Source organism: Paradesertivirga mongoliensis, assembly GCF_024436395.1.
GTDB classification, from domain to species: domain Bacteria; phylum Bacteroidota; class Bacteroidia; order Sphingobacteriales; family Sphingobacteriaceae; genus Paradesertivirga; species Paradesertivirga mongoliensis.
The window spans coordinates 342242-399912 of record NZ_JAFMZO010000002.1 but is presented as its reverse complement, the minus strand read 5'-3'; the positions used below and the strand labels follow the sequence as shown (position 1 = coordinate 399912).

Genomic DNA, 57671 nt, shown 5'->3' with positions numbered 1-57671 from the left:
GTTTTATCCATGGCGAATTACAAGCTTCAAATTAACGGGCGCACTTACCAGGCAGATGTAGAACCAGATACACCGTTATTATGGGTGTTGCGAGATGATTTTGGATTAGTAGGCACCAAGTATGGCTGCGGAATTGGAGCATGCGGAGCCTGCACGGTTCATTTAAACGGACAGGCAATACGGTCTTGTACTCTTCCTGTTGCCGCTGTGGGAACACAAAAGGTGGTTACTATCGAGGGATTGTCTCAAAATGGAGATCATCCTGTGCAGAAAGCTTGGGACGAAGTTGACGTAGCGCAATGCGGATATTGCCAGGCCGGCCAGATTATGACAGCTGCGGCATTTCTAAAAAATACCCCAAAACCCACAGCAGACCAGATTGATAATGCTATGCACGCCAATATTTGCCGTTGCGGCGCTTATCACCGAATAAAAGAAGCAGTTAAGTTAGCCAGTACTAAAGCATAACCATGGCACAATCAACCAGCAGACGTGATTTTTTAAAAATGGCAGCAACCGCCGGAGGTGGATTGGTGCTTGGATTTAATTGGTTCAGCGCAAAAGCTGAGATGCCTTCAGTAGTTTCAAAAACTGTATTGGCCGCCGGAAAAGCAGAGTTTAATAGCTTTCTTACGATTTCCAGCGACAATATCATCACTATCTTCTCCCCAAATCCCGAATTAGGACAGAATATAAAAACGTCATTTCCGATGGTGGTGGCAGAAGAACTGGATGCAGACTGGAAAACGGTTAGTGTAGTTCAGGCTGCTCTGGATACTAAAAAATTTCAGCGTCAGGTTACGGGCGGAAGCGGTGCAGTGCCTCATTCCTGGATGATCTTGCGTAAAGCAGGCGCTACAGCTCGGGCGATGCTGGTCGAGGCAGCTTCAAAGCGATGGAATGTGCCTTTGAGCGAGTGCAGCGCAAGCGATGGTTTTGTAATTCATTCTACCTCCGGTAAAAAATTAAACTACGGTGAATTAGCAGAAGAGGCTTCAAAATTGGCCGTCCCATCCGACGTTAAACTTAAAGACAGGAAAGATTTTAAGTTGATCGGTAAAGCTCTGAGGAACGTTGAGAATAAAAATATAATTACCGGAAAACCTATGTTCGGTCTGGATTTTCATCGCGAAGGGATGCTTCTTGCAATGATTCAGCGCCCCGAAGGTTTTGGTATGAAAGTGAAGTCTGTAGATGCAGCGGCGGCTAAAGCCATGCCCGGTATTATCGATGTTGTAACCTTTAAAAATAAGGTGGCTGTGGTGGGTAAGTCTACCTGGCAAATAAACAAAGCCCGGAAAGCTCTAAAAATAGAATACGAAAAAGAAGGTAATATTGAAAGTTCTGCCGACCATGATAAGATCTTTGCTGAATTACTGAATAGCGACAAGGCACAGGTTCGAAGAATGGAGGGCGATGTGGAATCTGCTTTCAAGAACGCAGCAAAGGTTATAAAAAGTGAATATCAGTGTCCGTTTTTGCCACATAATCCAATGGAGCCGATGAACTTCTTTGCCCATGTTCGCGAGGATGGGGTAGAGCTTGCCGGGCCCACTCAAACACCCGATAGCGCCCGAAAGGGTGTTGCAAGGCTGCTGAATATTTCGGAGGACAAGGTTACCGTAGAGATTACCCGTCTGGGAGGTGGGTTCGGACGAAGGCTAATGACCGACTATGTGCTGGAAGCTGCAGAGCTTTCGAGTATTATTAAAGCTCCGGTTAAGGTGATCTGGACCCGGGAAGATGATATGGCCGGCGGATCGTACCGTCCTTCGGTTCGGTATCGCTTTGAAGCAGCCTTAGACGCTTCAGGCAATATGGTAGGATATAAACTGCGGGGCGCAGGCATCAACGCAGGCAATCCCACCCGCGAGAATAACTTCCCGTCGGGCGCGGTTGATCACCTTTTGATTGATTCTATTGAACATAAATCACCGATAACAACAGCGCCTTGGAGAGCTCCGATAACTAATTTTTTGGGATATGCCGAACAGGCTTTTCTGGATGAGGTTGCCGAGGCCGCTAAGAACGACCCCATCGAATTTAGATTGGGATTGCTGGAAAAGGCTAAAACATCTCCCGCCGGCGCTGTCCGTTACGATATTGACCGGATGATCGGCGTGATTAAACTGGCTGCAGAAAAATCCGGATGGGGAACCAAAAAAGATGTGTCGCAGGGATTTAGTGTTTATTTTTCACATGCTTCGTATGTGGCTCAGGTTGCGGATGTACTTGTGAAGGCCGGCAAGCCCGTTATTCAAAAAATTTATGCCGCAGTAGATTGTGGCGAAGTTATAAACCTTAGCGGAGCCCGCCAGCAGGTGATGGGGGGAATTGTGGATGGACTTGGTCATGCCATGTATGGCAACCTCACTTTCAAAAACGGTGTTCCAGATCAGAATAATTATAACAAATACCGCTTAATCCGGATGAAGGAGGTTCCCGAGGTGGATGTATTCTTTGTGAATAATGGTATTTCGCCAACCGGTCTTGGAGAGCCTGCACTCCCACCAACCGGGGGAGCTGTGGCTAATGCAATTTTTAAAGCAAGTGGCAAGCGTTTAAAGAATCAGCCTTTTATTTTAGAAGAACCTTATGCGAAGGCTAAGTCGGTTTAAGAATACTTATGGAGGTCGCTTCGGGTAGCGTCTTTTACTTTATGGTATTACAAGAGCTTTGGATATCGAAAATCTATGGTTCTGAGATGTTCCGATGCCAAACTTTTCGATAAGCAAACATTCTGCGTTTCAGTGGGTTTGTATATAGTTTTATCTATAAAAATCACCAAATGAAATTTATCACATCTCAAAATGCAGACGGAACACCGCTTAATCTATATTACGAAGATTGGGGTTCAGGAAACCCTGTAGTTTTTATTCACGGCTGGCCGTTAGATCATCAAATGTGGGAGCATCAAATGCGTGTGCTTCCGGAAATGGGTTTAAGATGTATTGCTTACGACCGCCGGGGATTTGGTAAATCTGATAAACCATGGAATGGTTATGATTACGACACCTTCGCCGACGATTTAAAAGCAGTTCTGGATCAGCTTGAACTTGAAAATGTAACTTTGGTTGGATTTTCGATGGGAGGTGGCGAAGTAGTAAGATATTTTAGCCGTCATGGCGGTGCGCGAGTGTCTAAAGTAATTCTCCTTGCATCGATAGTGCCCTATACCCTTAAAACAGAGGATAATCCGGATGGAGTCCCTTTAGAGGCCTTTCACGAAATGATTAGTAATATCCAGGAAGATCGTGCTTCTTTCTTGTCCGGATTTTCCAAGATGTTTTATGGGGTAAATCTGATAAGTCATCAGGTAAGTCAGGCGATGCTCGATTGGAATTTGATGCTTGCGATGCAGGCTTCGCCTAAAGCTACAATTGATTGCGTTCACGCTTTTGGTGAAACAGATTTCAGAACTGAAATGCACACTGTCAACGTTCCTACACTTATTATTCATGGCGACAGCGACAAAATTGTGCCTATCGAACCCACCGGCGAGCAGGCAGCACGCCTTATTTCGGGTGCAAAATATATTGTTTATGAAGATGCGCCGCACGGTTTGTTTCTAACTAACAGGGAAGAGCTCAATCAGGATTTGTTAGAATTTATATCCGAAAAAACGCCTTCTGCCGTTTTGTAGAAATTTATATTTCATTGTAATTTATAAGTTAATCTTCTATATTTGAAAGATATGAAGCAAAATCTATATATCATTTCTGTCGTTGCAGTCGCACTAAGTGCTGATTGACGGGGGTGTTATATAAAAACATAAATTAAAACCCGTCCAGATTTGGCCGGGTTTTTTTTGTTATTACAAAATGGATAAAAATCAATATATCAGTTTTTCTGCAGTCATTCTGGCAATTGTCGTGGTGGGGTTATCCTGGCGGGGAGATTGATATAGGAAATAATAGCCTTTAATTCATCAGCCTTCCGCCAAAAACGGGAGGCTTTTTTTGTACATAAATAAATCATATGAACCCCACAACACAACAAAATGCATTTGCAAGCCGGGTAGACCAGGTTCCCCAATCGTTTATCCGCGAGATTTTAAAAGTAGCGTCCGATCCGCGAATAACTTCTTTCGCCGGCGGATTGCCTAACCCCGCGTTATTTCCCGTAGCCGAACTTGCCGAATGTGCCGCCCATGTTTTCAATGAATATGGCCCCAAAGCACTTCAGTACGCAGAGTCGGAAGGGCTTTATTCCTTACGGCTAAGTATCGCAAACCGGTACAAACAACTGTACAACCTTGATATTTTGGCAGAGCAGGTTTTAATTACCAATGGGTCACAGCAAGCTCTCGACCTGATTTGCAAGTTATTTCTAAATCCGGGAGATAAAGTTCTGGTGGAGCGGCCGGCGTATCTTGGGGCTTTGCAGTGCTTTGCTATGTTTGAAGCAGAGTTGCGGGAAATAACTCTGGAAGAGGACGGCATTAATACGGACGAACTTGCCGGGGTTTTGAGAACAGACCACGTGAAGTTGCTTTATGGGGTTCCGAACTTTCAGAACCCTACCGGGATTAGCTATAGCGATCAGAAACGACAAAAAGTAGCTGAAATTCTGAAGGCTTATCAAACCGTATTTGTGGAAGATGATCCTTACGGCGAACTCTCATTTAACGAAGAAAAGCGAATGCCTGTTTATTCTTATTTGCCCGGGCAAACCATATTGCTCGGGTCTTTCTCTAAAATTATCGCTCCTGGTTTACGATTGGGATGGATGATCGCCAGTCCTGAAATTATTAAAAAAGCGACCATTTTAAAACAAGCATCAGATCTGCATTCGGGTAATCTCACGCAATTTATTCTCAACGAGTTTTTGAATCGGTACAACCTGGATACGCATATAAGCTGTATCAGGGCTACATATAAGCGTCAGCGAGATACTATGCTGGAATGTTTACATCATCATTTCCCATTCGCTGTGAGCTACACGCGGCCTCAGGGTGGAATGTTTTGCTGGCTCCGTTTACCTGAAGGCCTTTCTGCGAGAGTGTTTTTGGATTTGGCTCTTAAAGAACAAATCCTGTTTGTGCCGGGAGATGCATTTTACGCACACAATCCCGACAAGCAGACGTTGAGATTGAATTTTTCTAATGTTGAAGAGCCTAAGATGGTTATTGCCCTGGAAAAGTTAGGAAAGGTGATCGCTGCGCAGCATGTTGATTCTATAAACGTAACGACATAGGGAAGTCGCGGACTAAGCGAAAGATATCTTTTGTGAAAGTTATAAAGGGTGTCGAAAAAGTACGTTATTTCTACTTCGTCACAGTAAAGATAATCGTCTTCATCGACACCCCGATTAATCTAAGCTCCCAAAGGGAAATTAACCAGGTACCGCATTCCCTCCGGACTGATCACTTCGAGCCTGGCTACGCCGTTCCTTGATAAAGCAAGTGCAGCATCCAGTTCGGCAGCGTTGTTTACCGGTCGTCCGTTTACCTGGGTAATTATGGTATTTCTGGTTAAGCCATATCTTTCAAAGAAACTTCCCCGTTCTACTGCTGTAACCAGTAAGCCAGAGTTTAACCTGTAATACTGTTTTGCCCTTGCTGGCAAAGGACTAACGCTGACGCCCAATTTGCTTCGTAGCGCTGTTGTGCTGGTGCTTCTGGCAAGCCTTTCTGTTTCTTCCTCTCCTTTCAAAGTTGCGCTTGTGGTAGTAGTCCGGCCGTTTCTAAGGTAGGTGAGTTCAACCCTGTCGCCAGGCCGATGTCTCGCTATTCTTTCAGAAAACTCCGACGAGGAATTAACTCGTACACCGTCAATACTCTGGATAATGTCTCCGGCCCGTAAGCCCGCCGCTGCGGCTGCACCGCCGCTTTGTACATCCATAATATATACTCCCTGAACGGAGCCTGGATTTATACCTTGCTCGCGTAATCGCTCATCTTCGGTCGCGGGGGTAGGAAAGCTAACTCCCAAAAAGCCACGTCTTACCTCGCCGTAGCTCCGCAGGTCATTAATTACCTTTTTTGCCAGATTGATAGGAATAGCAAAACCATAGCCTGCATAACTTCCGGTTTGCGAAGCAATAGCAGCATTTATCCCTATTAACTGGCCATTGGTATTTACCAGCGCTCCTCCGCTGTTTCCGGGATTAATAGCGGCATCTGTCTGGATAAAAGATTCTATGGCAGTGCTTACACCCGGGGTAGCACCAGGATTTCCCTGACCCGGTTGGTCGAGGATCCCTATACTCCGGCCTTTTGCACTTATTATGCCTGCTGTAACAGTCGAATTAAGAGATAAGGGATACCCCACAGCAAGAACCCATTCACCCACCTGTACTTCATCAGAATTCCCCATGGCAACTACCGGTAAATTCGAACCCTCCACTTTTATAAGGGCCAGGTCGGTGCTGGGATCACGGCCAATCAGTTTGCCTGCAAAAGATCGCCTGTCGGGCAATACAACTTCTATTGCAGAAGCGTTTTCAACTACATGGTTATTTGTAACGATATATCCATCGGCGCTTACAAGTACCCCCGAACCCGACGCTCGTGCAGGTGTGCCTGAACCCGGGCCGCCAAAAAACTCTTCTATTGGATTACGCCTGCTTTGCGAGCCGGTATAGGTTGTCTTGATATGTACAACGGCTGGTGTTACTGCGGCTGCCGCCTGCGTGAATTCGGTTGCAGCCGGGGAGGGCGTTTCTGTATAGTTTGCGAAGTTGACTTTGTAATTGTTTTCCGGCAGAAGCTCGGGGCTTTCGCTTTCTCTGTTGTCAATATACCTGTATCCTCCGACGGCAGCTACGGCGGATATTAAACCTGTTGCAAGTATTAATCCTATGTTCTTCATAATCTTCTATTTAATCAGTGATAACGACTGATTGTCATAAAATGAGAATATTGAGAACTAGGTAAATGTTTGTGAAATTTGTAATTCGATCCACCCGTGCAGCCAATGCAGGACTGGGTGAAAACAAAAGATGCCCGGCGTTTCTGCCAGGCATCTTTCTAAATATTATTTTGCTTTAGAATGCTCCATTCATCTGGTAAGCTAAAGCTATTTTTGACCTGTCGTGTTTAATCGTTCTGTCAATACGAGTTAAGTAATCAGATGTTTCTGAATAAAACTTTTGTATATAGTTTCTGTACTCCTGGATGTTGTTTTTAGGCAATTTAGCGATTATATAGCTTTGAAATAATGCATAGTCAATCACCGAATCTTTCCAGTCTCTGTATTGTGCATGGCCTCTGTGTACTCCGATAGCTGAAGTAGGTCTCTTTCCAGCCACCTTCATTCCAAATAAGTTATGATTTTCTTTGAAGATGTCCGATGTAAAGTTTCCTGTTTCTAATCTAGCCTGCGCTAAAACTGTTTCAGGGTATTTGATTTTAAGTTCTTTCATAAAAGAAAGCATTGCCTCTTCAGAGAATTGTTGAGTAGTGGAATCGGTTTTTACATAATTTTCAGTTGCTGATACCGATGATACTGGTGAGACATAATTTCCAATGCCGTAGCTAATAGAAACAATCAAAGCGTAGTATAAAACTTTTCTCTTGCTTACTTTTTTTAGACCTTCAAATTTTTTCATAAGATGTTTTTTTAAATAGAACCTTTTGTTTTCACTCATCATATTGCGGCATACAATATGTGTTTGTTAGATTGTTTGAAACTTAAACGGGGCGTATTTTTATTTATTTTGCCTCAGACCTCTCAGAAATAAGAGGCGTTTTTGGGCTTTTTCGAGGTGTTCGACTACTTGTTATGCCTCTTTTTATGGGTTTAAAACCTTTAAGCCCAATTTTTGAGTATTCCGGGAATGTCTATTATAGTGGAATTTTGCGTGATTTATTGCATATTATTTAGTTCCAAAAAGACATAACTATTACAAATAGTCTGATTTTTAGTGCAGTAATCTCAAAAAAAATCTTGTTTTTCCATTTCAATTGTATTCTTATATTTGAGCTAAGCAGGCATTAATTACTACTTCTGACCTGCAACGATGAGTTATATTAGCCAACCTGCAAATATATATGGCAGATTTTAAGGAAGCCTATCGCATCACAATGCAGAACGAAGGCGGGTATGCAAACGACCCGCTAGACAGAGGCGGAGAAACCTGGCGGGGAATTACACGCACCTTCTGGCCACAATGGCGGGGTTGGGCTATAATAGATAAAATTAAGCTCGCAAGCCCCGACAATCTGAATCAAGCATTGGCAAACGATATTGAACTGAATGGCCAGATTCTGCAATTTTACAAAGGCAACTATTGGGATGTTATAAAGCTGGACTCAATCAACTCGCAGCAAGTTGCAAATCAACTGTTTGATATAGCAGTGAACATGGGCGTCGGACGCGCATCAAAATTTTTGCAGAGCGCCATTGTCCCTGCAGTTTTAGTAGATAGCATTATCGGCCCGGTAACGCTCGCAGGAGCTAACGCAATGGAGCCGAAGGTTTTGTATGATGCAATTAACGTCCTCCGCGCAGAAAAATATAACCAGATAATAGCCGCCAATCCCTCGCAGGCCCGATTTAGGAAAAGCTGGTTCAGCCGGATTAAGCCATTTGATTCTTCTTCCACTTAGCTTCTGTTACAGTTTCTGAAAATTTTGAGCTCAGGTAAACTCCCATTACAAATCTGTGTTATTCCATTTTTTACACACCAATGCACTACGATCCATACCGAACCAAACTATTTGAAATGCGGTTGTCTGACATTTACAATAAATACTCCTGGCTCAGCTATGAGTTTTCTTTAAAGGATTTTATTAGCATGTTTCCGGTAGTATACAAGAGGGGAGTGCCGGTTCCGCCAGATCGCCCTGCAGGGGGTGATCTGGACCGTGATGTGTTTTTGGAGGTTCTGGTCGCTTTCAGGCAATCATTTCGCTAGCTTAAGTCCAGATTTATAGAACTATTCTTAGAATAAGCTGTTATTAATATAGTCAGCTGTTTAAATTATATAGAATGGCTTTTAATCAGATATCATCATTCATCCACTTAACACAAATATTATGAAAAACTACAAAGAGCTATTAAGCGATGCGGAATCTCTATTTAAAGATGTAACCCGCACAAATTCAAGAAGTAATAATAATGACGAAACTGCGAAGTTAATTGCAGTGGCCGCTATAGGATTGGCAGTAGGAGGGATCCTGGGAATTCTTTTCGCTCCATCTGCTGGTTCAGAAACTCGCAGTACCATTGCAGATTCGGTTAACGGCTTTAGCGGCACTGTTCGTGATAAAGCGAGACAAGGAATTGATAAACTGGCAGATTTAAAGAATCAGGCCGTTGATAATGTAAAAACGAGAGTGAACGGCTCTACAGAAACTGAGCCCGCAGTTTAAACTGCAAAGAAAAAAACGGGAGTTCCATTGGTGCTCCCGTTTTTTTATGTCTCAATTATTTAGCAGGGATAAAACTTTCCCTCTAAAGGCGACTATTGCCCCTTCCGACAGTTTATGGTCGATTTTTTGGATGTCACTATCTAATATTTCTACCGTGCTTTTTGCCAGGACATTCAATTTTAGAGACTGGATAGTGTTGTCTGAAGCAATTCTCAAGCTTCCGTCTCCTTTTTCATCTCCCACTCTTATATTCAAATATTGCATCTCGTTTTTATCAAGGTGCATCTGTACATGACTCGCTATATTAAGCTGAATGGAGTCTTGAGCAAAGCCCGATATCTGGTTATAGACACCCATATTTTTTATTGTAGTGGACTTTCTACCGTCTTTCTCCGAGATAACAGAAACTGTACTTGTATTTATTCGATTAATTCTTGGACTGATAATAACGACTTCAATTCCCGGTTGTCTGATAGCTTTTCCATCCCTTTTTTATTTAGACTTACGCTAACGGTATTGCCGTCTTGATTTACCTTTATATAGTCTTTGTCCCATTTCCTAACCCATACAGCTTCTTTTTCCCCATATTCAACGTTTACCCGAATACAGTTAGCTGCAAGGAAATCCAAGTTTTCAAACTTGCTTATTTTAACCTGGTGATATTCGTTAAAACGATTGTCCTTATAATATTCGATCCCACGTTTTTTAATCGTTAAGTATTCGGCTTTCAGTTCGAAATTGTACGCAACCAAACAAATGATCGCAACCGCTATTGCGGATAATAAGAGTATATTACTGGTTTTCATTTTATGATAAGATTAGTAGTTTTCTGATTTAAAGTCCTGATATCGCTTCCCTATCTCCTCCAGACTGATATTCAAGATGTAAATGTTTCTGAAGAATTCCGGAAGTTCCTGTTTTAAAAAGCGTTCTTTCCGATAATTCTCAATGTTTTCCATCGAATTATTAGTAGCGAAGAAGCCGATACCACGTTTGTTTGCTATTACATTCCGCTGCTGCAAAAATTCGTAGGCCCTTACTACTGTGTTTGGGTTTACCTGTAACTCCACGGCAAGCTCTCTAACAGAAGGTACCTTTTCTCCAATCGCCCACTTGCCAAGCATAATATTCTCGCTTACATATCCAGCAATTTGCAGGTATATGGCTTCATTGTCTCTAAATTCCATTTATACTTCTTTTTCCTTTAATCTGAAAAATGTGGACGTCCACATTAAAATCACCACTGCCGCCACCGCTAATGCAGAGTAGATATAATCGTTTTTTATAACTACCATCGTGATGCCCCCGTTTTCCCGGACGCCAATCCTGCCGAACGGAGTTGATGTCCCAACACCTTCACTAATAATAAACTGTATAAATTGATTATTGAGATAGCTCAAAGCAAATACCCCAATAAGGAATACAAATGCAGTTTTGATGAAATGATGTTTCTTAAAAAACACAGATCCCCACAATGCCACTGCGTGCAAAGCGGCAAAAAGATAGAACACAAAGTAAACTTTTTGCTTTTCGGAAAAGAGGTCCATCAATTTTTCATCATTTGAGAATTCTTTTATGGGGGATAGTGTCTGTATAATGATCACAACTAAATAAAATGAAGGGATGAATAGCAGTTGAAAGATTACAAATGAATAAACCCATCCTACCAGATATTTTTCAAAATGTGATGCAGGTAATGTTAAAATTGATATCGCCTTCCGTTTATTTCCAAGATCTGAAAATATGATGCTGGTGAAGATGCTTCCGGCTAAAATGTAAACGAAAATAAAAAATGGTATCTGAGTTCTGGCTGATAATCCATTGTTATCCACATACGCGATAAAGCCCATACTGATAAAGAGTACTCCTAACAAGACGGCAAACGACATCAGGTAAGTTTTATAGTTGTCTGCGGTGTGCTTTACAAAAAGCTTTGAAAAACGATTGAGGTTAAATGTTTGGTTCATTGTGATTATTTTAAGTGGTCTGTTACGGATGTATTTTCAGTAATGATGGCGTTAAACAAAAGTTCCATATCCACTTTGCTATAACTCTCTTCCGTATTGGCTACGATGGTATTGATGCCGCCTAGCCCATCCTCTGTGTACAGCGCTTTTTTTCCGTTCAACTGAGCGGAACTGGTAAATGTTAATTTGTCTGAAATCGCATCCAGACTGCTGTTTAAAACAATTTCCTGGCGATGCAGCACGATAAGCGAATCGATCAGGCTATCAAGATCACGAACTTGATGCGTGGAGATAATAATGCACCGATGCTCGGTTAGAGCAGAGGCGATGATTTTTCTAAACTGGCTTTTTGATGGGATGTCGAGGCCATTCGTCGGCTCGTCCATAATTAATAGGGACGTGTTAGCTGCGAGTCCGAAAGCGATCATTACTTTCTTCTGCTGCCCAAAGGATAGCTTATTAAGTTTACTGTCAAGAGGTACTTCGAACTCGTTCAGCATGTTGTTAAAATGCCCGATGTCGAAGTTTGGATAAAAATGCCCGGTACTTTTGGCGAATTGCGCCGGAGTTAACGAGGGAAGGTACATTTCCTCTGGAATAAAGAATAGCTCCCGTAAAAAACCAGGAAGGCGTTGCGAAGGCATGAACCCTTTTACGCTGCAAACGCCATCGATGGGGAACGCCAGTCCCGCTATGTTTTTAAGAAGGGTTGATTTGCCAGCCCCATTTTTCCCTAATAGACCATAGATATGGCCTTCAGATAAAGTTAGACTTAGGTTTTTGAATAGCAGCTTCTTTTTGCTGTATCCGAAGTTTAAATTGTTTAGTTTAATCATGATACTGTATTAGATAAATAGTACAGCGTAAATGTAGTGTATAAATTTTTCAATCCAAATTTTTCTTGTTTTAATTAAAATCTTGTCAGGTGTTTAACCGGATAGGAAACAATTGTTTATATTCGAAAGATGGAGTCTGGAACCATTTAAACAGGGCGTATCCGAAAAGCCAAACGAGTAGGGGTAAACTAAACCTAAAAATTATGAACTGGTATTTAAATGTATTGAGAAACTATGCGGTTTTCAACGGCCGTGCACGCAGGGCAGAGTATTGGATGTTCACATTGTTTCACATTATTTTTCTGGTTGTCGCTGCGGTACTGGACAATGTCTTGGGCCTGACATTTGAAGTTGCAGGACAGAGCTTGCCATATGGATATTTATATGTGGCTTACAGTTTGGCCGTAATTATTCCCGGACTGGCACTTATGGTAAGACGTTTACACGACGTAGGTAAAAGCGGTTGGTTTTTCTTTATCGCATTAATTCCTTTCATAGGAGCTATTTGGTTGCTGGTTTTAGCGTGCAAAGATAGTCAGCCGGGAGAAAACGAATACGGAGCAAACCCAAAAGAAGAGGAAACTTACCTTCCTGAGGAAGAGGTAGTACAATCCGAAATATAACATTATCAGGGTGTCAAATTAGCCGTAAAATATTTAATTTGACACCCTTGATCTTACCTTATGAATATTGAAACTCTCCGCGAATATTGTATCCAGAAGAAGGGCGTAACCGAGTGCTTTCCTTTTGGAGAGGATACTCTGGTTTTCAAGATAGGAGAAAAAATGTTTCTTCTCACCAGTCTGCAAAATCCCATAAGCTTTAATGCCAAATGTGATCCTGAAAAGGCTGTTGCTCTGAGAGAAGAATTTGAAGAAATAGTTCCCGGTTATCATATGAGTAAAGTGCATTGGAATACGGTGAGTATGGAAGGTCGCTTAAGCGAGAAGCAATTAAAAGAACTCATCGACCACTCGTATGAACTGGTTTATAATGGCTTGTCGAAAAAGGTCAAAGATTCCCTTCGTTAAGGGATTTCATAATAAATCCGTATCAATTTCGCAATGCCATTTACTACCTCAATTCTTAGATTATTATTATCCTCTGAAAGAATATAAGCACAGTTCGACGAATCCGTCCTGCCGTCCAACGCTATCTGAATGGTTGGATAGGCGGTCTCGATTTCCTTTACCGTACTTCCTGCTTTAATACCATTTCCAGTAGAATATATACGGGAGGAAGTCTCCATCGATAATATCCAAAACCGTTGGACGTCCGGCCGCGGCGAGAACAGCTCTATCGTAAGTCCGTTGTAGGAAAGAGTTTTAATCACAGAACCTCTATGTGTGTCGGCACCTTCGCCTAAAACCCGGATGGATTGTTTTAACGGTCTGCCCAAAATTTGACCTAAGTTTATATTTGAATCCCAATCACGCAGATTGAGCACCTTTTCTTTGTATGTCAGGCTGTACTGTGAAACTCCTTTTGCAGGTGTAATCGTATTGATCGTAGACCGTGATGGGGTTGTCTTGTTCGTGTTTTCCGTGTTTTCCGGATTACATGCACTTAATGTAAGAACAATAAATAAAAATAAAACCGATGTGCTCATAAAGCTCTTATATCTTTCTACTGGACAATATAATTATGGACTGGAAAACGATTAACGATCAATTAGTTAAAGAGTTTGAATTCAAAGACTTCGCAGAGGCCTGGGGATTCATGAGCAAAGTTGCACTGGCAGCAGAAAAAATGGACCATCATCCCGAGTGGACAAACACCTATAATAAAGTGATTATTCGGTTGAGTACGCATAGTGAGGGCAATATTGTAACTGAAAAGGATCGGAAGTTAGCTGGAATTATTGATAGGTTATTATAGGCAGATAGCCCTTTATCAACCATGGATTGAATTAAAATTAAACATTCTCGGTAATGTTTTGTCATGATTAAAAACAAGCTGCCATGAGGAATCCCTTAACTGTTAAAACCAGTATTAGAATTAATGCCCCAAGATCAAAAGTATGGCAGGCACTAACCGATCCGGAGCTTATTAAACAATATTTATTTGGTACCCAGGCTGAGTCTGATTGGGAGAAAGGTAGTAATATTACTTATTCTGGCGAATGGCAGGGAAAACAGTATCAGGATAAAGGGAAGATTATTGAAATTGTTCCGGAGAAATTACTGCATACCACTTATTTAAGCTCCGCCAGCGGTAAAGAAGATACACCTGAGAACTATGCTAATGTAATTTACGGGCTTGCCGAAGCAGAGGGTGAAACTGTCGTTTCGCTTTCGCAGGATAATGTTGAGAACGAAGAACAGCAGAAACATCTATATGAGAACTGGAGTGCTGTGCTTCAGAATTTGAAGCAAGTACTTGAAAAGGATATGTCTTACAACGGCTGAATCTATTGCGTCAAACCATTACCCAGCTTCCCTGTAGGTTGCTCTCCTTTATTGCTTCAATAACTTTCATGTTATTTACAGCGTCTTCTAAAGGTGTTGGAACAGAGGTGTTGTTTAAAATTGCTTTTGAAAAAAACTCTCCCTGCAACGTGTACTGATTTTGAGCTTCGATAACAAACTCTTCTCGTTTGCCATTCAGTTCCAGCCAAACGTGGGTTGCTTTGTGGGGAGGGATATTAACCGGAATTTCCACATCGATTAAGCCCTTTGTTCCGAATACCCGAAAATTTTGAAATGGCGCCAGTTGTGTAGAACAGGTAAAAGTGGAGCTCGTATTCCCAAAATCCATTATCGCCGACGCCATCCGGTCGACTCCCATTTTTTCGTCGTACTCTAACATCCCGAATACCCGAACTGGTTCCTGGCTTAGGATAAAACGCGATTGCGATATACAATAACAGCCGATATCCATTAAACCGCCACCACCAATGTCCTTCTTGTTTCGAATATTTTGGGGGTCGTCATTAAAGTAGGAAAAAAAAGCCTGGATTGTGCGCACATCGCCAATACGCTTATCATCAATCAATTTTTTAACGAACAGCCATTGCGGATGGAACCGGTACATAAAGGCCTCCATAACCTTTAAGTGGGGAAATCCTTTTGATCTCTCTAACAAGCCCTGAGCTTCGGCGCTGCTCAGCCCGATTGGCTTCTCACACAATACATGCTTACCTGCTTCCAGTGCTTTAATGGTCCAGGGGATGTGCAGGTGGTTAGGTAAGGGTATATAAATGGCGTCGATATCTGAGTCGGCCAGAAGTTCCTCGTAAGTCCCGTAGAACTTTGGAATATTCAGACGAGTTGCTGCCATTTCGGCCTGTGTTCTGTCGCGCGAAGCGATTGCAGAAATTTCACAGTATTCACCAGCTTGCATCGCAGGAACGACCTTTTCGAGCCCGATTTTCGCAGTGCTTAATATTCCCCAGCGTACTTTTTTCATTTTGTCGTTATTTCATTCAAACTTAAAAATAATTAAGGTGGTTCCTGGGTTCGGCCAGCAATTGATTTCTTACCTTCGTGCGCTTTATGTTACAAATTCTCTTCCGCGATGAGTATTTAGTTGCGATTAATAAGCCTCACGGCTTATTGGTACATCGTTCTCCAATTGCCATGGATGCCTCTGAATTCGCGCTGCAGCTATTACGCGATCAAATTAACCATTGGGTAAACCCGGTTCACCGGCTTGATCGAAAAACTGGTGGCATTCTCTTGTTTGCGCTTAATAAGGAGATCGAGGTTAGTATGCATCAGCAATTTGCAGAAAATAGGGTGAGCAAAAAATATCTTGCCATTGTGCGCGGCCATACTCAAGACAGCGAAGAAATTGATTACCCGCTGCGAAAGGAAAACGGAGTTTTGCAAGATGCTTTCACCAGGTATGTCACCTTAGAGCGCGCAGAGATTGATGTAGCCTTCGGAGCTCACCTAACTTCGAGATATTCCTTAGTAGAGGCCCGCCCCCAAACAGGGAGGATGCACCAGCTACGAAAACATTTCGCACATATTCATCACCCGATTATTGGCGACAGGCCGCATGGCTGCAATAAACAAAACAAACTGTTTAAAGATACCTGGGAAATGACTACGATGCTTCTTCATGCTTCCGAATTATCTTTTGAACATCCGGTTAGTGGTCAAGCGGTTCAAATTAAGGCTCCTTTACAGGATGAGTTCAATAGAGTGATTAAATTGATGGGATGGTGATCTTTTTTGTAAGTTTTGTCGAACTTGTGTGATTAATAAAACAGCACGAAATGAAAGTAGCAATTTTTATTCTTTTTCTGGGCTTTGCAGCCTGTGGTCCAGAGTCGTCGCCTGAAGGCCGGATGACACTTAAACTTAAAGAAATCCAAAGTCAATTAGACAGTCTAAACGGATCGACAGAACTAAAAGCGGAGATAGACAGCTTAAAAAGGCAGAATTCGGCCATCTTGGATAGTATAGGTAAAATAAACGCTGAATTGCGCGTTCTTAAGGAGAAGTAAGTTGATTTAGGCTCCCGGGTGTTTTAACGGAAGAGTAAACCAGAAAGTAGAGCCTTCGCCTTCTCTGCTGTTAACGCCCATATCTCCGCCGTGCCGTTTAATAATTCCTTTCGAGATATAAAGACCCAGGCCCATTCCGCTATAGTTTTGTGAGGTAACTTCTACCCGAAAATATCGCTGGAAAATATACTGAAGGTTATCTTTGGGTATGCCGATTCCAAAATCGGTTACCGAAACTTTTACCAGGTCTTGTTCTGGTTTTATATCTACAATAATGCGGTCGCTATTTGGCGAATACTTAATAGCGTTTGAAATAAGGTTGATGAGAACCTGTTCGATCCTGAATTTATCGGCTTGTACAACGATATCGGGATCTCCTTCCAAAAATAATTGATGTGTTTTTATAGAATTAAAGATTTCTTCCGAGGCTTCAAGTACGGCCATCCGCATGGAGAAATTGTCTAATTTGAGGCCAAGCTGATTTTCATTAATCCGGGCTACATCCAACAAATCTTTAATTATTTCGGTGAGCCGGTTAACCTGGTTATTGGCTTTAGTAATAAAGGGATAGATTTTGTTGGCATCGTTGTTCTCCAGCTTAGCTCTTCCGATAAACTGAAGATATGCCTTGATACTGGTAAGCGGCGTTTTCAATTCATGGGCGGCGATGCCGATAAAATCATCCTTTTTTGCCATCAGCGCCTTTATCTCGTTAAAAGAATATTCAAGTGAGATTGCCATCCGGTTCAAACTTATGGCGAGACTGCCTAATAAGTCGCTGTCTTCTTCCTGCAAGCGGATATGGTAATCGCCCGCAGCGATTTTATCGGCAACTCTCTCAATAATCGCTATTCGTCGCTCCTTTTCAATGCTCTCTCTCTGAATAAGCTGCTGTAACTTTGCTTTCTTATAATAAGTTTTCTTAAGCTGAGCACAGAAATAATAACTCACTGCCGCAGAAATGAGCGTAATACAGAGGATAAGGAAGGGGGTAAGCATTCTGAATGTTTCCCATTTGCTGGTTCTGATTTCTAGCAGCGCCTTTTCTCTAAGTTGCATTTTTGTGATCAAAGCCCGGGCCTGATCCATTACCTGTTTGCCTTCAAAGATTCGTTCCGCCGGTACGTTTTGGTTGTTTTTTATAAGGTTAATCTGGGATGAAAGCAGTTTGAAACGTTGTTCCACAATATTCCTCAGCAAGTTAAGTGTTTGCTGCTGCCGGGGATTATCGCCCGTAAGCAGCTTCAGCTTTTGATAACTGTCGATAGTTCTCTTATAAGCGCCATTATAAGGATCGAGCGTCCTGCTGTCCGAGGTGATAATGTATCCCCGGACACCCGTTTCTGCATCCTTAAGTTGCGAGATAAAGTATTCCAGCTCATCAAGAACTACTTCTGTATGATGAATCATCTCTGCACGATGATTTGACTCTCTTATTGCCATGAAGGATATCGCCGCCATAACTGCCAGAAGAATTATTGTATATAAAAAGGCTTTATGCAGATTCTTGATAAAAGAGCCCTTCATTGTATTGTTGGGATTTTACTTAATTTATAACAGCGACAAGGGTGATCAGGCAGCCGATGGCCAGACACTAACTAAACACCAAGAACAGAAGAATGTTCGGTGGCCGAACATTCTAGCCGGCATCTTTAATGGGCAGATAATCTATGGCCGCACCGATTTTGTATAGTGTTTCATTGTCTGACACGTCACCGGTTACATCCTCCCAGCCATTTTTACCCTTTTTAACAATATGGTTCCTCCCGTCCAGGGTTATTTCCCATAATTGAACATCTTTGTACAGAGCAGGCTTTAAAACGATTTGTTTAATGCTGTTATTTATTTCGATAGTAGTTTGATATTCCATAGATAGTTTTGCTCCGATATCAGTTCGCCTGATACCAGAGACTCGATTTACAGGTTACAACAGAAAAAGCCTATAAGATGTTCAGAAATTTTCAGAGGTTGTAGAATTCTACAAAGTCCGGGCTAGGCTTGTCTCGCGATTTGCCAGCTGCCTTTCGATGCGATTAAGCAAAGTGGAAGGTAAAAAAGGCTTCGAAACAATATCGTTGGCACCTAACTCAGTGATCGTATTGTAAATGTCCGATACTCCTGAGATGATAATTACCGGGATCGGACTGGTAGAAGGATCTTCCTTCAGAACTCTGCAGATTTCTCTGCCGTCAACAGATTCCAGCAGCAAATCTAATAAAATCAGATCAGGGTTAAAATCGTTTATTATGTCCGATATATCGAGGCCATGAGAGGATTCATATACAAAATATCCGGCATCTGTGAGCAAAGAGCTAATGCTGTTTCTAACATCTTCCTCGTCTTCAATAATAGCAATTCTTCTGGATGACTCTTTTTCTAAAACGGTTGTCATAGCAACACTACAACTTTACAGGACAATTGTTTTGGCTTCTTCTAAAACAATTGGGCGCCATTTTTAAGAAAGAAAATCAATTCAACTGAAATTATATCTTGTTATTTTAAGGTAGTTTATCTGTTAATTATAAATATATATCCAGCATTTTACGCCAGTCTCTCGCCCGGTGGGCTTCGCCATCCCAAATAAAAAGCTGGTTATTTATGCCTTTGCTTTTCAGCGCTTCGCTAAGCGCTTTGTTGTTTTCGCAAAAAGGGTCATCCCGGCCAACCGCCAACACTATTTCGAGTCGCCGTAGCGCATTGAGCAGATCCTGCTCAGAGATGTTGTGAATGTATTGGGATGGCATGTTAAAATAGATGGTCTCATCCCAGTATCCTTCAAGAAGATCGTTATAATGGTTAAGCTGCTGTGTTAAGTCATACCTTCCGCTCATAGCAACTATCTTACTGATATATTGCGGGTATTTAAACGCAAAGTTTACTGCATGATAGGCTCCCATGCTGCAGCCCGCAGCAATCATATACGAGCCGGGGTTTTTATAGTGCATAAGCGGTAGCACCTCGTTTAATATATACTGCTCATATTGCAGATGGCGGGCCATCTTTCTGTCGGGGAAGGTACCCTCGCTATAAAAACTCTCTACGTCTATACTGTCAACACAATATACCTGTAAAAAGCCTTGCTCTATTTTCGATTGTAGCGTTTCTATCAGTCGCCAGTTTTCATACTCATAAAACCGGCCGGTACGTGGTGGAAAGAACAGTACACATGCTCCACTATGTCCAAAAACCAGCAGTTCCATATCCTTTTCCAGGACTGGACTATACCATTTGTAATACTCGCGGTTCATTCTCTCAGATTGACAAAGCCGTTGTTAGATGTTACCATGTGAAAGCTTGGAAAGCAAGATTTGTTTCCACAGCTCGTATCCCTCTTTGTTTAAATGCAAGTCATCATTATCCAGGTATTCTTTTTTAGGGTAGCCGTTCTTGTCTACCATTCTGTTGTAGGTGTTTACAAAGTTCCAGTTATTATTCATCCGGCTTATCTCATTTTCAATAAGATAGTTGGTGAATTTCAGGCTTTCTATAATATTCCAGCGGGTAAGGCTGGGCTTAATCGAGATATAATAACATGGAATATCTCCGTACCGGGCCATTATTTTAACCACCAGCTGCTGAAAAAAAATAAATACTTCTTCAGGGTGCCTGCCGTCGCCCAGGTCGTTATCACCAGCATAGATAATGATTGACCCAGGATGATAATGGTGAAATATGCGTTCAAAATACCATACGCAGGCGGCGAGAGTAGACCCTCCAAATCCGAGATTTACGGGTTTGTAGGGTTGAAAATCGTCGTAGAGTGAGTGCCATAGCCTGATGGAAGAGCTTCCGTAAAATGCCGTATCGGGCCGGTATTTTAGATTTTTACCCTCTCTCTCTAAATGTTTTACTTCTTCTTCGTACCAAATCATCGCAAAAAAACTAAGGTATAACGTGGCCCAAGATAACAGTAAATGGAACTTGTTAGAAATCCACTTGTAATTGAATGGTGCGATATAACGGGTCTTGCGCTATTTGGACTACCTTTGCAGGCTATATGATTGAAATTGCTTTAGAGAACCTGAACATTAGCAGCCTAAATAAAATGCAGATCGCTGCGATAGATGCCGCCGGAAAGAATGATATGATTCTTCTGTCTCCCACCGGTTCGGGAAAAACGCTGGGTTTTCTCTTGCCCGTATTGAAGCGTTTAAAAGCGGGGGTAGAAGGCGTGCAGGCAATGATCATTGTTCCATCACGAGAATTGGCTCTCCAGATTGAACAGGTGTTTAAGGCTATGGGTACCGGTTATAAAATAAACTGCTGCTATGGCGGACATAATACGAAAATTGAGAAAAATAATTTGTCGCAGCCCCCTTCCGTGCTCGTAGGTACACCCGGTCGACTTGCTTATCATATCAGAAACGAGAATTTTCGGCTAGCTGAAATTAAGACTCTGGTGTTGGATGAGTTTGACAAAGCCCTTGAATTTGGCTTCGAAACGGATATGGCTTACATCATTAACAGGCTGCTTGCTTTAGACCGGCGAATTCTTACTTCGGCGACTCATATGCAACAGATTCCTGCATTTGCAGGCCTCAAGCACCCAGTTGAGGTCAATTTTCTTGAAGCCTATACGCCAGGCCAGCAACTCGAGCTTAAAGCGGTTCTCGCCAATCCTGCAGATAAACTGGAAATTCTCTTTTCTCTCATTTGTACGATTGGCGCAAAGCCAACGCTCATTTTTTGCAACCATCGTGAGGCTGTCGAGCGGATAAGCGATCTGCTATTTGAGAAAGGTTTGTCTCACGATATTTTTCATGGCGGCATGGAACAGGAAGACCGGGAGCTTGCCCTTATAAAGTTTAGAAACGGAAGTCATAACCTGCTAATAACTACCGATCTGGCTTCCAGGGGTTTGGATATTCCTGAAATAGAATACATTATTCATTATCAGCTTCCGCACAATGAGCAGGCCTTTTTACATCGTAACGGGCGCACCGCCAGAATGAATGCAGGCGGAACTTCGTATTTGATTATGACTGAAGAGGAAATGCCGGTTTATCTGAAGGAAATGCCACACGTTGAGAAGCTAAACAGCGATAACCATCTTCCTCAACAATCGGAATGGGCCACGCTTTATATTGCTGCGGGTAAGAAAGATAAGGTTAACAAGGTAGATATTGTGGGATTATTACTCCAGAAGGGAAAGTTGTCTAAAGAGGATCTGGGTTTGATTGAGGTGTTAGACCATTCTTCCTATGTTGCGGTTAAGCGACAAAAAATACAGACGTTAACTGGTTCGTTACGAGGAGAGAAGATCAAGAATAAGAAAGTTAAGATTGAGATTGCCAGATAGAGCTCAGCCGGGCTATTTTTAAATCCCGGCTGGCCGGTGCTATATTTTATCTCCTATAAGTGCCAGGCATTGAATGGCAGATAATCCCCATTGTGCTGCTGAATTTGTAGAAACGCCGCGGGCTTCGTTTATCGGGTTAAGTACCAAGGGGCCGAGGATGCGTTCTGTCTTCGGGGTAAAGTCGGCTGTTATGCCACCTTTCGAATGCTTGAATTCGTTCCATGCACGTTTGGCGAGCTGGTCGTCTTGTTTGCGTTTCGCAGCAAAGGCTGTGAGCCTTGAGTGGCTTTGGGCCAGATTCAGAGACCCAAGTGCCCGTCCCAATTCTTTGCTCTGTTCTTCGGCCGAGGCGTTATATAGTTCACAATATTGCAGCCATGCTTTCTCAAACTCTGGCATATCAACTGTTTTAACCAATTCGGCACATACTTCTACAAGGCCGAATACCGCACTTAAATGTGATGCGCCTACCTGGTTACCTGTTGTGATGGTGAACTTTCCGGTGGCCAGCTCCATCATTCCTCCCGAGGAAAAAAAGCCATGCGGCTGAGCGGCGATTGTGCGCATACTGTTAAGCAGTTTATCTCTCACTTTTTGATCTCCACTGCGCTCCCATTCGGTGAGCCACGCACCTGCAAGTGCTCCCCAATCCGTTCCGAAGCCAATATTTGCGAAGGCACCGTCGGGATTGGGTTCGGTTTGCTTTCCGCGACGAACTTTCCGGTTGGGCTGAATCACCAGGAGGGTTTTATCTGCGTTCACCTGTTCGCGCATAAGATCGCCCACGCGCTCGTCTGCTGTCAGATAATAATAATACCTGCGATTAGTAGCAGTGCTGATTCGTAGTTGCTTCGCGCTGCATCCCCAGTGCATTACATTATGTCGAGAGCCGAGCGGTGCGAAGGGCCCTGTGTGATGGACATCCACTTCGCCCGTGTGCCTGGTCATAGCTTCAGCTATCCTGAAGGCGTCAGGGCGTCCGGTGCGGAGAAAATAGTACCAAAGCCACAGATCAGTTGAAAGCTCGGAATTGTCCCATGCAAATCCACCTATATCGTATTTCCACACATGTCTGTCCTGATCATAGCTATGCATCACGTCTCCATAGTTCCAGAATCCATACCACTTACGCTGATCGATCTCATTTTTATAGAAATCGAAATACCAGTCGAGTTTGTCTTCAATTTCCTTCTTCTCGGGTGTGGAGCGGTCCGGAAGATCCCATATTCCCCCAAAAATTTCCATGTTTTTGTAGTATTGAGGCTCGCAGACGATCATAGGAGGGTTTCGTACAGTGTCGGCGATCTCTACCAGCCGGGCACGTGAGGGAGTGGAAGGAAGCGCCCATATCATCATTTCGCTGGTGCGGGATACGCCGTTGGGCGTTCCGAAGCCGGGTTCGTAATCTTCGTAGGTTACTTCCAGACCCCGTAGTTGTTTCTCGTAGGTGTTCTGGCCCATCCCGTCGTGATAGAAGCGTAAGTCCATGACCGGTGAGTCTGGCGCCCAAACCCACATAGTGATTTCACCAGTATCTGTTGCAGCATTCCTGATGTCAAGCTGAGCAGGATAACTCTGCCAAAAGTTACGTATCCCAAAGGCCACACCGCCCGAGGGGCCGCCAAGGAAGGCTGTTCCTGAAGCGCGTTTGCCCTGGTCGGAGTTTAACCAGGAATGACCTGTCTTGGTTCGCTTTCTTATCCCGAAAGAATCGGCATTGGGCTGAAACAGGGTATAATCACCAAAGGCTGGAATATATTGAAGGTCGTCAATCCCATCGCCGGTGATCACCGCTTTTTTTCCGTCTACCTGCGCTAGAGAAGCCTCTCTGCCAGGGCCGTGCCTCAGTCCGCTTAATCCCCTTACGCCTTCCGCGAATACGCCATTGCCTTCTCCAACGAATCGGACATGCCGATTGTGTAATTCCTCTTGAAGCGGCACCGAGAATCTTAAGCCGATGCCCTTGATGAAGTTTTTATTTTCGTCGCCATCGTAAATGATGGTATGCATGATCCTGACCGACTCGGCGCCGGCATAGAAATACAGTCGAATTATAAAAGATAGCCACCCGGTTCCCTGTGTGTTAGTGTGTCTTCCTTCTAGTTTTACTACAGATCGTACGTTGCCTTTTTGCTCCACCACCACAGACGATATTTCACCGATAAATTGCTCCGTTCTGATTGTTCCGTCGTCGCCAGGCTCTGTTTTATCCTGGCACAATAATACCAGTCGGCCCTTGGTTGCAGTTTCTTTTCCTTCCCTTGAAAGAGATGAAATTACAGTGTTTCCCTTTTTTTCAACCCTGCATGAAATGATACCGGTGTTGATGTCGATAAAGTCGGCGCTCTCGGTAACCCTTAGGGGTGTTGCTGGTACGGAGGGTTTGCCTGGTAAAAGGCGAAGGTTTTTGGCTTTGCCTGTTTCGGCGCCTAGTGCGTGCCCTGTCCATTTTAGCGAACCGTCGGGCCAGTAGGCCAGTGGCCATGACTGCAGAGGGATTTTGCTTCCTGAAGGTGTTTCTGCGGTAAAACCGGCATTTTTTTTCAGTTGACCTTTGGGCCAGGGTACACCCCATGTAGCGCCTGCCGACAAACTTGGTATTGTGCCGTCTAACCAATTAAGGTTTACGGGGCCCTGTGCGATAGGGCTGGTATGACCATTCATCAGCGACGCAAAGGCCGAGTTTAGAGGTAGTGAAGCGGCAACCAGGGTTGAAGATTTAACAAATTCGCGACGGCTTATGCTGAATTTTTTCATTAGAAATTGTGTCTTTTAACCGCCGTAAAGCGTGTATAAGCTCATCTATCCGAATCGTGGGCTGTGAGCTCGCTGGTCCATTAAATGTAAAGCGGGTTAATTGGTTTAAAACGATTCACTAAGCTAAATTACTGTTTTCATAATATATCATAAACACAGTAACAAGTTCGTTAACTCGACGCGTTTTTAACGGGAGGAGGGAAGATTGTTTTATAAAATAAAAATAATAACGTATTCTAAAACAGAACTATACCTGTCTTTTTATAAACCAGCACGTTAACAACGAAGAGAACTACTTCTATAGGGATAGCAAGGAAATAGAGCAACCGCCGGATGGTTTGTTTCTGAATCATCTCGTACTGTCCGTTTATGACAATATGGATTACGTCTGCACATACTTCAATTGTTGCAAGCCCCATGATGAGGCTAAATAAGATTAGTTTCAATTGTAAAAAATAAGTCCCGTTTAGGGGTCAACAAAAAAAGAGAAGCTTGCTCGTCGCAGTATCTCTATAACTCATCAAGCCTCGGATAGGCTGGTGCAAATATACTGCTTGTATCTGTTTTTACAAAATTGAATAGGTGATAAAGTATTGAGTGGTAAACCTTTGCGGAGCGATTAGCGGGTCTGTTCAACGAATATGTTTAGGATATTCCGGATTGTTCCTTCTGAGTCGTCATTGATAAGCGGCATGTTTTTGCTCCTCAGGTCCCAGTAGCCTTCTAATTGAATAAACTCGATGTGCGAAACTGATTTAAAACCCATGGACCAGTCGGCGAAGCTTCTGGTTTCTGAAGGGGTGTCTTGCAAAATGATGCATCCATAGTGCCTATGGTCCTGGCTGATTTGACCGTACAGAGTATGAAGGTCCTTCTTGCTTCCCTCCAGAACTTGCAAAATGTTACCGTCGTTATACACCAAAATTCCCGTGATATCTTTTTCTGAATTATTTTTTCGGCTCACCGAGAGTATTTCCTCAAGTTGTTCTTCTGCGAGCAGGTCAACAGAGGTGCTTACATATACAATTCTATGTAGCGGTTGGTCGGGTTTCATCATCACAATAGCGGTTAGTCTATCGTTATTGAACGAGGTTTACATTTAAAAGTTACAATATTTTAATAGCAGTTTCTCATGTTAATTTATTGTTTATGTTATCGCTTTTTATTACTGATTATTAGATACATATATACCGGTTTTGCCATTATGTCAGTCACGTATCCGGAACGTTAAGGACTACAGAGACGAAAGGATTTCTATTTTTCTGGGCTAGTTAATGGTGGCCTTGCAGCTCCCGTATAAATGACTTAGGCGAAATCTATGCATTTAAAAAAGTCTTATTTTGGATACGCTGGATTTCTCAAACTTTTTTTGAGTACAGAAGTATAGAGTTAGATGATGGTTAAAAAAACTGGTTTTGTAGTAGGGTGTTTATTGGCGTTCTTAATTTTCCCTTTTTTTGTTTCTGCAAGAGATGAGATCTTGGCCGACACGCTCAAAAGAACAACAGCGATGAAATTCCGTGTTGTGCTCGACCCCGGCCACGGTGGTAGAGACAGCGCCACCAGGGCTGGTGCGATTTCTGAAAAGCATCTGGTATTATCTATTGCCAAGGCAGTTAAGACCCGGCTGGAACAGGAGGGCTTTGACGTGGTGATGACCAGAGAACGAGATGAATTTGTGTCGCTTTCGCAGCGTGCACTGGTAAAAGGTGATGTCTTCATTTCATTGCATGCTAACACTGTTGCTGATACTGTTGGTGAAGGCATTCGCTCTATGATCAAGGGAATAGAAATCTATACAACAAACCATATGGAACGCAGCGAGGAATACTCCGGAAAGAGTAAGCGGCTAGCCCTGGCTTTCCAGCAGCAACTTTCAGAACTTCGGGGGATCAATCTGCGAGGCATTAAGGAAAAGTCATTGGCCGTCTTGAATCAAAATCAGTCGCCAGCAATTTTAATTGAGTTGGGTTTTATCTCAAATAAAGAAGACCTTGCATTTTTGATCAACCATTTAAACTATCCTAACATCGCCGCCGCTTTTGTAAAGGCAATTAAAATCTACAGATCAAATCTGAGTCGCTGAAGACCTGCGATTAAGAATTTTCGTTTGCAGTTCTCGCATCGAGGGATGCGGCGAAAAGGAAGTGAATACCAAAATCAATCTTTTATGATGTGTATGTACTTGTTATTCAGTGTGTTGTGCTGTGTTAACATTTGAGCCCCTATTTGTAAACATACCGTTACTGGCTAATTGCTAATTTTATTTTGATGAAACACTTGAGAGCTAAAGAAAAGGGCTTTTAGCATAAGTAATCATCAAACCAATTAAATAAACCAATTTATTGTCCCGAGATGCAACCTTCTCATTGAATATCGCGAATAATGGTAAGTTAATTCCCCATAAAGGAGTTGTAGAAGGAAACCGCGATGCTTGAATTTGGAGACAGTCTGGAGAGAAAGAATGAATTTAAAATTATTCACCTAACAACTTAATATGAACCAAACTTTACTACAATTCAAGCAGGCGTCTCCATGAATGAACCCATAAGCATAACGGAGAAAAGAATAACCAATATCTTAACTAAATAAACCAGCAATAACAATGAAAATCAGTAGAACACGAAAGGTTTTAGTCTTTCTATGGACATTAGTTTCTGTACTGATGATTAGTCATCCCGGCTATTCACAGGAAAAGAAAATTTCGGGCACGGTCATCAGCGCGGATGATAATCTGCCGGTGCCAGGTGTATCGGTAAAAATCAAAGACAAAGCTATAGGCGTAACAACGGATGTAAATGGTAATTACAGCATCACGGCCAGCGCCGGAGATGTACTTGTTTTTACTTCCATCGGTTTGAAAACACAGGAAATAAGAATAGGGAACAGCAATGTGATTGATGTTTCGCTTGCTACCGACGTTACATCACTTTCTGAGGTGGTTGTAAATGTGGGTTACGGTGTACAGAAGAAGAAACTTACTACAGGGGCCAACTTTCAGGTTAGGGGAGAGGATATCCAGGAACAGAGTACAACCAATGCTCTGCAGGCGTTGCAGGGTCAAACGCCGGGAGCCGTAATTACCACTACATCCGGTCAGCCGGGTTCGGGTATCAATGTTGTTATCAGGGGAAGGGGTACTATCAGCAATCCGAATCCATTATATGTAATTGACGGTTTGGTGGGGGCAGATATAAACAATATAAATCCTGCTGATATTGAGTCTATCGATGTACTAAAAGATGCAGCTTCAGCAGCCATTTACGGTGCTCAGGCAGCTAACGGCGTTATTTTGGTTACAACAAGAACCGGCAAAGCAGGCCAGCGCCCTACAATTACCTTTGATACCTATACCGGAACCCAGGAGGTAGCCCGGAAGGCTCAATTACTAAACGCAAGAGAGCTTGCTACTATTTATAACGAGGCTTTAGTTAATTCTGGTAAAGCGCCGCACTTTTCGAACGATTCACTTGCCAAATTAGGCACCGGTACCAACTGGCTCGATCAGATGTTTACTGATGCTGGAACACAAAATCATGTGCTGGGGATTCAGGGAGCTAGTGCAGGGTCAGTTTATTCAGCTTCTTTATCGTATACAGACCAGGCAGGTATAGTTGGAGGAAGAGATCATTCAAACTATAAACGTTATGGTTTCAAAATCAATACCGAGCATAAATTATACCAGGATAAAGTGGTGGTTGGACAGCATCTGAATTTTATTGCCCGCCAGAATAATGGTATCCAGGTAGGTAATCTCTACAGCAATACCCTGCGGGGCGCGTTTAATGTAAGTCCTTTTTTACCTATGTATGATGCACAGGGCAATTATTTTAATCCCAATGATTACGCAGCTAACAAAGTTTGGACTAATGCGGAGGCTAATCCCTACGCATCAATGATTTATAACAGCAATAATCTAAGCAATAATCAAAACGTCTTTGGTGATTTATATGCCTCCGTTCAACCAATTAAAGGTTTGACATTCAGAACAAGCCTTGGCCTGAACTTTAACGCATCAGATTACCGTTCCTTCAGACCAGAGTATGAACTTTCGCTCTACGACTTTGTCCCGGTAGGACAATCGCGCATTTCGCAGTCTATGTTTAAGGGCAGGACTTTACAATTTGATAATTTACTGACCTATAAATTCAACCTAACAAAATCTCACAACTTTGATGCGATGCTTGGTTCCTCGGTCATAGCCTACAGGGGCACAAATATGAGCGGGGAAAATACAGATGCAAGGTTCACTGATTTCGAACACGCGTATCTGAACAATACAAAAAATACCACAGATGTGACGAGAGCAGAAGGCAACCCCTCGGAAAATAAGCAACTGTCATATTTTGGAAGGCTTCAGTATAACTTTAAGGAAACCTATCTGTTTAATGCTACCTTCCGTGCAGATGCGTCTTCCAGGTTTGCACCTGAAAACCGCTGGGGGTACTATCCATCTGTTTCTGCCGGATGGATCGTTACTAACGAACCATTCCTGGTTAATAACAAAGTGTTAGATTATTTTAAGTTACGTGCAAGCTATGGTCAGGTAGGTAACCAAAATATATCGGATAATCAATACAATGCGCCAATCGGATTTAATAACACACAGTATATTTTTGGTAACGGAGAGGGGAATGAATTCAACGTACCTGGAGCAGCTCCTACAAGGCTAGGAAACAGGAATGTGAAATGGGAAACATCAGAACAAATAAACTTTGGGTTTGACTCTCGCCTCTTCAACAAAGTCGACCTGAATTTCGATTACTATGTTAAAAATACCAAGGACTGGTTAATAGTGCCAGAAGTTTTAGCTACAGCAGGCGCAGGGGCTCCATTTACTAATGGCGGTGATGTTAAGAACTCGGGTGTCGAGCTGGCTGTGGTTTACAATAACAGAGCCGGCGATTTTACTTATTCAATTGGAGTGAACGGTTCTTACAATAAAAATACTATTGGAAATATCGCTACCACGAGCGGAATAATTAGCGGGCCCGGTGTGGTTTATGACAATTCAGGAGAATACTACCGTGCACAAAATGGTATGCCCGTTGGCTATTTCATAGGGTATAAAACAAATGGTATTTTCCAAACGCCCGAAGAAATAAATGCTCATAGATCATCAGCAGGCAAGGTAATTCAGCCGTCAGCTGCTCCCGGGGACGTCCGTTTTATGGATTTAAATGACGACGGACTTATTGGCGACGCAGACAGAACTATGATTGGTGATCCAAATCCCGATTACACTCTCGGTATTAACTTATCAGCCGGATTTAAAGGATTTGATTTCAGCGTTCTTGCATCGGGAGTTATGGGAAATCAAATTTTTCAGGCATGGAGACAACCAGGAAGTTCAACAGCGAACTGGTCTGCAGCTATTTTAAATCGTTGGCACGGTGCCGGAACTTCTAATACGATGCCACGCGTAACTGAAGACGGTCGTAACTGGTCCAAAATTTCAGACCTCTACATCCACGATGGTGATTTTCTGAGAATTAACAACGTTACTTTAGGTTACGATCTTTCAAGGGTTATAAAAAAGAGTTATTTAAGTAAAGTACGGCTGTATGCATCTGCTCTTAACCTGTATACATTCACCAAATACAACGGAATGGATCCAGAGTTGGGTTATGGCGATAGCAATAACGACCTGGGGCAACAATTTTCTTCCGGTGTTGATTTTGGGTACTATCCTCGCCCAAGAACCTTCTTATTAGGTGCTAATGTTAAATTTTAAACTTATTTATAAAAAGGAATTATGAGAACCTATAAAATATATATGCTGGCGATGTCATTCGTGGTTTTCGCGGGTTGCAAAAAAGATTTCCTGGATGTGGAGGATCTTACCAGTGTGACCGAACAGAATTTTTATAAAACACCGAATGATGGATTTAGTGCTTTAGTTGGTTGTTATGACGGCCTTCAACGGGCGGGTAATAGCTCAAGCTTTATAGCGCTGATTGGTGAAACTTTGTCGGATAATGCTTTTGGTGGTACCGGAAATGCAGATGGTTTTAGTTTCCAGATGATCGATGAATTCGATAAACAACGCTCTCCGGCAGACGTGTCGTTCTATTCTAATAATTGGAATACCGGCTATGCCGCTATCTACCGTTGCAACATGCTTATCAGTAAAATTGGCCAAATCGAATGGGGTAGTAATACCGCCTTGAAAAGCCAATACGAAGCTGAAGCAAGATTCTTAAGAGCATACCTTTATTTTGACTTGGTTCGCCTGTTTGGTAACATACCGTTGATTACTGAACCAACTACCGAAAATGTTCCGCAAGCAAATTCAGAGGAAGTATATAAGTTAATTGCCTCAGATTTAGAATTTGCTGCCGCAAATTTACCAGCTGTTACTTATGCAGCTCAACCTGCTGCTGATCGTGGAAGGGTGACCAAATGGGCTGCTGAATCTCTGATTGGTCGGGTTTTCCTTTATTATACAGGATACTATGCAAAACCAGATTTAGCTGGAGTAACCACCAAAGCAGAGGCTCTTACTTACCTTGAAGATGTGATCTCCAATAGCGGGCATTCTCTTGTGCCGGATTTTGCCAATTTATGGCCGGTTTCTGGAGATAACTATGCAGGAGAGAACAATATTGAAACAGTATTTGCTATAAAGTATACTTATTTGAGTGATTATAACGGTAATCTCGACGGTAATCACTGGATGGTTATGAATGGTATGCGTGGTGTAAACTTTTTCCCGTATGGAGCAGGCTGGGGCGCAAATACCGTAAATCCTAAGTTATGGAATGCGTATGCAGCTAACGACAGTAGAAAAGCAGCTAGTATAGTGTCTCTAGCAGGTGAATCTATACCTTTTGGTACTAAAGAAAGAGCGGATCAACGCGAGTATACCGGATATACCAATAAAAAATATACACCCTTGTCTAACCCTGATAACTCAAGTACTACAGTTGGAAAAGGAGAAGGCAGTTTCTTGATTTCGCAATATCAGGATTATGTTTCAATCCGTTACGCGGACGTTTTATTAATGGCAGCCGAACTGGAGAGCCCGAAAGCTCAGCAATACTTTGACGAAGTCAGACAGCGTGCTTATAAATCTAACTATGCTGCACAGGCAGTATCAAAAGCAAATATCCTCAATGAGCGCCGTTTCGAGTTTGCTGGCGAAGGGATTCGTTATTGGGATCTTCTTCGTCAGGGAGTTAGCATAGCAGCCTCCACAATTGCGGAAAATAATTATCCGGTTTTAAATGGTGGTATAGCAGCAACTAAAACAATTTTGGCATCCAAGATCAACGAAACAAAGGGCCTTCAACAGATTCCAGACGCTCAGATAAAATTATCAAATGGTGTTTTAAAGCAAAACATCGGTTGGTAAATAATCGAAAAGTAACTAACATATAAATTTTGAAATATGAGATTCTTAAAAAATGTTTCACTGATTCTGCTCGCTGCAGTGTCATTGTTCTCCGCCTGTCAAAAGGAAGAATACAGCCTGGGAGCCCTGCCGGATAAATCCCAGGTTCAGTTTGAGGTAATACAGGACCTCTCTGTCGATCCGGGAGGTAATACAGTTATTTTAGTAAACAAAACCCCGGGCACGGTTGCGATGTGGGATTATGTTACCGGAAAATCAAGTCGCGATCGGGATACAGTTCGTTATGCTTTCCAGGGCGATTACAACATTAAGTTTTCTGTAATGACAGCAGGAGGAATTGTAGAAGCAACTCCTAAGTTGATTAAAGTTACCCAAAATGAACTAAAGTATGTGAATGATCCGGTTTGGAAGCTGCTTACAGGCGGTGGTCCCGGTTTTGAAAAAACCTGGGTGCTTGATGTAAATGCCAACGGCGATAAAAAGGTTTTCTCGAGCCCGATATATTTTGCCGGTACTCAGATTGCTTATGGCACAACAATGCCGAGTGGTGAAGTTGAGTGGACCAAAGTTGAACCCTCTGCGGGCTGCAATTGCTGGACCTATAATCCTACTTACACGTCAGACACATGGGCAGCGGAAAAGAAAGACCATGGCAGCATGACTTTCAGTTTAAAAGGCGGCGCGGTTTTTACAGCAAATCATGCCGGGATAGGAGGATTAGGTGCTGAGACAGGAACTTTTATGGTAGACGCAGCTAACCTAAAGCTCACTACATCTGGAGCCAGTCCACTGGGGGTGTCTTACACTCATACCGACATGGCAAGCATCTATGAGTGGAAAATAATATCGCTAAATGAAAACACCATGCAGCTTGCAGGTAAACATAAAAGCAAAGATGAAGTTCAGGTTCTTAACTTCCTGTCAAAGTCATTTAGCGACGCCTGGGTAGCTCCTCCGCCCGCGGTTCCGGCTTCCGATCCTGGGTTTAATCCAAAGTTCGCTGCAGATGGATTGGTAAATTTCATCACCGGTGGATTTAGCCGTGTTTGGAAGCTCGATGGTACGGGTAACCCTGTAGACTGGCTGGCCAAAGGCAAAGGCTGGACAACAGGTGCCAGTAGCTCTTACAACTGGGGCTGGGACGATAATTGGACCGCCATTTCAACTTCTCCAACTTCATGGGTCAGGTTTGAAAAAGACGGTCTGAAATACACCAAAAGTCAACAAGGTGTTATCTCGACGGGTACCTTTTCTATCAGTCAGGCAACTAATGAGATAACTCTAAGCGGATCTAACACGCTTATACAAAACGGAGATCATTGGATGAGTCCAAAAACTCAGGTGCTAAAAGTAGTAAAAGCTTTCCCTGACGATATTTCGAAGGGAGTATGGTTTGGTACAAGCTACGATGGCACGAAAGATGAGTGGTTCGCATTTCATTACGTTCTGTTTTAGAGATCAACCTTATCACTTTAATTGAAAGCCCCGGCATATGCCAGGGCTTTTTTGTACGAGGCCCTCTTAGTTTTACACCCGATTTTATATGGATTTAATAGTCAGTACTAACACTTATCTACAGCTGTCCTATAACAAAAAACCACCCAAGTAATAGCTGTTGAATAAGCTAAATATCTTGAGTGGAACCAAGACTTGTACTTAATTAAATTTGATATTACCACGCAGTTCGCCGGAGCCAACAGTAGAACTGTGAATGTTGAGATACCATTTTCCAGTAAGTAATTGATTAACTTCTACATCAGTTAATGCACGTGTTACACCAGAAAGAGAACCGGAGCTGCCTGTTGCAAAGCCTGTAATGCCAATGGTTACAGGTGAACTTTTTAGATCTGATCCATCTTCTGCCCCATGAAAGTGCATGTTAGATGTGGTAGCTGTACTGCTGCCTAGCTGCCAGACCAGCGAATATGCAATGGTTTTAGCAACCGGGTCGAACGTAATTTGCGCGGTACCAGTACCTGTACTGTTGTTTTGTGGTACTTCCTGCATTCCGGAGAGCTGTACGGTAACCTTTTTGGTGTTATCTACCGGATCTTTGTCTTTCTTACAAGCAGGAAACGTTAAGAAGGCTGTTACGGTCAAGGCAGCAATCAGCCGGTTAGTTAACTTGATTTTCATATCTGATGGTTTTACCTTCAGGTACGCCAGGCAGATTAGATCGGTTGCCTGTTTCCGTTTTTATTTAATCATAGCATGTTAATAACATTAGTTTTAGCTAACATTAGTCTAGCATTAAACAAGAGCATTCATGAGGTCGTCCCTTCAGAGACGATTCGACGCTAAAGCCGTCAGTCAAATCGGTATTTAATTCAAGGAAACGTTGCCACTTGCAGCGACAATTCGCTGGCATGTTTTTTTCTCTAAAAATGGAATGGACACTTTATTCTCTCTTGAAACTACCGGACCCCGGGGCTTTCAATATTTTCCTGAATTTATCAACCAACAGGAGGAAAATGATCTCCTTAACGAAATATCGTCTCTCCAACTAAAAACTTTTGTTTTTCAGGGTTATGAAGCTAAGCGGAAAACAGCCAGTTTCGGTTACGATTGGAGCTTTGACCGCCGTACGCTTTCTAAAGGTAAAGACATACCTGCGAGATTCGACGGCTTAATCGAAAAAGTTACCCGTTTTTTAGCGCTAAAACCCGAAAGTTTTGCCGAGATATTATTTACTGAATATCCGGCAAACGCCGTAATTAACTGGCACCGCGATGCGCCTCCCTTCGAACTAATAGCCGGAATTTCTTTGTTGTCGGATTGTACGTTCAGGTTTCGGCCACATGGTGAAGAGAAGCGAAGCAGACAATCACTTATTTCGTTGCCCGTTAGGCGAAGGTCTTTGTATGTAATTGCAGGTGCGGCCCGAACCGACTGGCAGCACAGCATATTGCCGGTAGAAGAGAAAAGGATTTCAATAACATTGAGAACCCTAAAAGGAAATTTTTCCTCATAAAAAAAGGGCCGAAGCCCTCCTTTAATTTTTTCCGCGAAAATTATCTTCTTCCCATCATTCCCTGAAGCTGGCTGAATGAGATCTCCTCATAGTCTTTGCTTGCAGAAAACGATCCGGCCGGGACCTTCTCTTCTTTTATTTCTTTCACTAGGGCTCTCACTGTCATTCCTTGCTGGGAAGTAGTAAATTCTAAGGGAAAGCCGTATTGTTTGTCAAAATACTGGGTTAGTGAATTGGCCGGAATTTCGATTTCTTTAGTGAAATAAGCATCAGCACTTTTCCCGGTTTTTTTATCGCTTACTGTATATTTTTTGCCGGTATATGACGCAACTGACTTCGTCTCTGCACCCTCTGTAAATGTAAGTTCCGGAAAGCTTTCCTTCATAGTTTCGATATCGTCCGGAGTAAATCTCACCGACAGCTTTTTATTCATCATCGGAATTTCAAGCAGCAACCGCTGATACTCTGTCTTCGGATTCATAATCAAGTTGCTTGAATACATGGCACTTTTGTTCGACGCAGACGTGGAATCTCCTTTAAAATAAACTTTAACTTCAGTGGGCAGGGAAGCCTTCATCGCCTGCATATTCGCCGGAACTTCGTATTCTACCTGGTAAGTGATGCTGCCTTCAGTAATTTTCTTTTGCGAAAAGCCCAGAGTGACGGATAGTGCCAAAGCAGCGCTTAAAATAAGTTTTTTCATGTCGTTATGTTAATTTTTGTTAGATGCTATCGTATGCCTAATGTAACGCAAGAATTAGAATTTATTTCATTTTAATTTAAAAATTTATACTTTCAACCCATGAAGCGTCTCTACCTAAGTGCTTTATGTGTCTTTTGGGGCTTTGCACTACCTGTATTTTCACAAGATATTAATTTAGGCCCGCGAATCACAGCGCTTGGGAATATTGGTGTTGCCTTGCAGGATGCCTGGAGTTTGCAAGCTAATCAATCTGGCATTACAGCGTTGAAAAATCCTGTGGCCTCGGTATCTTACCGTAATAGCTATCTAAATCCTGAACTAAATACTCAATCGGCGGTACTCGTGTATCCTTTTGGCCGTAACATCCTTGGTTTGAGTTTGCAGAACTATGGATTCTCCGCCTATAGTGAACAGAAAATAGGGTTTACTTATGCAAAAAGCTTTGGGACAATTTCTGCCGCTGCTAACGTCAATCTTCATCAGGTGAAAATTGCTGATTATGGCAGTACACAGACGTATTCGGTAGAATTTGGGTTGCAATACACCATTAATGACAGGTTAATTTTAGGAACTCACATCGCTAACCCTAACCGCAGGGGCTACGATACTCAGATTGATGCAGCAATCCCGGTACGTTTGGAATTTGGAGCTTCATATAGATTTAGCGATAAGGTACTGTTTAATGGTGGAGCGATCAAGGAATTAGCCGGGACTTCTGATTTTAGATATGGCCTGGAATACGCAGCCATCAGCTGGCTGTCTTTCAGAGGGGGCATGTCGATAAATCCGTTCCGGCAATTTGCGGGCGTCGGTTATCAATTAAACGACTTAAAAGTCGATGCGACGGCATCTTCACATCCAACTCTGGGATTTTCTCCTCAGGTAGCATTAAGCTATGAATTTTAAGGTTTTGTTATTTACCGGCTTCCTGTCGGTGGTTGCCATCAAACTCAGGGCCCAAGAGAGTAATGATCATCTTATTGAAAATATTATCGAATCATTATCCGAGACAGCAACGGAAGATTTCGATTATTCTGAATTACAGGAACGGTTAAATCATTACCAGAAAAATCCATTTAACCTTAACAAAGTATCCCTGGAACAGCTACAGGAATTGATGTTTTTAACACCGCTTCAGATTCAATCCCTTATAGAATATCGAAATAAAAACGGACCGCTTATCGAACTTCTGGAGCTTCAATCGATATCAGCGTTTGATGACGAAGCAATAAAACGACTAATCCCCTTCTGTACGCTTAGTGATGCCTCGACTTTCCCGGAGCTTAATCTCAAAAATCTTTTTAACAAGGGAAAGGCTGAATGGATGTTTACCTATGCTCAGGTGTTACACAAACAGAAGGGCTATGAATCAGGCGAAAATTCTACGGGCTCAGGTTATGCAGGCAGTCCTCAGCGCTTCTTAAGTCGCTACCGATATAATTATGGAGAGTCTTTATCGGCAGCTATTACCATGGAAAAAGATCCGGGCGAGGCTTTCTTTTCCGGGGCACAAACTCAGGGATTCGATTTCTATTCAGCCAACGTCAGCTTTAAAGGAAAAGGTCGTCTCAGGAAACTGGTTCTAGGCGACTACTCGTTGCAATTCGGTCAGGGATTGACTATGTGGTCGGGATTGAGCTTTGGAAAAGGAGCGGCTGTGGCGGCAATCACAAAGAACAACATTGGCTTAAGGCCGTATTCTTCCACAAATGAAGTATTATTCTTAAGGGGCGTCTCGGCTACAGTGAATTTTCGAAACTGGGACTTTACGCCATTTGTTTCTATTCGAAATTTAGACGGCCGTGTTGATGAGGTAGATGGAGCTAAGAGCATATCATCGTTGAATACCACGGGTTTCCATCGTACAGGTAGTGAAATTGAGACTCAAAAAGCCATTATACAAAAGGTGTATGGAGCCAATCTTCAATTCGCCGATGGCGGATGGAGACTGGGATTGACTGCCTATCAAACGATGTTCGGACATCCTTTTGATAAAAATAATAGCGGTTACTCTATTGCCGGATTTGCTTCCGATAAACTTACCAACCTGGGGGCGTATTACAATTACAGCTGGCGCAATTTCTACTTTTTTGGCGAAGCTGCAAAAAGCTTCGGTAGTGGCACCGCTTTTTTAAACGGCGTTCTGGCGAGTATCTCTCCTAAAGTTTCTCTGATCGTATTTCAGAGAAATTATCAAAAAAATTATCACTCGTTTTTTAATCAGGCTGTATCAGAGGGTACTAATGCGGTAAATGAAAAGGGCTTTTATTCCGGATTGGTGATTTCGCCCGGCAAAAAAACAGAGTTTAATTTTTACGCGGACTTTTTCAAATTTCCCTGGCTGCGATTCAGGGTCGACGCACCATCATCTGGGCATGAGTTCCTTTCACAATTTTCTCATTCGCCTTCCAAGCGGACGAATATCATCCTGAGATATAAATACGAGCAAAAAGAAGAAAATGATGCTGGGGACTATGTGATGAACTACCTGGTTGACGTAAAAAAGCAGAACTATCGACTCGAGTTTAATTATAAGATCTCTAAAGCCTTAGAGCTGAGGAACCGGCTCGAAATGGTTGCTTACGAAAAGGATAAAAATAGTGAGAACGGCTTTATGACGTTTCAGGATATCCTATATCGTCCGCTGAGTTCAAAGTTTTCGGGGAACATCAGATTTGCATTATTCGATACCCCAGGATTTAATTCGCGGGTTTACGCTTTCGAGAATGATATTCTCTATAGCTATTCAATTCCCGCCTACCAGAATAGTGGTATTCGCTTCTACATAAATGGACGCTGGAGGATAAACCGTTCAACAGACCTTTGGTGTAGGTATGCGCTTAGCTCATATACTAATATTGAATCCATAGGAACCGGGCCGGAAGAAATTGAGGGCCATAACAAGTCGGATGTTAAACTTCAGTTAAGATTTCAATTTTGATTAGCCACAATTATAAAGGAGAATTGATTTTTGTTCGGCTCCTGTTTCCGCTCGTTCTTGGCATTACGGCCGGCACCGTGTTACCGACTTTGGTCTTTATCTATCATCTCACATTACTGTTAAGTATTCTTTCGCTGATTTTCGTTTGGTGTTCGACATACTTCTACAAGCGTTATAAAATATATCTGAGCCGATGGAAACCTGGGTTAGCTGTTAATTTGCTCGTCTTTTTTGCGGGTGTTGCATTGGCAATTTCGAAAGATCCGAGAATAAGTAAGAGCCATTTTTCGAAATATACCGACCAGGGTTTAGTGTTGGTTGTGAACTCTGAACCTAAACAGAACAAAGGGATTCTCCGATTTGAGGGCAAAGCAGAACAAGGGCTTGTAAACAGAAAGTTTCAGTGCCGTGAGGGAGGATTACTGGTGGCTCTGAAGCAAGGCGATTCACCTTCAACTCTCCGCTATGGGGATAAAATTCTTATACCGGCCGCATTTACTGAAGTAGAGCCGCCGTATAATCCCTATGAATTTGATTACCGGGCTTTTCTTGCAAATCGCGGTATCTACCACCAGATTTTCGCGGATGAATCTGAGATACGAGTGTTAAGCAGAGCCGCCGACAATTCAATTATTGGTTTCTCTCAGGCATTGCGGCGCTCTTTGGTGCTTAAGTACTCAAAATATATTCACAATGATGAGGCGGCAGCCGTAGCATCGACTCTTATTCTTGGTTATAAGGCAGAACTGAGCCGTGAAGTGCTAAGCGCTTACTCAAAAACCGGAACTATGCACGTCCTTTCGGTTTCGGGTATGCATGTGGGACTTGTGTTTTATATCTTGAATGCTTTATTATGGTTCATGGGACGGAATAAAGCCCTCCGTATTTTAAGGGCTGTTATCATCATCTCCCTGATCTGGTTTTATGCAGTAATCACTGGATTTTCGCCATCGGTTTGCAGGGCAGCCGTGATGTTGAGTATTTATGTGCTTGGAAAGGCAATCTACCGAAACACTAATTCGTATAATCTGGTCGCCGTCTCGGCCGTGTTTTTACTGGTATATAATCCGATCTTTTTATTTGATGTCGGGTTTCAGCTCTCTTACCTGGCGGTTTTAGGCCTGATTTATTTTTATCCGAAAATCTACCATTTGTTGTATATCAAAAACGGGCTGGGCGATAAAATATGGAGTTACACGGCTCTTTCATGTGCCGCTCAGCTAGCGACTTTCCCGCTGGGTATGTACTATTTTCACCAGTTTCCGGTATACTTCCTGGTAAGCAATCTGTTTATTGTGTTACCCGTGATAGTAACTATGTATCTGGGGATAGCTTTCTTATTTATTCCATGGAACAATGTTCTGAAACCTTTAGGCCAGTGTTTGGAAAGAGGAATAATATTTATGGATGAAGGGTTGTATCGTATTGAAAAGCTACCCTTTGCGACTGTTTCGGCATACAATGGTCTCCCATATTATCTCATTCTCTACCTGCTTATCGTTTTATTGGTCTGGTCTTTACAATATCGGAATAAACGCACACTGTATGCTGCGTTTGCATGTGTGTTCCTTCTCGTTTCTTATCATTCCTTCAGCTCTATTTTGTTATTGAACCAAAGAAACATCACATTCTATAGCCTTAGAAAAAATACAGCGTTTAGTTTTTTCTCGTCGGGACAAGCGAATGTTTTTAGTGATTTAGACAGCGCCCATAAAACAATCAGCTTTTCTGTGCATGCTGCTATCGAATCAAAATCGGATGAGATGCGTTATCATTATTTAAAAGATGCAGTGGGCAGCAAGCCGATTTCTTCAAATGGCCGTTTTTTTCAATTTGGAAACTGGAGGATGCTGCTTTGGGATAAGACCTTAGATCGCTATTCTTTCTCCCATCGTTTAAGCGTTGATGCATTACTTTTATCCGGAAAGCCAAAAGTGAAATTGAAAGAGCTTGTTAAAAACGTAAATTTTAAATTGCTTTTGATTGATGCAACTAATCCCGACTACCTCATCAAACAATGGTCGGAAGAAGCATCGGCGTTATCGCTTAATTATTATGTGTTAAAGAAAAAGCCGGCTTATAGCTTAACTTTGAATTAATGAGCGCACACATATGAGAGAATTCATTCTTTTCGGGATCGAAAATAGGATTGCCACCATTACATTAAACCGGCCAGAGAAGCGAAATGCCCTCAACCCTCAGCTCGTCGCAGAGCTCCAATCTGCGTTTAAACAAGCGGAATCTGATCCCGCAGTGAAAGTAGTTATTCTCAAAAGCTCCGCCAATACTTTTAGCGCCGGGGCCGATCTGGCTTACCTCCAGCAATTGCAGTCAAATACTTACCAGCAAAATCTCGACGATTCTATCCGGCTGAAAATGTTGTTCTCAACTATTTATAATCTGGATAAACCGGTGATTGCCCAGGTAGAAGGAAACGCTATCGCCGGGGGCTGTGGATTAGCTACCGTTTGTGATGTTATTTTTGCTTCTCCAGAAGCGATATTTGGCTATACTGAAGTTAAGATCGGATTTATTCCAGCTTTGGTAGCCACGTTCCTGCTGCGAAGAATAGGAGAGGGCAGAACCAGGGAGCTATTATTAAGCGGAGAACTGATAACCGCCGAGACCGCGCTGAAATACGGCCTGATCAATTTTATTGAAGAAAAAAATGCCATTGCCGATGCAGTTAAGGCTTACGCCGAAACTCTTGTAAAAAATATTTCTTCCCAGTCTATAAAAGCAACTAAAGAGCTGTTGGTCAAAATTCAGCATTTGTCTGTTGATGACGCTTTAAACTATGCAGCCCGCGCTAATGCCCGCGCTCGCCTGAACGGCGATTGTAAAAAGGGAATTGATGCATTTCTGAATAAAAAGCATCCCAAGTGGTAAATCATTCAACAATCGAGACAAAGGCTTGTTAGCACATTATGACTGAACATCAGCCGAAAGTTCCCTTCGAATTATTTTTAATCGGCGATACGGGCGATATTTCACTGGCCCGTCCCGATCCAGTTTTACAAACACTTTGCTCTCATTTCGACACAGACCAACCTTCAGGGGTTATCTTCCTGGGCGATAATATTTATCCCCGCGGAATGCCACCTATAAGTAATATCCTAAGGAAAAATGCCGAGAGAACACTGAATCAGCATTATGAGATTCTGAAGAATTATAACGGTAAGCTGATTTTTATTGCAGGAAACCACGATTGGAACAAAGGCAGGAAGGATGGATACGATTACATTATCCGCCAGGAGCAATATATGCGACAACTATTCGGTGATCGGGAAGTGTTTTTACCTGCTAACGGATGTCCCGGCCCGGTTGAAATTAACCTTAATGAACATCTCACGATTGTGGCCATAGACACGCAATGGTGGCTGCAAACCGGCCTGCGACCCATCGGTAAACAATATGGTTGCGGGGTGTCAACCGAAGAAGAGTTTTTCGAAAAGCTGGTCGAAATCCTCGATCGCAATAAAGGCAAACATTTATTGGTAGCGGGCCATCATCCTGTTTACAGTTATGCCATACACGGGGGCAAGTTCAAGTTAAAGCACCACATATTCCCGCTTACCTTGTATGATGAAGACGCCTGGATACCCTTACCCGGAATCGGCTCACTTCTTCCTCTCTACAGGAAGTTTCTTGGTGCGAGAGAAGATATCGCACATCCGCGCTACCGGCGATTAAGAAAGAAACTCAAAGAAATTTTAGCAGAATATCCGGGTCTGATCTATGCGGCTGGGCATGAACATAATCTGCAATACATTTCCAAGCAAAATAATCACTTCATTGTAAGCGGTTCGGGTTCGAAAGTGAAATATGTTGTGCAAGACGGTAAACACCTGCGTTATGGTATTAAGGCTAAAGGTTTTTTTAAATTACGCTTCGAAGCAGATGGTTGTGTATACTTGTCTGCCTGGGTAATTGACACCACCAGAAAATTACCTAAAGGCAAACTGGTTTACGAAGAGCAGATCATCTGATTAAGTAACCGTTATTTCTTCTCCCAAATCACGTCGGTAAACCAGTTTTTCGAATCGAACAGTTGTGTTACCGGTTTAAATCCGGATTTTTTCGCCATAGCCTGAGTTTCCTCGAGGGTATATTTATGCGACGTTTCAACAAAGATATGTTCATTTTCATGGAAAGATATTTCAGCGCCATCAATAGTGATTGATTGGTCTTTCAAACTAAACAGATAACTTTTGCAGGCGCCTGTTTCCGGATCGTAGCTTTCGTAATGTTCGAACTGGTTAACCTTGATATTGGCATCAAGTTCACGGTTAATCCGATGCAGAAGATTCAGGTTAAACTCACGCGTGATACCCTCTTTATCGTTGTAGGCATTGAAAATGGTCCATGGGTTTTTCTTCAAATCAAAACCTATCAAAACCATATCAGCTTTAGACAAATGTTTATTAAGCTCCCTGCAAAACTTCAGGGCATCAGCAGGAAGCATATTGCCAATGTTTCCTCCCAGAAACAGAACTAGCTTAGGGTTTTTAGATAGAGTTTTAGCCTCTTCCAGAGCAACAAAATAGTCGCCCACAATCCCTTTAATCTTCAGGCTTTTTACCCGTTCAGGAAGTTCTTTTTCAACCACCTGCACGATGTTTGGAGAGATATCGATAGGATAGTAGGTGATTTCTTTTCCTGCATCCGTGAGGCATTTCAGAAGTTCAGTGGTTTTTAATGCATCGCCCGCTCCTAATTCAATCACATCAAATCTGCCCTCAAAACGATTGGCTACTTCAAGCATTTCCCGGCAACGGGTGTTGAAGATCTCCAGTTCTGCGTCGGTTACATAGTACTGTTCAGCATCCATTATTTTCTGAAATAACTTGTCGCCTCGTTTATCATATAGATACTTGGAATGCAAGTGCTTGGGCGAAGAACGGAGGCCGTTAATTACATCCTGTTTAAAGGTTTGGAGCGATTCTGATTGTTTATCTGTGCTGGTTTGATTCATAATTATTGTGCAAGGCGGATACCGCTGTATTGCCATCGAAGGTTAGGTTGAAAGAAGTTGCGATACGTTTTTCTGCTATGTTTCGGAGAGGTTACTTCTGATGCGCCCCGAAGTACCATTTGATTTACCATGAATTTACCGTTGTATTCGCCTATGGCGCCTTCGGCGGTTTTAAATCCAGGGTAAGGGAGATATGCGCTTTCTGTCCATTCCCAGCGTTTGCCCCAGCTTAATTTGGGCGAGGCTGCTTCCCATTCAAATTCTGTGGGAAGGCGTTTTCCTGCCCATGCAGCGAAAGCGTGTGCTTCATAATAGCTGACGTGGCACAAGGGTTCGTCCGGGTTTACTGGTTTAAGGCCGTTTAATGTGTAATTATGCCACAAACCATCAATTTCATGCCAGTAGAGCGGCGCTTTAATTTGATTTTGTTTTACCCATTCCCAGCCTTCAAGGTGCCAATATTTGAAATTTGTATATCCACCGGCCTCCATGAACTCCAGGTAGTCGCCGTTGTTTACCAGCGACGTGCTGATCTGAAAGGTATTTAAAAATACTTTATGACGGCAGCGCTCATTGTCGAAGCAAAATCCTTCGCCTTCAAACCCAATTTCATAAAGACCTTCCGGGATTTCAATGTATTCGCGGATGGGTGATACCTTGTGAAATTCTTGCCGGCCAGTCCGGTAGGCCGGAAACAGTGGATTATGTCCGAGGATGTATTTAATGTCGGTAAATAAAAGTTCCTGGTGTTGTTGTTCGTGATTTAAGCCAAGTAATACCAGGTCTTTGAGCATTTCGCTTAAAGTGGCGTCTGACAGAAGAAAACCCATCTGCTCGTCGATATACTTCCGATAGTTATAAATTTCTTCGACAGTAGGGCGGCTCAAATTACCCCGGTCTGTTCTGATTACCCGGTTACCCAGCGTTTCGTAATAACTGTTAAAGACGTAGTTAAAGTTTGGGTCGAATTCTTCGTAGTCTTGTAAATAGGGCTTAAGTAGAAAAGTCTCAAAAAACCACGAGGTATGCCCAAGGTGCCATTTAGGCGGGCTCACATCAATAATTGGTTGTACCACATAGTCCTCGGTTTTTAGTGGAAAACAGATGTCTTCGCTGAACTCTCGGATTTGGCTGTATTTATATGATAGCATAGTGTTTATAGCTATCATATAAAAGCAGAGGGCCCTAAATTGTTTTATAACCGGCCGGAGTGATCATTATTCACTTTCTCCGATCAGTCTTATTGACAGACCATTTATTTCGTCAGCCAGCTTGATCTGGCAGGCAAGCCTGCTGGCAGAACTTGCGTCGGGTCTAGAATCCAGCGTAATTAATTCCTGCTCCTGGGCTTCTGGTAATTTTTCCCAACCCTCCAGCACCTCGCAGTGGCAATCAGAGCAGAGTGCCATGCCGCCGCATGTTGCTCTTATCGGATATTCGTAGGCTTTTAGAGTTTCCATCAAGTTCAGATTAATTCCTTCCGGGATCTCGAGATTCTGAACTTCACCCTTATTATCTTCGACTTTTATATGTATCATTTCTAAAAAGTATTAACTCCGTATACTGTGGTGTATTTGAAACTTAATTTTTGGTCGGGGTAAACATATTTGAATGCGCTCTGTGCCATCAACGCAGCCTCGTGGAAGCCGCAGAGAATTAATTTCAGCTTTCCGGGGTAGGTATTGATATCGCCGATAGCAAAAATTCCATCAATGTTTGTAGAATAGTCTAACGTGTTTACTTCAATGGCCGACTTATCGATATTGAGTCCCCATTCGGCAATAGGTCCCAGCTTCGGTGTTAATCCAAATAAAGGGATCAGATAATCCGTTTCCAGGTTTCTTATCTCGTTGTCTTTTCCCTGCACGGTCACTTGTTTTAAATGTCCGTTTCCGCTAATAGCTGTGATATGAGATTGCAGAACCAGATTTATTTTCCCGCTTTTTGCAAGATCGAACACTTTTTCGGCCGAATCGGGCGCACCTCTGAACGTGTCTCCACGGTGAACCAGAGTTACCTCTGAAGCAATTTCGGAAAGAAAAATGGTCCAGTCGAGGGCAGAATCTCCGCCACCAGAAAGCACCAGTTTCTTATCCCGGTAGGTTTCCGGATTCCTTACCATATAGGATACACCTTTTCCTTCGAAGCTTTCTAAGCCGTCAATTGCGGGCTTGCGTGGTTCGAAACATCCCAGGCCTCCGGCAATAACCACCACTTTGCTATGAACTTCAGTGCTCTCGTTGGTTCTCACGATAAATGTGCCATCATCTAGGCGTTCAAGATGATCGACACGTTCGCCGAGCGAAAAACCCGGCTTGAAGGGTTCTATTTGGTCCATCAATCCGTTTACCAGATCCTGGGCATTAACTACCGGAAATCCCGGGATATCGTATATAGGCTTTTGGGGATATATCTCTGATAATTGTCCGCCAACCTGTGGTAAAACGTCTATCAGGTGGCATCGCATTTTTAACAGGCCGGCTTCGAATACGGCAAATAGTCCAACTGGTCCTGCGCCTATGATGCAAATATCTGTTGTTATGTGTTCCATGTTTGATTCTTTGTATAGAAACAAAGATCGGGCGCTGCGCTAGGCGAATCAAATCACGAATTTTAATCGGGTATTACTTTAAGTTATGGGTGCTGCAGAAGCGTTTAAAAAGCGTAATAAGTTTTGATGTATTGCCATGTAATTGAATGAACTGGAAGGTTCTGAATATATCGACTCCTTCAATGTCAATCATGCTTAACTCATTGTATTTTAGTTCTTTTAATATAGATTGGATAGAAAGAAATGCTGCAGTATCCGAGTTTAACAGATATTGTTTTATGCTGCCGCTGCTTTGAAAACGTGTTTCGATATTAAGTTCCCGAGGGTTAATTTTTACTTCTGTAAGCGCTTTTAAGACAACATCCAGCGTTCCGGAGCCTTGTTCACGAAGAACCAAGGGTATATTTAGCAAATCCTGGGGCTTTATTTCAGCTTTCTTAGCCAGGGAGCCGCCCGATCGTGTCACCAGCACTATCTCATCTTTCGAAAAAGCTTCATACGCTATTTGAGGAAAATGCGAATTGCCTTCCACCAGTCCAATATCTAGTTTTTCGGCAATTACCTGTAAGGATATTGAATCGGTGTTACCCTGTGTAAAAGTGTATGAAATAGAGGGGTACGCCTTTTTAAATAATGCCAGGATTTTGGGTAGAATGTTTTGCGCTATGGTTGTGCTGGCTCCAATCCGTAAATTTCCGCCGGTTACATCGCTTAGCTGAACCAGCTCGCTTTCTAGTGATGCATACGTTTCGAAGATTCTTTCTGCATAGCGAAATACGATCTCTCCTGCCGGAGTAAGTGAAATGGTGTTTCCGTTGCGCTTGAATAAGGCGTTTCCTAAATGCTGTTCGAGTTCATGGATGTGCTTTGTAACTGCGGGTTGAGTGATAAATAACTCGCTCGCAGCTTTCGTGAAACTCAGGTTACTAGCAACGGTATGAAATACTTTTAAACGGAAATCAAAGATCATCGAATATTGTTGAACGTATTAGGTGGTTAAAAGGCCTGCAGACTAATGCGCTATTTTTATTGTGAGTTAATGGTTTATCTCAAAAGTGCTAATTAATTTTTAAGCTATCGCATTTAAATGCGATAATTGCAAAGAGCAATATCGATATGGAAAAAATTTATTTAAGTGATTCGGGCCCTAAGGTTTCGCCCGCGGTTTATGGCTTTTATCGCTGGGACGGTGTAAAAGACACGGCAGCAACTATGGAAAGTATCATCAACCTGTGCCTCGAGCTCGGAATCAATACCTTCGACCATGCAGATATTTACGGGTCTTATCAATGCGAAGAATTATTCGGGGAAGTGATCAGTAAGAGATCCTTTAAACGGGAAGACATCGTCTTGTTTACAAAATGCGGGTTAAGGATGCCTAACGCCAGCCACCCTGATGTGCGCGTAAAACATTACAACACTTCGAGAGAGCATATTATTGAAAGCGTCGATAATTCGCTGCGTAAACTGAAAACCGATTATATCGATATCTTTTTGCTGAATCAATTGGATCCAATCTCAAATCTGGAAGAGACCGCATTCACGCTGGAGCAGTTAAAAGATTCGGGCAAAATTAAAAATATTGGAGTCGCTAACTTCTCGGTATTTCAGCATCAGTTGCTGGCATCTTACCTAAAAAAACCAATTGTTACCAATCATATAGAACTTAACCTGCTCAATACGTCAGCCTTGCAAAATGGCCAAATGGACTATATCAAACAGCGTTATATGCATCCTTTAGTATCTGCGCCGCTGGCCGAAGGCAGGATTGCAAACGGAACCGATCCGCTGGCAGTAAAAATTCGGAAGAAACTTGAGGAGGTAAGCGCAAGATATGATGCAGATATTGAGTCGTTGGCGGTTGCATGGCTGGCAAAAATCGGGGCGATTCCACTTATTGGAACAACCGACGAAAAACGAATCAGAAATATTGCTAACGCCTTTAATATAAACCTCGACAGACAGGATTGGTACGAATTGTACGCGGCCTCCCGGGATGAATTCTAGATACAAATTTGTTTGTCATTTCGGAGGTTGAAAGCTTAACGATTCTTTCGGAATGACAAACAGATTTATTAAAACAAGGTCTGCGTTCCTCCAGGTCTCAGTCGGCCCAAATGTTTATAAGCCAGGTCTGTTACTTCCCGTCCACGTGAAGTTCGCATCAGAAATCCTTCCTGAATCAGGAAAGGTTCATAGACTTCTTCAATAGTTCCTTCATCTTCACCAACGGCAGTTGCGATAGTTTTTAGTCCCACCGGACCTCCTTTAAATTTGTCGATAATAGCAACCAGAATCCGGTTATCCATTTCATCCAGTCCGTGCTCATCAACATTCAAAGCATTCAATGCATATTTTGCGATTTCTGTATCGATACTGCCGTTCCCTTTAATCTGGGCAAAATCCCGGGTACGGCGTAAAAGAGCATTTGCAATTCTGGGTGTTCCGCGGCTTCTTCTGGCTATTTCGTATGCACCTTCATCACTTATTTCGGTGTTAAGTATAGAGGAAGAGCGGAGCACGATAGTGGTTAATAGTTTGGCGTCGTAATATTGAAGACGGGAATTTATTCCAAAGCGAGCTCTTAATGGAGCTGTTAACAATCCGGAACGAGTAGTAGCGCCTATCAGCGTAAAAGGATTTAGTGAAATTTGAACCGAACGTGCGTTTGGCCCCGTTTCAATCATAATATCGATCTTAAAATCCTCCATCGCAGAGTAGAGGTATTCTTCAACAAGCGGACTTAAGCGGTGAATTTCATCTATAAAAAGGATGTCGCCTGTTTCGAGATTGGTAAGCAAACCGGCCAGGTCTCCGGGTTTATCCAGAACCGGTCCGGAGGTGATCTTTATTCCCACGCCCATTTCGTTGGCTATAATGTTGGATAGGGTAGTTTTCCCCAATCCCGGAGGGCCATGTAAAAGCACATGATCCAGCGCTTCACCTCGCAACTTGGCGGCCTGAACGAATATTCGTAAGTTTTCGAGAATTTTATGCTGGCCCGTAAAATCTTCAAATACCTGCGGGCGGAGCACTTTTTCTATTTCACGTTCTGAAGAAGAAAGCCGTTCGGCATTAGGGTCCAGATTTTCGTTAAGCATGCTGCTAAAATACGATTCTTGGTTTGAATTTTAATAGTTAGCTGCGAAGGCGTAAGGCCCGAAGCCGGGAGGTCTTAGAGTCGTTGAATAATTAGAAATTAAGGCTCCCAAGCCACAAAGTTCGAATCCTAGTGTTTTGACGTCTTCGTGGCCTCAAAATAAGCTGTGAAGGGGAAGGCACCGAGCTCACTTCTTAGCGCCTTTTACATCCCAATCTGAAAATATATTATGCCACCTGAATAAGAATTCATTAATTCGCAATAATGCTTCGCAACCTTAGTTTATGCAGGTGGTATCCCGCACTTGCAGTTATCCTTCTAATCGCGTGTAACCGGTCAAAACCCGAATCAAAAAGGCCCTCTTTTAAAGCTGTAGAGGGAATAAAGTTTATAGAAGTACGACGCGAGTTTGATACTGGCTTGAGTTTTAGTGAACAGGGCTTTCAGCAAATCCCCGAGTGGACCCTTTATTTTCTGCCGGGAGATTCTGTTAAAATTTACAGTCCTTTTGAAAAAAGATATATTCACTATCCAATTTATTTCGACCACGGTCAGGTCATTAACTTCGCGCGCGAATTTCTGAGGGTAAAAAACATCAGCAGGGATAGCATCGTTTTGCAACTTCTGCGTGTGCAAGCCAGAGTTGTGAATCAGGACCTCTCAAAAGTGTACATGCGCTTTTATTCTGAAGACTACATCAAAAACGTCCTGCGAACCCATCCCGACACTTTAAGAAAGCCGGATCGCCGCGACACGGTCTTTATTAAATCACTTGTCGACCGTACGAAACGGCATCCCAACATTGGCGACAGCCTCTTCGCCGCCCGCCAGCCGGTGTCGCTGAAAAGCAAAGTCGACTGGATTTTGGTAGTGAAGAAAAAGCTCGCGAAAAGCGATATTGACTACCGCGCATCCGATGAATATCTTTATCCTGAATACACGGTCAACATCCAAAATGCATACAAAGATTTCTCTTACACTTTTACTGCCTATGTCGACCATCATGGTAAAATAACGGTTGGTAGATTTGCATCAATTGAAGAAGATTTTGTGGCGCCGCAGCGTAGAGTAATGCAGGGAATTGTGGATGTATATCTTCACCGATTTCTTGAAATCACCCCAGGACAAACCATGGGCATGTCGCATCCTACAGAAATTACGCTTCATTTAAGGGGAACGAAAAACTAACTTCTTTTTCCGATAACTATACTAAACGTTTATCTCAATGGCAGCATCAATAATAGCGTTCTATGATTCGCAGGCAAGTTTTGCAGATCAGGAAATATCCAGATATGGTAAGCTTATTAATACTTATTCTTTCATGCGGCTTTTTGCCATACTGTTAGGAGGATTGGTAATCTACCAGGTACTTCAATATGAAATAATCTGGTTGGTTGAACTCAGTTTTTTCCTGCTGATCATCGGCTTCGCTTTTCTTGTGAAAAAGCAGGGTAGTTACGAACGAAGAAAGCAGTTTTACGAGGCGCTCAAAGCGGTTTGCGAAAATGAGATAGCAAGTATACAAGAGCAAAAGAACATATACGATTATGGTGCCGTTTTTCAGGACGAGGCACACCAATATTCATCCGATCTGGATATTTTTGGCAAAGCCTCATTGTTTAATCTCGTAAACAGATGTGCAAGCCCCTTAAGCAATGAAAGGCTTGCCGCGTGGTTAAGTTCTCCTGCAACCGAAAGCGATATTACAGAACGGCAAGAAGCGATTAAGGATTTTACATCCCGGCTAAATTGGGTTCAGGAGTTTAAAGCATCACTTCTTTTTGCAAGGGGAAGCGATAAAAGCGAGATCAACAACCTGATTAATTATTTTGGTCTGCACCAGGAGCGAATATCGCCCGCTCTCCGAATTTATGTACGCATAGTTCCGTACCTGTTTTTTATACTGACAGCAGCAGCGTGGTTTGTTCCTTTTTTTAGCGTTCCGCTTTTTCTGATTGCTGTTACAAATGCAATTTTAGTGTTAAGTAATCAAATGAAAGTCAATAAGACTGACCGGGTATTAAACCGGCTGGGTAAAACACTGGCAGCATATTCAGAGGCTTTTTATAGAATTGAAACGGAACGCTGGAATTCGCCATTATGTAGTGCTTTAACCAACAAACTGAAGAACGAGCATGGAAAGTCTTTTTCGGCAAAACTACAACAGCTTTCGGTGTTAGTGCGGCGGTTGGAATACCGTTTAAACATATTCGCAGGCTTATTCTTAAATGGAATCGCGGCCTGGGATGTGCGGCAGCTGATCGCCATTGAGGATTGGAGGCAAGAAAACAAAGACCTGATGCCTGGCGCCTTCGAGGTGTTATCGTCTTTTGAAGCTCTGGTCAGTCTGAGTAGCTTGCATTCGAATTATCCCGAATGGGTTTTCCCCGAAATAGTATCCGGCGATAAATATACTTATGTGGCCAATGAACTTGCCCATCCATTAATTCCAGCAGTTCAGAGGATTAGTAACGACTTCAGTCTGGTCGATTCATTAAAGATCGACATTATTACAGGCTCAAATATGGCCGGAAAAAGCACTTTTCTTCGTACGGTCGGTATCAATGCTGTGCTCGCCTTCGCCGGGGCTCCTGTATGTGCAACATCTATGAGAGTGAGTGTAATGAACTTGTTTGCCTATATGCGCATCCGCGATTCGCTTAATGAAAGCATTTCTACCTTTAAGGCAGAACTTAACCGCCTGCAATCTCTTTTACGGATATTAGACCAACAAAACAAGGTCTATTTTTTAATCGATGAAATGTTGCGGGGCACCAATTCGGTTGATAAGTACCGGGGATCGAAAGCGGTAATAGAGAAGTTGGTTTCCGAAGAAGCCGTTGGCATAGTAGCCACGCATGATTTGCAAATCGCCCGGCTCGAAGACAAGTACCCCGATTACATCCGCAATTTTTACTTCGATATACAGGTGATAGAAGGCGAAATGTTTTTCGATTATAAATTGAAAGCCGGTGAATGCAAAACCTTCAACGCATCGCTACTTTTGAAGCAGATTGGTATCGAGGTTGAGGGGTAGTTGGAATTCTGATCCCATTATATTTCTGATAGATCGAGTCTGGAATTAGCTTAGCACCATTTGCAAACATCGAATTTCGCTGTCTGAATTTATTGAATTCTCTTTTTATCCGTCTAAGTGTGGTGGTTTCCACGATAGTTTTTTCACCCATATTGGGCAGCAGTGCGAACAGTGTTTGATTGTTTAAATGATAACTGCCCATCACATAATCAACAAGTGAGGCTTTTGTTTGGATCAATGGATAGCTATGAACGTTTCTAAAGGCCCGGGCAGTGTCTAGTCCATCGCCAAGCCACGACGCCACGTTTGGCTTTTTGATATTGTAGTTTTTACTTAAATAAGCCAATAAGCTTGGTGCAACGTCGTAATGCGATGATACTGACTCAAAACTGGCAGTTCTTTTCAGCAGCGGCGAGTATACAATTAATGGTACGTGATACCTGTCTATCTTTGTGCTCATCGGAAGTTCAGGCATCCGGTGATCTCCGGTGATTAAGAATATCGTATTCTGGAAATCTGCCCGTTTAGCGTATCGGTTGAAGAAAGTTCTAAGAGCGTCGTCAGCATATAAAATACTGGCATATTTGGTGTCGTTATTTCGATAAATTTTCTTTTTAGCTTCGTCAAAATTTAATTCAGACATCCTTTTTTCAAAAGCCGCCAGGTAGTGTTGTTGCGAATTTATCTTGAAAGGACTATGTGTTGACACAGTTAGTAATACATCCAGGCGTGGCTTACTTGTTTCTGCGTTAAGCTCAAAATATCGCCTGAACAGCTCGCCGTCGCCATAACCCCAGCTAAAACCGTTTTCAGAAGAAGGCATTTTAACATAATCTTCGGGGAAGGTTTTCTCATCATATATTCCATCTGTGGCATTCGCCTTAAGAAAGGCGTCCATATTATCGAATTTGGCGTCGCCGCCATAATAGAAGGAGGTGTTATAGCCGTTCGTTTTCAGGACGTTTAAAAGGGATAAATGTTCAGGGATTTTGTCACTTTTCAAAAAGCCCCCATCCCCAAAAGGCAGGGATCCCAACAAACTGGGTAATACAGCAAAGGTTCTTCCTCCCTGGCTCAGGAAATTTTTCCAGTATAGACTTTGTTGAGACAGCGAATCGATAAAAGGTGTAAAGTTGCCCAGGTACGCTCCTTCGTTAGTGAAGGCCCGGCCCAATCCTTCCACCATAATGATAACGATGTTAGGTGGAGTTTCGCTTTGATTGAAAAACGGTTGCAGCACATCCGGCGTTCTGTCTTCATGCAGAAACGGATATTCGCCTTCATTCACATAGGTAAAGGATACTTGTTTCATGCCTGTTACACTAGCATAATCTTCTTGATTTTCTTCATCTATAGCCGATGGAAAGAAATGGCCGAGCGTTTCGGACAAGAAAAAATCCGACTTGTTCAGCGTAATGTTGTTTGCGAAATCCGAATCGAATGGTGAACTTCTAAACGATGAGGTACCTAATACAAGCAAACCTATTGACGCAAACGGTAAAACTGCCGACAAATAGGAGTGAAGCTTGATTTTACTGGAAAGCACCAGGATAAGGCTTGAAGTAACCGTTAAGGTGCAAACCAAATTGGTGATGGAAATAAGGTTAATCCCGCCCGATGCCCCAAGCGTTTGTTTGATGTCTGTATGGCTGTAGCTGTAAAAATCTGCCCCCAGGGGTAGTAACGAAGCTGAAAAGTACTCAATGAGAATGGCTTGCACAACCGAAAACAATATCACCAAGCCAGAGAAAACAACCCTGGCTGCATTTTTGGATAGTTGGTAGACGATGATATATGGAATATATAAGATTATGTTGTATTTGAGCCAGAATAAGGCAGCATTTCTAAAGGCTGCCGGGAGCATTTTAGTTACTTCTTCCGGATACTCCTGCATAAAACCAACATAACTTACCTCGAATAGAGCAAATAAAAGGGCAATGACGAGCCAGCTGAGTGAAAAACCTGCAAATGACTGTGTAGCCGCCAGCCATTTTTCTGTGAGACTCAATTTTTTTTCTGCAGCTACGGGTGCCTCAACAATCGCCGCCGCGACCGTTACAGTTGGAGTTCCCAGTTTTTTACCCGCGAAACCCTGACGGGTCATTTCGCCCCAGGCACTTTTCTTCTGCAGAAAGTCGACGTTACCCTGGATGGCCGACCATACAACAAACGGGTGAAATATAAAAGGTTCGAGCAGGGCAGTAAGAATCAGACGGAAAATATCTTTGGGGTTTTTGTATTGGTTATACGTCATCACCTCCATAAGAATGGCGAATACCGAATACAGGAACCCAAAACTGAGAATAAAACTGAGCAGGTAAAAGAAGTTTAGCCAGTCTGTTTCCGAGAACAGGGCAAAAAATATAAACGCAACAAGTCCGAAAAATTCAATTATCGGTGCCAGAAACTCAAAGAAGAACCAATAGGGATAGCTGAGCATGCCAACCAGTCCATAATTGGGGTTGAAGAACATTTTTTTGTGAAAAAGCAACGTTTCAATAGTTCCCCTGGTCCAGCGGTTACGCTGTCTGCCTAAAATATTGAAAGACGCCGGCGCTTCGGTCCAGCATAGCGGATCGGGTATAAAAGTGACTCTGTAGGGCACTTTTTGTTCTTCCATATAGCGGCGCATTCTAACCACCAGCTCCATGTCTTCCCCCACCGTTTTGTGGTTATAGCCGCCGCAGTTAATCACTATTTCCTTGTCAAACGCGCCAAACGCTCCCGAAATAAGCAGCAATCCATTAATCCGGCTCCAGGCCATCCTTCCAAGCAGAAACGCCCTGAAATATTCTAAGGTTTGCATTCGAGGGAGAAATCCGTCGGCAAGACTTACCTTCATCAGTCTTCCACCTTCAATCTCACATCCATTCGCGATCCTAACTACGCCGCCTGTTGCAATAACCCGTTCTTTAGTGGTTTCCAAAAATGGTTTGGCCAGCTTCAACAGTGCATCCTGTTCAAGGATACAATCTACGTCAATACAAACTATATAATCGTTTGCAGAAATGTTAATTCCCACGTTCAGTGCATCGGCTTTGCCACCATTTTCTTTATCTACTACTACTAGTTTACGGAATACCTGATTCGTGCTTTTATAAATGCCCCGGACTTTTTTCGTTGAAATTTGCTCGTTGTAAAAGAAGTCGATCCTCTTGAGGTCGAAATTGTCTATCAGTTGCTGTAGCGAGTCGTCTTTACTTCCATCATTCACAATAATAACCTCGAGGTTATTATAATGGATCGATAATAGCGACCGGGCATTTTCTACAACGGTAGCGGCCTCGTTATAGGCGGGAGCGATAATGCTCATAGACGGCGCTTCGGGAGATACCGCCAGAATGCGGTAATCAATAAAACTGTTTTTATGTAAATACTGCCTCACAGCACCAATAGAGCAAAGGCCGATAAAAATATAGGAAAACAAAAGTACAATGGAGTACAAGAGTAATGAGTACACGAATACGTCTGCCACTATCGCCAACCAGCTCATTTGTTAGCCTCCATTTTAATTTGCTGGATAATTTCAAACCATGGCGACAAAGAGGCACTTGGATGCATTTCAACGGCTTGCCGACCCTCAGGTCCGCAATTGTATAAAGCTCTGGCAGCGGCGAGTTTAACCTGATTATCTTCAGAATAGAGTTGTTTTTCCAGAAATGGGATACTCTCGGCAGACGACATTTCTTTTAAGGCAGATAATACTGCCAGCTGATGCGTTTTCGGCTCATTGGCATAAATGCTCATTAAGTGAAAAGGTGTTGCCTCTTCATAAATTTCTTTTAGACATTTTATGGCCTGCAATCTAACCCGGGCATTAGGATGTTTTAAGCATTCAACAATTTTATCATAAAGTTGAAACTGATGGTAGGAGGCTGAAAGCTTTAGTGCGAAAATTATTACCGAGTCGTTGTTTGATTTGAGCCATTGGTCTATCCCCAAAAAATCCGTTGCCGGAATATTCGATAATTCGGTGAGCAAATTTATCTGATGCCACTCTGAAAGGGGATACGTGATATCGTTCAGAAAACTGAGTCCGTCAAAACCATGAAACTTCACAAAACTGGTCTGAGCTTCCATCCGGATATACTCATTCTTGTGATTAGTAAGTTTGTAGAGGGCAGGCGAGTGTTCAACCTGATGAAGAGAAGCCAGCTCCTGAATTGCTTTTGCCTTTTTATGCCAGCTAAAGTGATGAAGCTTTTTTAAGGTGTCTTTTTGAAGATCGAGTTGATTGTAAAGATGTGCCAGGTTTTCGCCTGCAACTCCTGCCAGATTTTTACTTGTAACCACCAGCTCATTGATTAAGGTCTGTCTGAACAGGTCCTTTTTTAGCAATGCCCTCATCCGTTTATTGATAGGCATAGAGAAAGGCTCATTTTCTTCTGCTTCAAAAAAAATGGCTTTGGTAATCAGAACATTTGTTTTAACCAGCCATCTGGCTTTTTCTTTGTCTCTTTTGTTTTTAATGAGCAAAGAAAAAGACATGAAAAAAAGAAGGATCAGCATAAACGCTGAAAACGATATGGTAGCAAAAAGGAGATGTTCTGGTGTTATGGTCATAGCCTATGCTTATGATTTTAAACCATAAAACGGCGCACCCTTACAGATAATTCGTTAGGACTGAATGGTTTGGTGATGTAATCGTCTGCGCCAAGCTGGAAGGCTTCAAGAACCACGTTTTCCTGCCCCATGGCCGAGAGAATGATAACTGGTATTCTCTTTCCGGTCATTTGTCTTACAGATCCGATAATTTCCATACCTGAAGTAAACGGCATCATCAGATCGGTAATAATTAAATCTGGACGAATCTGCTCGATCTGCTCCAATGCTTCCCTGCCGTCACGGGTGGTGAAAACCGTATGACCGTCTTTTTTCAACCTAAACTCGAGAGTTTTCAGCATTAAAAGGTCATCGTCTGCCACGAGTATTTTCATATTTGAGAGTTTCTAATTAAGATAGCGCTTTTTAACTCCCCTTTATAGCCAAAAACGGTTCAAAAGGTTACAACAATCGGGCTTTAATTTACACACTCAGGCGTCCCAGATACTGGTCCATGTCATCTTCCATAAGCAACTGAAATTTGAAGCCAGACTCCGCAGCATATATTTCAAGTGTTTGCTTGTCAACATATAACCAGTTAAACCAGTCGCCTGAAATTCCTTTGTACTGGTACTTATAGCTCAATTCGCCAAAATATTTATTGTCGGGAAAAGGGACATCATCATAGAGGTAAGATATGTCTGAAGAATCAAAGAGTATTTGGCCGCCTTTGTTCAGCAGGAGTTGGCAATGTTCGAGTAAAGCAGGCAGCCGCTCCAGGCGCCCGGCAAGGCCGATACCATTCATCAACATTAATATCGTATCGTATTTTTGACTGTCGTGACTGAAAATATCGAGATTGATCACCT

Annotated in this window: 56 protein-coding genes (1 of these 56 cut by a window edge); 27 read left to right on the top strand and 29 right to left on the bottom strand. The window is 42.7% G+C overall.

Features of this window, described 5'->3' with window-relative positions:
* Positions 1-9: 9 nt before the first annotated feature.
* The 4 genes from J3P43_RS07790 (at position 10) to J3P43_RS07775 (ending at position 5196) form a co-directional block, all read left to right on the top strand.
* The gene (locus J3P43_RS07790; RefSeq protein ID WP_255900952.1) at positions 10-468 is read left to right on the top strand and encodes a (2Fe-2S)-binding protein; all 459 of its coding nucleotides are present in this window, start codon (positions 10-12) and stop codon (positions 466-468) included.
* Between the two features lie 2 nt (positions 469-470).
* Entirely contained in the window at positions 471-2618 is a 2148-nt protein-coding gene (locus J3P43_RS07785; protein WP_255900950.1) for a xanthine dehydrogenase family protein molybdopterin-binding subunit, read from the top strand.
* Between the two features lie 170 nt (positions 2619-2788).
* Positions 2789-3643 carry an alpha/beta fold hydrolase gene (locus tag J3P43_RS07780; protein WP_255900947.1) on the top strand — a complete coding sequence of 285 codons (855 nt, stop codon included), beginning with the start codon at positions 2789-2791 and terminating at the stop codon, positions 3641-3643.
* Between the two features lie 335 nt (positions 3644-3978).
* Positions 3979-5196: an aminotransferase-like domain-containing protein gene (locus tag J3P43_RS07775; RefSeq protein WP_255900945.1), complete on the top strand. Its 1218-nt coding sequence runs from the start codon at positions 3979-3981 to the stop codon at positions 5194-5196.
* Between the two features lie 119 nt (positions 5197-5315).
* Here J3P43_RS07775 and J3P43_RS07770 read toward each other — a convergent pair whose 3' ends face one another.
* Both J3P43_RS07770 and J3P43_RS07765 read right to left on the bottom strand, forming a co-directional pair.
* Positions 5316-6812 (bottom strand): trypsin-like peptidase domain-containing protein, encoded by a 1497-nt coding sequence (locus J3P43_RS07770; RefSeq protein ID WP_255900944.1) that lies wholly within the window; start codon positions 6810-6812, stop codon positions 5316-5318.
* Between the two features lie 175 nt (positions 6813-6987).
* Positions 6988-7551, bottom strand: a complete 564-nt coding sequence (locus J3P43_RS07765; RefSeq protein ID WP_255900941.1) for a glucosaminidase domain-containing protein — start codon at positions 7549-7551, stop codon at positions 6988-6990.
* Between the two features lie 442 nt (positions 7552-7993).
* Here J3P43_RS07765 and J3P43_RS07760 point away from each other — a divergent pair, with 442 nt between their 5' ends.
* From J3P43_RS07760 to J3P43_RS07750, 3 genes are all read left to right on the top strand, one after another.
* Positions 7994-8551, top strand: a complete 558-nt coding sequence (locus J3P43_RS07760; protein WP_255900939.1) for a glycoside hydrolase family 108 protein — start codon at positions 7994-7996, stop codon at positions 8549-8551.
* A gap of 80 nt (positions 8552-8631) precedes the next feature.
* Entirely contained in the window at positions 8632-8859 is a 228-nt protein-coding gene (locus J3P43_RS07755; protein ID WP_255900937.1) for a hypothetical protein, read from the top strand.
* Positions 8860-8980: 121 nt separating this feature from the next.
* Entirely contained in the window at positions 8981-9316 is a 336-nt protein-coding gene (locus J3P43_RS07750; RefSeq protein ID WP_255900935.1) for a YtxH domain-containing protein, read from the top strand.
* A gap of 51 nt (positions 9317-9367) precedes the next feature.
* Here J3P43_RS07750 and J3P43_RS07745 read toward each other — a convergent pair whose 3' ends face one another.
* The 5 genes from J3P43_RS07745 to J3P43_RS07725 all read right to left on the bottom strand — a co-directional run bounded on the left by J3P43_RS07745 (position 9368) and on the right by J3P43_RS07725 (position 12119).
* Positions 9368-9673: a hypothetical protein gene (locus tag J3P43_RS07745; protein ID WP_255900934.1), complete on the bottom strand. Its 306-nt coding sequence runs from the start codon at positions 9671-9673 to the stop codon at positions 9368-9370.
* Positions 9674-9735: 62 nt separating this feature from the next.
* Complete coding sequence (locus J3P43_RS07740) at positions 9736-10122, bottom strand: hypothetical protein (RefSeq protein WP_255900932.1); 387 nt, start codon at positions 10120-10122, stop codon at positions 9736-9738.
* 12 nt (positions 10123-10134) lie between these two features.
* Positions 10135-10503: a GntR family transcriptional regulator gene (locus tag J3P43_RS07735; RefSeq protein WP_255900931.1), complete on the bottom strand. Its 369-nt coding sequence runs from the start codon at positions 10501-10503 to the stop codon at positions 10135-10137.
* On the bottom strand, positions 10504-11283 hold the full coding sequence (locus tag J3P43_RS07730; protein WP_255900928.1) for a hypothetical protein: 780 nt from the start codon (positions 11281-11283) through the stop codon (positions 10504-10506).
* 5 nt (positions 11284-11288) lie between these two features.
* The gene (locus tag J3P43_RS07725) at positions 11289-12119 is read right to left on the bottom strand and encodes an ABC transporter ATP-binding protein (protein ID WP_255900926.1); all 831 of its coding nucleotides are present in this window, start codon (positions 12117-12119) and stop codon (positions 11289-11291) included.
* Between the two features lie 203 nt (positions 12120-12322).
* Between J3P43_RS07725 and J3P43_RS07720 the strand changes: the two genes are divergently transcribed.
* Together J3P43_RS07720 and J3P43_RS07715 are read left to right on the top strand one after the other, a co-directional pair.
* Positions 12323-12742: a DUF805 domain-containing protein gene (locus tag J3P43_RS07720; RefSeq protein WP_255900924.1), complete on the top strand. Its 420-nt coding sequence runs from the start codon at positions 12323-12325 to the stop codon at positions 12740-12742.
* A 60-nt stretch (positions 12743-12802) separates the two neighbouring features.
* Positions 12803-13150, top strand: coding sequence for an MmcQ/YjbR family DNA-binding protein (locus J3P43_RS07715; protein WP_255900922.1), 348 nt, complete (start codon positions 12803-12805; stop codon positions 13148-13150).
* On the opposite strand, the gene J3P43_RS07710 is transcribed toward J3P43_RS07715, so the two are convergent.
* On the bottom strand, positions 13147-13728 hold the full coding sequence (locus tag J3P43_RS07710) for a hypothetical protein (RefSeq protein WP_255900920.1): 582 nt from the start codon (positions 13726-13728) through the stop codon (positions 13147-13149). The genes J3P43_RS07715 and J3P43_RS07710 overlap by 4 nt on opposite strands.
* A gap of 35 nt (positions 13729-13763) precedes the next feature.
* Between J3P43_RS07710 and J3P43_RS07705 the strand changes: the two genes are divergently transcribed.
* Together J3P43_RS07705 and J3P43_RS07700 are read left to right on the top strand one after the other, a co-directional pair.
* Positions 13764-13997 carry a 4a-hydroxytetrahydrobiopterin dehydratase gene (locus tag J3P43_RS07705; RefSeq protein WP_255900918.1) on the top strand — a complete coding sequence of 78 codons (234 nt, stop codon included), beginning with the start codon at positions 13764-13766 and terminating at the stop codon, positions 13995-13997.
* 83 nt (positions 13998-14080) lie between these two features.
* On the top strand, positions 14081-14527 hold the full coding sequence (locus J3P43_RS07700; protein ID WP_255900916.1) for an SRPBCC family protein: 447 nt from the start codon (positions 14081-14083) through the stop codon (positions 14525-14527).
* 10 nt (positions 14528-14537) lie between these two features.
* On the opposite strand, the gene J3P43_RS07695 is transcribed toward J3P43_RS07700, so the two are convergent.
* Positions 14538-15527, bottom strand: a complete 990-nt coding sequence (locus tag J3P43_RS07695; RefSeq protein ID WP_255900914.1) for a Gfo/Idh/MocA family protein — start codon at positions 15525-15527, stop codon at positions 14538-14540.
* Between the two features lie 86 nt (positions 15528-15613).
* Here J3P43_RS07695 and J3P43_RS07690 point away from each other — a divergent pair, with 86 nt between their 5' ends.
* Positions 15614-16291, top strand: coding sequence for a pseudouridine synthase (locus tag J3P43_RS07690; RefSeq protein WP_255900912.1), 678 nt, complete (start codon positions 15614-15616; stop codon positions 16289-16291).
* Positions 16292-16341: 50 nt separating this feature from the next.
* The gene (locus J3P43_RS07685) at positions 16342-16572 is read left to right on the top strand and encodes a hypothetical protein (RefSeq protein WP_255900909.1); all 231 of its coding nucleotides are present in this window, start codon (positions 16342-16344) and stop codon (positions 16570-16572) included.
* 6 nt (positions 16573-16578) lie between these two features.
* Here the strand turns inward: J3P43_RS07685 and J3P43_RS07680 are convergent, their stop codons facing one another.
* The 5 genes from J3P43_RS07680 to J3P43_RS07660 all read right to left on the bottom strand — a co-directional run bounded on the left by J3P43_RS07680 (position 16579) and on the right by J3P43_RS07660 (position 20444).
* Positions 16579-18099, bottom strand: a complete 1521-nt coding sequence (locus J3P43_RS07680) for a sensor histidine kinase (protein WP_255900906.1) — start codon at positions 18097-18099, stop codon at positions 16579-16581.
* A gap of 112 nt (positions 18100-18211) precedes the next feature.
* A complete protein-coding gene (locus tag J3P43_RS07675; protein WP_255900904.1) occupies positions 18212-18442 on the bottom strand; it encodes a hypothetical protein in 231 nt (76 codons plus the stop codon).
* Between the two features lie 108 nt (positions 18443-18550).
* Entirely contained in the window at positions 18551-18964 is a 414-nt protein-coding gene (locus J3P43_RS07670) for a response regulator (protein WP_255900902.1), read from the bottom strand.
* Positions 18965-19091: 127 nt separating this feature from the next.
* Entirely contained in the window at positions 19092-19820 is a 729-nt protein-coding gene (locus J3P43_RS07665; RefSeq protein WP_255900899.1) for an esterase family protein, read from the bottom strand.
* A gap of 24 nt (positions 19821-19844) precedes the next feature.
* Entirely contained in the window at positions 19845-20444 is a 600-nt protein-coding gene (locus tag J3P43_RS07660; RefSeq protein WP_255900896.1) for a GDSL-type esterase/lipase family protein, read from the bottom strand.
* A gap of 74 nt (positions 20445-20518) precedes the next feature.
* Here J3P43_RS07660 and J3P43_RS07655 point away from each other — a divergent pair, with 74 nt between their 5' ends.
* The gene (locus J3P43_RS07655) at positions 20519-21871 is read left to right on the top strand and encodes a DEAD/DEAH box helicase (protein WP_369414782.1); all 1353 of its coding nucleotides are present in this window, start codon (positions 20519-20521) and stop codon (positions 21869-21871) included.
* Between the two features lie 39 nt (positions 21872-21910).
* Here the strand turns inward: J3P43_RS07655 and J3P43_RS07650 are convergent, their stop codons facing one another.
* The 3 genes from J3P43_RS07650 to J3P43_RS07640 form a co-directional block, all read right to left on the bottom strand.
* Entirely contained in the window at positions 21911-24628 is a 2718-nt protein-coding gene (locus J3P43_RS07650; RefSeq protein ID WP_255900895.1) for an exo-rhamnogalacturonan lyase family protein, read from the bottom strand.
* Between the two features lie 236 nt (positions 24629-24864).
* Positions 24865-25074 (bottom strand): hypothetical protein, encoded by a 210-nt coding sequence (locus J3P43_RS07645; RefSeq protein ID WP_255900894.1) that lies wholly within the window; start codon positions 25072-25074, stop codon positions 24865-24867.
* 173 nt (positions 25075-25247) lie between these two features.
* Positions 25248-25685, bottom strand: a complete 438-nt coding sequence (locus J3P43_RS07640; RefSeq protein WP_255900892.1) for a BLUF domain-containing protein — start codon at positions 25683-25685, stop codon at positions 25248-25250.
* Positions 25686-26021: 336 nt separating this feature from the next.
* Here J3P43_RS07640 and J3P43_RS07635 point away from each other — a divergent pair, with 336 nt between their 5' ends.
* From J3P43_RS07635 to J3P43_RS07620, 4 genes are all read left to right on the top strand, one after another.
* Positions 26022-26714 (top strand): N-acetylmuramoyl-L-alanine amidase family protein, encoded by a 693-nt coding sequence (locus J3P43_RS07635; protein WP_255900890.1) that lies wholly within the window; start codon positions 26022-26024, stop codon positions 26712-26714.
* Positions 26715-27233: 519 nt separating this feature from the next.
* Entirely contained in the window at positions 27234-30362 is a 3129-nt protein-coding gene (locus J3P43_RS07630) for a SusC/RagA family TonB-linked outer membrane protein (RefSeq protein ID WP_255900889.1), read from the top strand.
* Between the two features lie 21 nt (positions 30363-30383).
* On the top strand, positions 30384-31982 hold the full coding sequence (locus tag J3P43_RS07625; RefSeq protein WP_255900888.1) for a RagB/SusD family nutrient uptake outer membrane protein: 1599 nt from the start codon (positions 30384-30386) through the stop codon (positions 31980-31982).
* 36 nt (positions 31983-32018) lie between these two features.
* Entirely contained in the window at positions 32019-33437 is a 1419-nt protein-coding gene (locus J3P43_RS07620) for a hypothetical protein (RefSeq protein WP_255900886.1), read from the top strand.
* A 201-nt stretch (positions 33438-33638) separates the two neighbouring features.
* On the opposite strand, the gene J3P43_RS07615 is transcribed toward J3P43_RS07620, so the two are convergent.
* Positions 33639-34118 carry a CHRD domain-containing protein gene (locus J3P43_RS07615; protein ID WP_255900885.1) on the bottom strand — a complete coding sequence of 160 codons (480 nt, stop codon included), beginning with the start codon at positions 34116-34118 and terminating at the stop codon, positions 33639-33641.
* Positions 34119-34371: 253 nt separating this feature from the next.
* Between J3P43_RS07615 and J3P43_RS07610 the strand changes: the two genes are divergently transcribed.
* Positions 34372-34953, top strand: a complete 582-nt coding sequence (locus J3P43_RS07610; protein WP_255900884.1) for an alpha-ketoglutarate-dependent dioxygenase AlkB — start codon at positions 34372-34374, stop codon at positions 34951-34953.
* A gap of 40 nt (positions 34954-34993) precedes the next feature.
* On the opposite strand, the gene J3P43_RS07605 is transcribed toward J3P43_RS07610, so the two are convergent.
* Complete coding sequence (locus J3P43_RS07605; protein ID WP_255900882.1) at positions 34994-35656, bottom strand: hypothetical protein; 663 nt, start codon at positions 35654-35656, stop codon at positions 34994-34996.
* 99 nt (positions 35657-35755) lie between these two features.
* On the opposite strand from J3P43_RS07605, the gene J3P43_RS07600 reads away from it, so the two are divergent.
* The 5 genes from J3P43_RS07600 to J3P43_RS07580 all read left to right on the top strand — a co-directional run bounded on the left by J3P43_RS07600 (position 35756) and on the right by J3P43_RS07580 (position 42586).
* The gene (locus J3P43_RS07600) at positions 35756-36562 is read left to right on the top strand and encodes a PorV/PorQ family protein (protein WP_255900881.1); all 807 of its coding nucleotides are present in this window, start codon (positions 35756-35758) and stop codon (positions 36560-36562) included.
* On the top strand, positions 36552-38597 hold the full coding sequence (locus tag J3P43_RS07595) for a ComEA family DNA-binding protein (RefSeq protein ID WP_255900880.1): 2046 nt from the start codon (positions 36552-36554) through the stop codon (positions 38595-38597). The genes J3P43_RS07600 and J3P43_RS07595 overlap by 11 nt, the downstream gene beginning before the upstream one ends.
* A 77-nt stretch (positions 38598-38674) precedes the next feature.
* Positions 38675-40696 carry a ComEC/Rec2 family competence protein gene (locus J3P43_RS07590; protein ID WP_255902311.1) on the top strand — a complete coding sequence of 674 codons (2022 nt, stop codon included), beginning with the start codon at positions 38675-38677 and terminating at the stop codon, positions 40694-40696.
* Positions 40697-40709: 13 nt separating this feature from the next.
* A complete protein-coding gene (locus J3P43_RS07585; RefSeq protein WP_255900878.1) occupies positions 40710-41486 on the top strand; it encodes an enoyl-CoA hydratase/isomerase family protein in 777 nt (258 codons plus the stop codon).
* Between the two features lie 38 nt (positions 41487-41524).
* Positions 41525-42586 (top strand): metallophosphoesterase, encoded by a 1062-nt coding sequence (locus J3P43_RS07580; protein WP_255900877.1) that lies wholly within the window; start codon positions 41525-41527, stop codon positions 42584-42586.
* 11 nt (positions 42587-42597) lie between these two features.
* On the opposite strand, the gene J3P43_RS07575 is transcribed toward J3P43_RS07580, so the two are convergent.
* The 5 genes from J3P43_RS07575 to J3P43_RS07555 all read right to left on the bottom strand — a co-directional run bounded on the left by J3P43_RS07575 (position 42598) and on the right by J3P43_RS07555 (position 47093).
* Positions 42598-43572 carry an L-histidine N(alpha)-methyltransferase gene (locus J3P43_RS07575; RefSeq protein ID WP_255900876.1) on the bottom strand — a complete coding sequence of 325 codons (975 nt, stop codon included), beginning with the start codon at positions 43570-43572 and terminating at the stop codon, positions 42598-42600.
* 2 nt (positions 43573-43574) lie between these two features.
* On the bottom strand, positions 43575-44723 hold the full coding sequence (gene egtB, locus J3P43_RS07570; protein ID WP_255900875.1) for an ergothioneine biosynthesis protein EgtB: 1149 nt from the start codon (positions 44721-44723) through the stop codon (positions 43575-43577).
* A 66-nt stretch (positions 44724-44789) separates the two neighbouring features.
* Positions 44790-45110, bottom strand: coding sequence for a 2Fe-2S iron-sulfur cluster-binding protein (locus J3P43_RS07565; RefSeq protein ID WP_255900872.1), 321 nt, complete (start codon positions 45108-45110; stop codon positions 44790-44792).
* 2 nt (positions 45111-45112) lie between these two features.
* The gene (locus J3P43_RS07560; protein ID WP_255900871.1) at positions 45113-46123 is read right to left on the bottom strand and encodes an NAD(P)/FAD-dependent oxidoreductase; all 1011 of its coding nucleotides are present in this window, start codon (positions 46121-46123) and stop codon (positions 45113-45115) included.
* A gap of 73 nt (positions 46124-46196) precedes the next feature.
* Positions 46197-47093: a LysR substrate-binding domain-containing protein gene (locus tag J3P43_RS07555; RefSeq protein WP_255900870.1), complete on the bottom strand. Its 897-nt coding sequence runs from the start codon at positions 47091-47093 to the stop codon at positions 46197-46199.
* A 146-nt stretch (positions 47094-47239) separates the two neighbouring features.
* Here J3P43_RS07555 and J3P43_RS07550 point away from each other — a divergent pair, with 146 nt between their 5' ends.
* Entirely contained in the window at positions 47240-48130 is an 891-nt protein-coding gene (locus J3P43_RS07550) for an aldo/keto reductase (RefSeq protein WP_255900868.1), read from the top strand.
* Positions 48131-48198: 68 nt separating this feature from the next.
* Here J3P43_RS07550 and ruvB read toward each other — a convergent pair whose 3' ends face one another.
* Positions 48199-49224, bottom strand: coding sequence for a Holliday junction branch migration DNA helicase RuvB (ruvB, locus tag J3P43_RS07545; RefSeq protein ID WP_255900865.1), 1026 nt, complete (start codon positions 49222-49224; stop codon positions 48199-48201).
* Between the two features lie 263 nt (positions 49225-49487).
* Here ruvB and J3P43_RS07540 point away from each other — a divergent pair, with 263 nt between their 5' ends.
* Both J3P43_RS07540 and J3P43_RS07535 read left to right on the top strand, forming a co-directional pair.
* On the top strand, positions 49488-50411 hold the full coding sequence (locus J3P43_RS07540) for a hypothetical protein (protein ID WP_255900864.1): 924 nt from the start codon (positions 49488-49490) through the stop codon (positions 50409-50411).
* Positions 50412-50448: 37 nt separating this feature from the next.
* Positions 50449-52260, top strand: coding sequence for a MutS-related protein (locus J3P43_RS07535; protein WP_255900863.1), 1812 nt, complete (start codon positions 50449-50451; stop codon positions 52258-52260).
* Here the strand turns inward: J3P43_RS07535 and J3P43_RS07530 are convergent.
* The 4 genes from J3P43_RS07530 to J3P43_RS07515 all read right to left on the bottom strand — a co-directional run.
* On the bottom strand, positions 52211-55753 hold the full coding sequence (locus J3P43_RS07530; protein ID WP_255900860.1) for a sulfatase-like hydrolase/transferase: 3543 nt from the start codon (positions 55751-55753) through the stop codon (positions 52211-52213). The genes J3P43_RS07535 and J3P43_RS07530 overlap by 50 nt on opposite strands.
* On the bottom strand, positions 55750-56823 hold the full coding sequence (locus J3P43_RS07525; RefSeq protein WP_255900859.1) for a HEAT repeat domain-containing protein: 1074 nt from the start codon (positions 56821-56823) through the stop codon (positions 55750-55752). The genes J3P43_RS07530 and J3P43_RS07525 overlap by 4 nt, the downstream gene beginning before the upstream one ends.
* Before the next feature lie 17 nt (positions 56824-56840).
* Positions 56841-57197, bottom strand: a complete 357-nt coding sequence (locus J3P43_RS07520) for a response regulator transcription factor (RefSeq protein ID WP_255900857.1) — start codon at positions 57195-57197, stop codon at positions 56841-56843.
* Positions 57198-57285: 88 nt separating this feature from the next.
* A protein-coding gene (locus J3P43_RS07515) for a class I SAM-dependent methyltransferase (protein ID WP_255900854.1) crosses the window boundary here: on the bottom strand, positions 57286-57671 show its 3' portion. It continues 298 nt past the right edge of the window; only the last 386 of its 684 coding nucleotides appear in the window; its start codon lies off the right edge, out of view; it ends in the stop codon at positions 57286-57288.

Bases quoted from the DNA above. Each gene is read 5' to 3' on its own strand.
- J3P43_RS07700 (WP_255900916.1), top strand. From the start codon at position 14,081: ATGAGGAATCCCTTAACTGTTAAAACCAGTATTAGAATTAATGCCCCA.
- J3P43_RS07690 (WP_255900912.1), top strand. From the start codon at position 15,614: ATGTTACAAATTCTCTTCCGCGATGAGTATTTAGTTGCGATTAATAAG.
- J3P43_RS07540 (WP_255900864.1), top strand. From the start codon at position 49,488: ATGCTTCGCAACCTTAGTTTATGCAGGTGGTATCCCGCACTTGCAGTT.
- J3P43_RS07610 (WP_255900884.1), top strand. From the start codon at position 34,372: ATGGACACTTTATTCTCTCTTGAAACTACCGGACCCCGGGGCTTTCAA.
- J3P43_RS07660 (WP_255900896.1), bottom strand. From the start codon at position 20,444: ATGATTTGGTACGAAGAAGAAGTAAAACATTTAGAGAGAGAGGGTAAA.
- J3P43_RS07520 (WP_255900857.1), bottom strand. From the start codon at position 57,197: ATGAAAATACTCGTGGCAGACGATGACCTTTTAATGCTGAAAACTCTC.
- J3P43_RS07725 (WP_255900926.1), bottom strand. From the start codon at position 12,119: ATGATTAAACTAAACAATTTAAACTTCGGATACAGCAAAAAGAAGCTG.
- J3P43_RS07615 (WP_255900885.1), bottom strand. From the start codon at position 34,118: ATGAAAATCAAGTTAACTAACCGGCTGATTGCTGCCTTGACCGTAACA.
- J3P43_RS07605 (WP_255900882.1), bottom strand. From the start codon at position 35,656: ATGAAAAAACTTATTTTAAGCGCTGCTTTGGCACTATCCGTCACTCTG.
- J3P43_RS07525 (WP_255900859.1), bottom strand. From the start codon at position 56,823: ATGACCATAACACCAGAACATCTCCTTTTTGCTACCATATCGTTTTCA.
- J3P43_RS07735 (WP_255900931.1), bottom strand. From the start codon at position 10,503: ATGGAATTTAGAGACAATGAAGCCATATACCTGCAAATTGCTGGATAT.
- J3P43_RS07715 (WP_255900922.1), top strand. From the start codon at position 12,803: ATGAATATTGAAACTCTCCGCGAATATTGTATCCAGAAGAAGGGCGTA.
- J3P43_RS07780 (WP_255900947.1), top strand. From the start codon at position 2,789: ATGAAATTTATCACATCTCAAAATGCAGACGGAACACCGCTTAATCTA.
- J3P43_RS07650 (WP_255900895.1), bottom strand. From the start codon at position 24,628: ATGAAAAAATTCAGCATAAGCCGTCGCGAATTTGTTAAATCTTCAACC.
- J3P43_RS07760 (WP_255900939.1), top strand. From the start codon at position 7,994: ATGGCAGATTTTAAGGAAGCCTATCGCATCACAATGCAGAACGAAGGC.
- J3P43_RS07595 (WP_255900880.1), top strand. From the start codon at position 36,552: ATGAATTTTAAGGTTTTGTTATTTACCGGCTTCCTGTCGGTGGTTGCC.
- J3P43_RS07750 (WP_255900935.1), top strand. From the start codon at position 8,981: ATGAAAAACTACAAAGAGCTATTAAGCGATGCGGAATCTCTATTTAAA.
- J3P43_RS07680 (WP_255900906.1), bottom strand. From the start codon at position 18,099: ATGAAGGGCTCTTTTATCAAGAATCTGCATAAAGCCTTTTTATATACA.
- J3P43_RS07535 (WP_255900863.1), top strand. From the start codon at position 50,449: ATGGCAGCATCAATAATAGCGTTCTATGATTCGCAGGCAAGTTTTGCA.
- J3P43_RS07620 (WP_255900886.1), top strand. From the start codon at position 32,019: ATGAGATTCTTAAAAAATGTTTCACTGATTCTGCTCGCTGCAGTGTCA.
- J3P43_RS07720 (WP_255900924.1), top strand. From the start codon at position 12,323: ATGAACTGGTATTTAAATGTATTGAGAAACTATGCGGTTTTCAACGGC.
- J3P43_RS07770 (WP_255900944.1), bottom strand. From the start codon at position 6,812: ATGAAGAACATAGGATTAATACTTGCAACAGGTTTAATATCCGCCGTA.
- J3P43_RS07655 (WP_369414782.1), top strand. From the start codon at position 20,519: ATGGTGCGATATAACGGGTCTTGCGCTATTTGGACTACCTTTGCAGGC.
- J3P43_RS07530 (WP_255900860.1), bottom strand. From the start codon at position 55,753: ATGAGCTGGTTGGCGATAGTGGCAGACGTATTCGTGTACTCATTACTC.
- J3P43_RS07745 (WP_255900934.1), bottom strand. From the start codon at position 9,673: ATGGGTGTCTATAACCAGATATCGGGCTTTGCTCAAGACTCCATTCAG.
- J3P43_RS07730 (WP_255900928.1), bottom strand. From the start codon at position 11,283: ATGAACCAAACATTTAACCTCAATCGTTTTTCAAAGCTTTTTGTAAAG.
- J3P43_RS07625 (WP_255900888.1), top strand. From the start codon at position 30,384: ATGAGAACCTATAAAATATATATGCTGGCGATGTCATTCGTGGTTTTC.
- J3P43_RS07550 (WP_255900868.1), top strand. From the start codon at position 47,240: ATGGAAAAAATTTATTTAAGTGATTCGGGCCCTAAGGTTTCGCCCGCG.
- J3P43_RS07755 (WP_255900937.1), top strand. From the start codon at position 8,632: ATGCACTACGATCCATACCGAACCAAACTATTTGAAATGCGGTTGTCT.
- J3P43_RS07710 (WP_255900920.1), bottom strand. From the start codon at position 13,728: ATGAGCACATCGGTTTTATTTTTATTTATTGTTCTTACATTAAGTGCA.
- J3P43_RS07765 (WP_255900941.1), bottom strand. From the start codon at position 7,551: ATGAAAAAATTTGAAGGTCTAAAAAAAGTAAGCAAGAGAAAAGTTTTA.
- J3P43_RS07665 (WP_255900899.1), bottom strand. From the start codon at position 19,820: ATGAACCGCGAGTATTACAAATGGTATAGTCCAGTCCTGGAAAAGGAT.
- J3P43_RS07740 (WP_255900932.1), bottom strand. From the start codon at position 10,122: ATGAAAACCAGTAATATACTCTTATTATCCGCAATAGCGGTTGCGATC.
- J3P43_RS07670 (WP_255900902.1), bottom strand. From the start codon at position 18,964: ATGACAACCGTTTTAGAAAAAGAGTCATCCAGAAGAATTGCTATTATT.
- J3P43_RS07555 (WP_255900870.1), bottom strand. From the start codon at position 47,093: ATGATCTTTGATTTCCGTTTAAAAGTATTTCATACCGTTGCTAGTAAC.
- J3P43_RS07695 (WP_255900914.1), bottom strand. From the start codon at position 15,527: ATGAAAAAAGTACGCTGGGGAATATTAAGCACTGCGAAAATCGGGCTC.
- J3P43_RS07635 (WP_255900890.1), top strand. From the start codon at position 26,022: ATGATGGTTAAAAAAACTGGTTTTGTAGTAGGGTGTTTATTGGCGTTC.
- ruvB (WP_255900865.1), bottom strand. From the start codon at position 49,224: ATGCTTAACGAAAATCTGGACCCTAATGCCGAACGGCTTTCTTCTTCA.
- J3P43_RS07790 (WP_255900952.1), top strand. From the start codon at position 10: ATGGCGAATTACAAGCTTCAAATTAACGGGCGCACTTACCAGGCAGAT.
- J3P43_RS07775 (WP_255900945.1), top strand. From the start codon at position 3,979: ATGAACCCCACAACACAACAAAATGCATTTGCAAGCCGGGTAGACCAG.
- J3P43_RS07585 (WP_255900878.1), top strand. From the start codon at position 40,710: ATGAGAGAATTCATTCTTTTCGGGATCGAAAATAGGATTGCCACCATT.
- J3P43_RS07785 (WP_255900950.1), top strand. From the start codon at position 471: ATGGCACAATCAACCAGCAGACGTGATTTTTTAAAAATGGCAGCAACC.
- J3P43_RS07575 (WP_255900876.1), bottom strand. From the start codon at position 43,572: ATGAATCAAACCAGCACAGATAAACAATCAGAATCGCTCCAAACCTTT.
- J3P43_RS07705 (WP_255900918.1), top strand. From the start codon at position 13,764: ATGGACTGGAAAACGATTAACGATCAATTAGTTAAAGAGTTTGAATTC.
- J3P43_RS07685 (WP_255900909.1), top strand. From the start codon at position 16,342: ATGAAAGTAGCAATTTTTATTCTTTTTCTGGGCTTTGCAGCCTGTGGT.
- J3P43_RS07675 (WP_255900904.1), bottom strand. From the start codon at position 18,442: ATGGAATATCAAACTACTATCGAAATAAATAACAGCATTAAACAAATC.
- J3P43_RS07640 (WP_255900892.1), bottom strand. From the start codon at position 25,685: ATGATGAAACCCGACCAACCGCTACATAGAATTGTATATGTAAGCACC.
- egtB (WP_255900875.1), bottom strand. From the start codon at position 44,723: ATGCTATCATATAAATACAGCCAAATCCGAGAGTTCAGCGAAGACATC.
- J3P43_RS07600 (WP_255900881.1), top strand. From the start codon at position 35,756: ATGAAGCGTCTCTACCTAAGTGCTTTATGTGTCTTTTGGGGCTTTGCA.
- J3P43_RS07630 (WP_255900889.1), top strand. From the start codon at position 27,234: ATGAAAATCAGTAGAACACGAAAGGTTTTAGTCTTTCTATGGACATTA.
- J3P43_RS07560 (WP_255900871.1), bottom strand. From the start codon at position 46,123: ATGGAACACATAACAACAGATATTTGCATCATAGGCGCAGGACCAGTT.
- J3P43_RS07580 (WP_255900877.1), top strand. From the start codon at position 41,525: ATGACTGAACATCAGCCGAAAGTTCCCTTCGAATTATTTTTAATCGGC.
- J3P43_RS07565 (WP_255900872.1), bottom strand. From the start codon at position 45,110: ATGATACATATAAAAGTCGAAGATAATAAGGGTGAAGTTCAGAATCTC.